The organism is Ruegeria sp. SATB027, assembly GCF_059613825.1.
This window is the reverse complement of the sequence record NZ_JBXWTH010000027.1, coordinates 57,312-113,933: the sequence shown is the minus strand read 5'-3', so window position 1 is coordinate 113,933 and position 56,622 is coordinate 57,312. Positions and strand designations below refer to the sequence as shown.

The following is a 56,622-nucleotide window of genomic DNA, read 5'->3' as shown; positions in this document are numbered from 1 at the left end:
CCGCAACGAACGGATTGAATGCCACGCGCAACGGATATTTCGTCAGCATCCGCGATGGGGCCATACCCTTGGCAATGGCCGTTTCCACATAAGGCTTACCCAGTTCATCGAGCATATTTGCCCGCAGGCGCTGCATCATCGCCGATGCGCCCGAGGTTCCGATGACAAAAGTCGGAACGATCAGGTGGATGAGAATGGATTTCATCTTGTCCCAACTCAGCGGCTGACCTTCGAATTGCGGATCCATCAGGCCGCCGATAGGCAGGTTGAAATACCGATGCCCGTAGTAGAACAGGATCAGGGCCAACAAAAAGTTGGGTGTCGCTAGCCCCAGATAACCCACAAAAGCCGAGGTATAATCAATCCATGTCCGTGATCGCGCCGCTGCAATAACACCTAAGGGAAGAGCAACGGCATAAACAAACAGGATCGCGGCCAGGTTGACGACGACCGTCAACCAAAGCGTGTCACCCACGATCTCCGATACAGGCCGGTCGAACTCAAAGGACCAACCGTAATTGCCTTGGATCAGACCGGAAAACCCGTGCGGTCCCGGCCAGAAGCCCACCCAGATCAGGTACTGTTCCCACATGGGGCGATCCAGAGCGTACTCGGCGCGCAGAAACTCGGCCTTGGCGACACCCGCTGACTGGCCCGAGGCCTGAAGCTCGGCAATCTGGTTGCTCAGGTAATCACCGGGCGGCAGGTTGATAATTATGAAGATCAGGACCGAGACCACCAACAATGTCAGCAGCATCGTGAAAAAGCGATACACCGCATAGCGCAGCATGACCATTTAGCTGCTCCTGCTTAGTCGGCGAAAAAGAACTCGTCCGGGCGGTGAACGCCGAAATGCGCACCGGGCTCCCATGCCCACATGGCCTGTTCCGGCACATTGCGCAGACGGTTCGACACGACAATGGGTTGGGGTGCTCCGTTCAGGATACCAATGGCATAAAGCTGATCGGCGTGGATTTTAAGCATTTCCGTCCAGATTTCCTTGCGTTCGTAGTCCGTTGTGGCGACCTCCCAGTTATGGGCCAGTTGCATCAGACGTTCTGCCTCGGGCATGTCGGGGGCTTCCCCGGCTTCACCACCTGTCTGGTAGAACTGGCCCCATTTTGGCCAGGCTAGGAATACCTGATCGGTGGGCGCCAGATAGGTTGGAGACGTGTGTGCCTGCGGGATGCCGTCATCCCATCCATACCAGACCGATGCCATCGAGTTGCCGGCAAACACCCGGTTGCGCAGGATATCGCGATCCAATGGGCGCATGACCAGCTTGACCCCGATCTCGCGCCAGGTGTCGGTGACGATTTGCAAGGCGTTTTCAACCTCTTGCCGCTCACCAGCAGTTTCGATCACCAGTTCCATAGGACGGCCATCCGGTAACAGACGGACACCGTTCTTGTCGCGCTCGGTCAGGCCGACCTCATCCAGCAACGCATTGGCCTGGCCGACATCGTAACTGGCCCAGGCGGTGGCATTCCTTTCATCGTAAAAGGGCGAGGCAGGCAGAACCGACATTGCACCGGGGTGCGCAAGCTTGAAATACAAAGCCTGGTTGATTGTCTCGCGGTCGATGGCAAGGGAAAGGGCGCGCCGCACACGGACGTCACGCAACACTTCGCGCCAGGCGTCATCCTCGAAATTGAGGTTCGGATAGATCGCGATTTGCGATGCAACGCCGGTTTTCCACAGTAGTGTCTTGTAGCCGCCTTGCGCCTCGCCTTTTTTCAGGATGGAAGCGTCGCGGAAATCCAGGCCCCGACCTTGCAGGTCGCTTTCCCCTGCATTGGTTTTGGCGGCAACCAGACCGGGGGCAACGATCTCCATCTCGACCACATCGATATAGGGCAGCTGAACCCCTTTGCTGTCGATACGGTGGTAATAGGGGTTACGTACGAAATTGTGGCGGATTTTCTTGCCGGAACTTGCGTTCAGCCACGGTTGCAACGTGGGCAATTCGTGATTGTCGAACTTGTACAGGTTGTCGAGCTTGTTGTGCAGCGCGGCCCAGCTTTTGACGCGGGCATCGTCGACCAGAAAGGCAAGTTCCTCGGGGTCGGCATATTTCTCGTGATATCGTTTCAGGAACGCTGCGGGACGATAGATAAAGGGCGGTCTTGCCTGAGCCAGCGATTGTAGAAAACCCGGGTTAGGGTTCTCCCATTCGAAAATCACAGTGGTTTCATCCGGGAAGGTAACGGTGGGTGATTTGCCTTCGACAATCAGAAAATCCGGCGGGCCTGACGGGCTGAGCAATTTGTTGTTGGCAACGTCTTCCCACCAATAGCGGAAATCTTCCGACGTAAACGGAGAGCCGTCGGACCATTTGTGCCCTTCGCGCAGTTTCAGGGTGAACTTGCGGCCGTCTTCGTTTTCAAACGACGCCAGCAAATCGGGGATAATCTCGTAGTTCTGGTCGAAACCGACCAGCCGGGCATAGCCATAGACAACCATCTGGCGAATATCTTTGGAGCGCGTGATCATGGTGCGCAGGGTGCCGCCCTGTTTGCCGAATTCGCGACCCTTTGCTGCCAGATCGACAATCAGTGGGTCCGCTGGCAGGCGCTCCTGAACGGGAGGCAGATTGCCCGCTTCTACTTCCGCGTTCCAGAACGCGCTTTCCTGCGGCGTCGGGATCGTCTCGGCCGTGGCGGGCAGCATCCCGATGAACGCCAGCGAAGCGGCCAGGATCAGGGGGCGAGTGGTCTTAAACATGGCAACGTACCTTATGGCCCGGTTCCAATTCCACCAATGAGGGTATCACGGTGTCCGAGAAACGAAAGGCTTCATCCCAACTGTCCGGCGCGCCGGCGCCCAAGGAAACCACTTGCAGGTCGATCGGGCGATTGATGTCGGGTTCGGGTTGAGCGGCAATCAGCGCTTTGGTGTAGGGGTGGCGCGGATTGTAGAAAAGAGTTTCGGGTGGTGCTTGCTCGACGATCAGGCCTCGACGCATCACGGCAACTTCGTCGGCGATCCGTGCGACCACAGCCAGATCGTGCGAGATGAACAGATAGGACAGATTCAGGCTATCCTGCAGATTTTCCAACAGGGTCAGAATCTGCCCCTGTACCGATACATCCAGCGCCGAGGTGGGTTCGTCACACACGATGAGCTGCGGGTCGAGCATCATGGCGCGGGCTATCGACAGACGTTGCCGCTGGCCCCCCGAAAAGGCGTGTGGATAGCGTTTCAGCATGTCGGCTGTCAGGCCGACGCGCTGCAACATCTCGGCGGCCTTGTCGCGCTGCTCGGCGGTTGTTCCGATGCGGTGAATTTCCAGCGGCTCAGTCATCGCGTCCTGAATGCGCATCCGCGGGCTGAGCGAGCTGTAGGGATCCTGAAACACCATCTGCGCATTGCGCTGAAACGCCGTGCGCTGGGCGCGGGTCATGTTGTGCACCGTGACGGGATCGGCATTCGGCGCGGTGCGAAACAGGACTTCTCCGCCGGGATCGGGCAGTTCCGCACCCAACGCGATCCGCGCGGCTGTCGTTTTACCTGATCCGCTTTCACCGACAATGGCCAGCGTCTTGCCACGTGCAAGATTCAGATCGACCCCTTTGCACGCATAGATTTCCTTGTCGGCCTGCCACCCTTTGCTGGACCGCATCGTGTAGGTCTTTGAGACGCCCTTCATCTGAAGGATCAGATCGTCGTCCGGCATCGGTATGCCCACAGCAGCCTGATCAGGAATTTCCGGCGCAGCATCAAACAGTTGTTTGGTATATGGATGCGCCGGGGAGGTCAGGATTGGTGCGGCCGGGCCAGCCTCCATGATGCGGCCCTTGTGCATGACCACAACCTGTTCGGCCATGTTGGCAACCACGCCCAGATCATGGGTCACCAGAATAAGCGCCATGCCAGTCTCGCGCTGCAATTCCTTGATCAGCCCCAGAACCTGAGCCTGAGTGGTCACATCCAGCGCGGTGGTTGGCTCGTCCGCGATCAGCAACTCGGGTTTGGATACCATGGCCATCGCAATCATGGCGCGTTGGCGCATTCCGCCCGACAGCTCGAACGGGTAGGAGTCATAGGCGCGCTGCGGATCTGGAAAACCCACGCGCTCGAACTGCGTCAGGACCTTTTTTCGCGCTTCAGACTCGGAAAGCCCACGATGCAGCCACAGGACTTCACTGACCTGATTCCCAATCTTGTGCAGAGGTGACAGTGATCGCATTGGTTCCTGAAAGATCATCGAAACGCGATTGCCACGAATGCCGCGCATTTCCCGTTCGGTGACCGCTGTCAGGTTACATGTGCCCTTGGAATCATTCAAAGTTATCGTGCCGCTGCGTATCTGGGCCGTTCGCGGCAGAATCCGCAAGACGGCCCGGCACGTGATGGTTTTACCCGATCCCGATTCACCGACCAGCGCCAAGGTTTCCCCTGGTTTGACATCAAAGTTCACATCCGCGACCACGGAACTTCCCGCACCAAAGCCGATGCTGAGGTCTCTGACGCACAACAACGCGCTCATGCAGGCTTTCCAACCGTTTGGCCGCTTGGTGACATCGGTCGTTTCAACTCCCCGTGATTTTTTCGCCAGTGTCGCGCGGTTCCGCCTGTCTAGTCAAACCCGTTCTTGGGCTGAAATGTCGCGAAAATGTGAAACTTTGGGCTTCGTCGCTACACAAAGTCTTGAGAATTTGTCATCTAAGGCGGCGTCGGGGGCACCTATGCTTTCGATTGGTATCAAGGAGATATTTGCCAGTGTCCGAGAATCAAAGCCGTCTGGACTTGTTTATCGATCGTATGGTGTCGCAGCGCGCCTGCCTGGATCACGCGATTGCGCAAACGGCAGGCATGGCTGGCCCGGTGTTTGAACTGGGTCTGGGCAATGGGCGCACCTATCATCATCTTGTGCAGCATATCGATGGACGCCCTGTCTTTGTGTTCGAACGCGCGGTGGCTTCGCACCCTGATTCAACCCCGCCCGAGGATCGGGTGATCTTGGGGGATGTGCGCGAGACGCTGCCAGCGGCGGTCGACAGGTTTGGACCGACAGCAAGCCTGATTCATGCAGACCTTGGGGGGCATAATCGCGAAAAGAACGACATCTTTGCGCGGCTTGTTTCCCCGTTTATCGAGCCCTTGCTGGCGCGGGGTGGATTAATGGTATCAAGCGACCGGATGTATTTCGAGGCGCTGGAGGAAATGCCGTTGCCCGAGGGTGCCGTCGAAGGGCGCTGTTTCATCTATCGGCGCTGACCAGAGAGAAGGGGCCTGCATGATATTCTACGATTGCTCTACGGCCCCAAACCCGCGCCGTGCCCGCATGTTTATCGCGGAAAAAGGGTTGGACATCGAAACGCACGAAATCTCGATTGCTGAGGGCGCGCAGTTGAGCACTGAGTTTCGTGCAGTGAACCCCCGGGCCACAATCCCGGTTCTGGTAACGGATGAAGGCGCAGTCCTGACCGAAAATCTTGGCATCGCCGCGTATCTTGAAGCGCGTTTCCCCGAGCCGTCCTTAATGGGCCGTACCGCTGATGAAAAAGGGTTGGTCTTGATGTGGAACGCAATTGCCGAGCAGCAGGGTGGTGCGCCCATCGCTGAGGCTTTGCGCAACAGCCATCCGGCGTTCAAAGACCGTGCCATTCCCGGCCCTGTTAACCATGCGCAGATCCCTGAGCTGGCGCAGCGTGGGCGCGAGCGGGTTGCGTCGTTTTTTGAACTGCTGGAGGCGCGGCTGAAGCAAAGCGCGTATGTCGCGGGCGATGTATTCACTCTGGCGGATATATCCACTTTTGTTTTTGTCGATTTCGCGCGCGTCATTAAGATGCGGATACCGGACGGCAATACGAACACGCAGGTTTGGTTTGAAAGCGTGAAAGCCCGCCCAAGCGCCCAGCTTTAGGTTTGCAAAGCATTCGGCAGAGTTCTCGCATTCCGTACTGTACATAAATGTCTAGACAGAACTGAACAGTGCCACTAGCGTCTTCCCAGATTCTGTTCAGGGAGGTCGGGATGAAATCCCAATATCGCGTAGTGGTCATTGGTGGGGGCGTCGTTGGTGCTTCGGTTCTGTATCATCTGGCCAAATTCGGCTGGTCGGATGTGGTCATGCTGGAGAGGCGGCGGCTGGCATCGGGATCGTCCTGGCATGCAGCGGGCGGCATCCATGCCCTGAACGCCGATCCAAACATGGCCTCATTGCAGGCCTACACAATTGACCTGCTGAGTGAGATCGAAAAAGAATCGGGCCAGAATATCGGTTTGCACATGACCGGTGGTCTGACGCTGGCCGGTACGCCTGAACGCTGGGAGTGGTTGCAGGCCAATTACCGCATCTTCCAGTCAATCGGCATTGATGATTGCGAGCTGCTGACCCCGCAAGAGGCACAGAGACGCTGCCCGATCATGTCAACCGACGGTGTTTTGGGCGCGATGTGGGCGGATCGCGAAGGGTATATCGATACGACAGGCACTGTTCAGGCTTATGCGACTGCGGCCAGAAAACGTGGTGCCGAATATTACGAGGAAACCAAGGTCAAAGAGCTGATCCAGACAGATGATGGTTGGCAGGTTGTGACCGATAAGGGCACGATCACCTGTGAACATGTGGTCAACGCGGCCGGGCTCTGGGCCAAGCAGGTTGGGCGTATGGCCGGGGTAGAGTTGCCAGTCTCACCGTTGAAGCACCACTATCTGATCACAGACACTGTGCCCGAAGTGGCGCAGGCGGATTTCGAGATGCCGATGACTGTGGACCTCGAAGGATTCACTTATATGCGGCAGGACCAGAAGGGTGTTCTGGTGGGGATCTACGAGGTCGATCACGAACACTGGGCGATGGATGGCGCGCCGTGGAACTATGGCGAGGAACTGTTTCAGGAACAGCTTGACCGGATCGAGAACGAACTGACATTGGGCTTTGAGCGGTATCCGTCAATCCAGAACGTGGGCATCAAGACATGGGTCAATGGTGCGTTCACGTTCTCGCCGGATGGTAACCCGCTGGTTGGTCCGGTTCCGGGCAAGCGCGGCTATTGGACCGCCTGCGCGGTGATGGCCGGATTCCTGCAAGGTGGTGGCGTTGGCAAAACGCTGGCCGAATGGATGATCCATGGTGAGCCCGAAGCGGATGCATGGCCGATGGATGTGGCGCGCTATGGTGATTTCGCACAGAACAAGCGGTATATTCGTGAAACCACTGGCCAGTTCTATTCGCGCCGCTTCGTGATGACCTACCCGAACGAGCAATTGCCTGCGGGTCGCCCGTTGAAGATGGCCCCGGCGCATGACGCGATGACCGAGGCCGGATGCAAATGGGGTGTCAGCTGGGATCTGGAGGTGCCGTTGTATTTCGCACCCAAAGGGTTCGAGGAAACGCCAACGCTCAAACGTTCGAACGCGCACGACATCGTGGCCGCTGAATGCAGGACCATCCGTGAGGGCGTGGGCCTGATGGATATCACGGGTTTTTCCCGCTTTGAGGTTTCGGGCCCAAATGCCGAGGCTTGGCTGGATAACGTTATGGCATCGAAACTGCCCGCCCCGGGTCGTGCCAAACTGGCGCCGATGCTGGGTGAGGATGGGCGGCTCAAAGGCGATCTGACCGTGTTGAACTGGGGCGATGGCACCTGGTGGATCATGGGCAGCTATTACCTGCGCGCCTGGCATATGCGATGGTTCAACGATCATATGATGGATGGGGTCACCGTCCGCGACCTGGGAGAGGAGTATTGCGGGTTCGCCGTGGTCGGACCAAAATCGCAGGCGGTGGTCGAAAAATTGGCCGAACAGGATATCTCGGGTCTGAAATTCATGGGCTGCGGTGATTTCGACATCGGTCTCGTCCGTGCCCGCGTGGCTCGTATGTCGGTGACCGGCGAAAAAGGGTATGAAATCAACTGCCGCTATGGCGATCATATCAAGCTGCGCCGCATTTTGCTGGAAGCCGGTGCAGAAGAGGGTATCCGCGAGTGCGGTTTCAATGCGATGCTGTCAACCCGGCTTGAGAAAAGCTTTGGCATCTGGTCGGCAGAGTTCACGCAGGCTTACACACCCGGCATGACCGGCATGGATCGCTGGATCGACTGGGACAAGGGTTTCATCGGCAAGAAGGCCGCTCTGGCCGAACGGGATGGCAATGGCCCGGCGCAGGTGCAAGCGACACTGGAAATCGATGCGTTGGACGCCGATGCCAGCGGGTATGAGCCGGTCTGGGCCAATGGCGAACGCGTAGGTTTTGTGACCTCAGGCGGTTATGGGCACCACATCGGCAAGTCGTTGGCAATGGCCTTGATTGACCGTGACAAGGTGGACCCGGGTACGGAACTGTCTGTCCATGTCGTAGGGGTGGAATGTCCGGCGCGGGTAATTGCACCGTCGCCCTACGACCCTCAGGGCAAAGCGATGCGGGGCTGATCATGGCCGCTCCGGACCGACGACGCCGAAGGCGAGGGGGCGAGGCTGCCCCGCAGCCCAGCCGCGATGTGAACTATCGCCAGCTCAGGAACCCTTTCCCCTTGATGGAGGTGTTCCCGGCTGACCGGATCGCGGACATGCACGAGACAGCGTTGCGTACGCTCGAGGAGTTGGGTGTAAAGACCCTGCTTCCCGAAGCGCGCAAGCTGTTCAAGCAGGGTGGCGCGCGTGTGGATGAAGGCAGTGAAATGGTCTTTATCGGGCGCGAGATGGTTGAGGCTGCCGTTGCCTCGGCCCTCAAATCTATCGCTTGTCGCGCCGGTTCGCGGCATCGGGATTTCACTCTGGCACTGGGTTCGCTGGTTTTTCAACCGGGGGCAGGCGCGCCGAACGCAACCGATCTTGAGCGTGGCCGTCGCCCGGCGACAGGTCAGGATTATCTGGAGTTTCTAAAGCTCACCCATCATTTCGATGTGTTCCAGATGATCTCGCCTCAGGTTGAACCTCAGGATATACCGACGCATTTGCGCCACTACTTCACGACACAAGCGCAGATGGAACTGACCGACAAGTTCCCGTTCCTCTTCTCGCGCGGCACGCCGCAGGTCATGGATTGCTTTGAGATGCTGTCCACGGCGCGCGGTCTGTCGGATGATGAGTTCCGGGGCAATGCGCATTGTTACACGATCATCAACACAAACAGCCCGCGCACGTTGGATATTCCCATGGCGCAAGGGCTGATCGACTTTGCGCGCCACGGTCAGATGTCGATCATCACACCGTTCACTCTGATGGGGGCGATGGCGCCGATCACCGTGGCCGGGGCAATCACCCTGTCCCATGCCGAGGCGCTTGCCGCGCTGACCTTGACGCAGCTGACCAGACCGGGCGCTCCGGTCTGTTATGGCACGTTCACCAGCAACGTGGACATGAAATCCGGCGCGCCTGCATTCGGGACGCCCTCGCATTTTCAGGCGTCACTTGCCGCAGGCCAACTGGCGCGTCACCTGGGCTTGCCCTGGCGGTCAGCGGCAGGGTCGGCGTCAAACAGCAACGACGTACAGGCGGCGAATGAAAACCAGTTTGGCCTCTGGGGTTGCCTGATGGCCGGCGCGACTGTGATCATTCATTCAGCGGGCTGGCTGGAAGGGGGATTGACCGTATCCTTCGAAAAGCTGGTCTGTGATGCCGAGGTGCTGAACATGGTGGCCGAGCTTTGCGCAGGCGCGCAGGCGGGGTCCGCTGAGATCGGCTTTGACACCGCTTTAAGTGAGGTCGCGCCCGGCGGTCATTTCTTTGCCTGCCCGCAGACGATGGAGCGCTACACCACCGAGTTCTATCAACCGCATGTCCATGACTACGCCAATTTCGGCACATGGACCGAGCGAGGATCGACGGATGCCAACCAACGTGCAACGGGGGTTTGGCAGGGTATCCTGAACGATTTCAAGGCCCCCGCCATAGACAATGATCGTTTTGGTGCCTTGCAGGACTTTATCGCACGCCGCACCGCAGAGGGCGGGGCGCCACCGGAGAGTTGAATGAACAACAAACCTATCCTTCACCGCGACGATCCCGAAGCCGAGCCCCTGATCGGCAATATCAAGGTGACCCGCGACGACTGGCTGAACGTGGCGATGGACGTGCTGATTTCGGACGGGGTGGACCAGATCAAGGTTCTTAACCTGGCCGAGCGGATGGCCGTGTCACGCTCATCCTTCTACTGGTACTTCAAGTCCAGACAGGAACTTTTGGATGCACTGCTGGCGCGGTGGCAGGCGACCAATACGGTTGCGCTTGTAAAACAGGCCGAAGCACCAGCCGACACGATAACGGGCGCGGTCTGCAACGTGCATCGTTGTGTGGTCAACACGGATTTGTTTGACACCGCATTGGATTTTGCCGTGCGCGACTGGGCGCGCAAATCGGGCAAAGTACGCCGTGCGCTGGACCAATCAGACACACGGCGGCTTGAGGCTTTGCACGCGATGTTCGCCAGATACGGCTATTCCGAGATTGAGTCCGAAACACGTGCGCGCGTGCTGTATTACATGCAGATCGGATATGATCTGGCACAATTGAACGAACCCTTCGAGACGCGGATCTCGATGGTGCCGCATTACCTATACGCCTTCACGGGCGTCGAACCGAAACCCGAAGAAGTTGAAGAATTCAGCGCATATTCCCGGCGCTACTGGAAAGGAGACCCGACATGAGTCAACCAGACGCAATCATCATCGGTACCGGCGTGATCGGCGCGGCCATCGCGTTCGAAATGTCCAAGGCGGGTTGGAAAACCCTGTCTCTGGATCGCAACGCACAGGTTGGACACGGTTCAACCGCCGGGTCCTGCGCGATCATTCGGATGCATTATTCCACCTTCGATGGAACGGCGTTTGCCTGGGAAGGCTATCATTACTGGCGCGACTGGGCTGACTATCTTGGCCTGCCGGAGGGGGCCAATCTGGCTCAGTTCAGGGAAACCGGCTGCCTGGTTATGAAGACCGAGGCGAACGGGATGCTGGAAAAGCACATGCGCAATTCATCAGAACTGGATTGCCCGTTCGAAGAATGGTCGGGGGACAAAGTGGTTGAACGCCTGCCGGTTTATTCGCTGGACAGCTTTGCCCCGGCGCGCCGAATGGATGACCCGGAATTCGGCCAGCCTAACGGGCGAAAGATGTCGGGTGGAGTGTACTGGCCTCAGGCAGGATATGTCACCGACCCGGCCTTGTCGGCGCAAAACCTGATGGACGCTGCCAAACAGCACGGAGCCGAGGTTCGCACCAGTGCCGAAGTAACCGAGATCCTGACCGAGGATGGACGTGTTTCCGCTGTAAAACTTGCCTCAGGCGAAGAAATCCGCGCAAGGGTTGTCGTGAACGTGGCCGGGCCGGGCTCGGCTATCATCAACAAGATGGCCGGAGTTCTGGATGACATGACCATCAAAACCCGCCCCCTGCGGCAAGAGGTCGTGCATGTCCCTGCCCCGGAAGGGTTCGACTTTGAAAACGACGGAACCATCGTCTCGGACAGCGACATTGCCTGCTACTGCCGCCCGGAACACGGCAACCACATCCTTGTGGGATCAGAGGATCCGGAGTGTGATCCGCATCAATGGTGCGAGGATGACGTCAACTACAACCGCGAGTTCACGGATCAATGGACCACACAGGCCATGCGATATGCGCAGCGCGTGCCTTCCCTTGGCATCCCATCGAAAACGCGTGGTGTGGTTGACCTTTACGATGCCTCAACCGACTGGATTCCGATCTATGACAAATCCAGCCTGCCGGGGTTTTACATGGCCTGCGGATCCAGCGGGAACCAGTATAAGAATGCACCGATTGCGGGTAAGATGATGGCAGCCCTGATCGCATATTGCGAAGGCGGAGCGGATCACGACGCGGAACCGCTGCAATTCGAACTGCCTTATATTAAACGGACCATCGACGTGGGCTTTTACTCACGCAAGCGCCCGATCAATGAGGAAAGCAGTTTTTCGGTTCTGGGCTAGTCGGGTTTTGGCATCGATCAAAGTCGAGCGGGGCAGGTTAACAGCTTGCCTCGCTATGACCGGCCGAAGGATAGGCGCATAGCTTCCGGGCTGCGCATCGGACGGCATATCCTGATACGAGCTACGTTGCCGTGAAAGTCACCCAGGCCCAGACCATCGCCACATAGGTCAGGTTGTGCAGGCACTGGTCTAACCCAGCCGCACGCCAGAACGCGGCTTGCGTCGGCTCAAGCTGTTTCTTGTCTGAATAGCTAGCTTTCAAGAAATCGATATTGAAATGAATGACCCATTCAAGCAGTCCGACAATCAGGATGAACAATACCGGAGCGCCAAACGCGGCAAACACGATGACAGAGCCCGCAACATGTACTGCTGCGTGCTGCGCGCGTCCCAAGTGAAAATACTCGCCTCGGCCAGAGAGCATTTTCGGTGTCTGGAGGTAGTAGTCAGCGAACATATGCTTGACCTGAAAAAGGCAAAGCATAAGTAACACCGCGCCAATACTGGCAGTCAAAAGAACCCTCCCGATATCGTTCTAAACTGACTTTAGGCAATAACACGGCCATGCGTAAATGAACTAGTTCACATAAGATAAAGAAAATTCTCAGGTGGGAAAAAATTTGCATAACGTGTCAGTATGGCAGTAAATTCAAACCGTTGAATCTGGGTGCGTGGCATCCGGGCCGCGTTATTAGCCAGCAGTAGGGGCAGGTTCCATAGAACGCACGATTTTCCGCTTTATCTGGAAATACTCCAAACGCGATCAGCTGATCCTGCTGGCTGTGACGGCGACGTTGTTTCCGCTGCTCTATCTTACGCTGGAGTTGCCCAAGCGTATCATCAACGACGCAATCGGTTCGACAACGGCCGAAGTGGATGTCTGGGGCTATACGCTTTCACAGACGAATTTCCTGATCATCTTGTGCTTTGCTTTCCTTGCTGCCGTGTTGGCGCACGGGCTGATGAAAATGCGCATCAACACCATGAAGGGTGTGCTGAGCGAACGCATGCTGCGACGGTTTCGGTATCAGCTGGTCAGCCGCGCGCTTCTTTTTCCGCAACCCTATTTCGAACGGGTCAGCCAGGGCGAAATGGTCTCGATGATCACAGCTGAGAGCGAACCGATGGGTGGTCTGATGGGCGATGCGATCAGCCAGCCGGTTCTGCAAGCCGGTCAGATGATCACCATCCTTTCTTTCCTGTTCTTGCAAAGCTTTTGGTTCGGGCTGGCCGCTGTCGCCCTGATCCCGGTGCAGGCCTGGTTAATCCCTAAATTGCAGCGTCAGATCAACCTGTTGAACAAGAAACGCATTCAGGAAGTTCGGGCGTTGGCTGCCCAGATCGGCGAAAACGCGGCAGGTGCGTCAACCCTCCGCAGCAATGGCGGCTGGCGCTATCGCCGGGCTATGGTTTCCGATCAATTGGGGCGGCTTTTCGCGATCCGCTTTGAGATTTACCAGAAGAAGTTCTTTATGAAGTTCATAAACAACTTCATCTCGCAGCTGACACCATTCATGTTCTACCTGATTGGTGGCCTTCTGGTGTTGCAGGGTTCGGTTTCGCTGGGGGCATTGGTTGCGGCGCTGGCGGCGTATAAGGACCTGAGCTCACCCTGGAAAGAGCTGCTGACCTATTACAACCAAACCCAGGACATGTCGTTGCGCTGGGATATCGTCGTTGACCGCTTCGATCCAGCCGGATTGAAGGACGAAGCGCTGTTCGAGGGCGAACCAGCAGAGCGCCCCCACCTGAGCGGTGATATAGCGCTAAAGCACGTCTCGGTTCGTGACATGGACGGCAATCAGGTGCTGGATGATCTGAATCTTACTTTTCCCGCTGGCAAGACGATTGGCATTGCCGCACCCAGCGAAGAGGACCGGCGCGCCATGGGTGAGCTGCTGACCCGCGAGATTTTGCCCGCTGCCGGCACGGTTCAGGTTGGGGATCTGAACCTGGCAGACCTGCATCAGGGCGTAGTGGCCGCACGTATCGGGTATGCAACGTCCCGCCCGGTCATGTTTCAGGGAACGTTGGGTGACAACGTGATGATGCCGATGCGGTTCAAACCCTTGGCTGAATCCACAGATGACCCAGATTTTGCCGAGACCTTGCGGGCTGGAAACAGCATGGATCCGTTCAGGGTGGAATGGCTTGACCCGGCGCTGGCCGGGTTTGAAGACGCGACGGCGTTGCGCGATTGGTGGTTGCAACTGATTGATGGAATGGGGTCCGGGGCTGCCCTGTTCCGGCGTGGCGCTGAACAGAGCTTTGTTGCGACCGAACACTGCGAACTGGCAAAGAAACTGGTCGAGCTGCGCCCGCTTGTGCGGCAGGCGGTCCATGACGCGGGTCTTGAGCAGCAGGCGCTGATTTTCGACCGGAATGCTTACAACCCGGCGCTGCCTGTTGCAGAAAACCTACTTTTTGCGACACCTCGCGTGCCGGTGACGCAGGCTTTGCTTGCCCGGCAGAAGGTTTTCCTCATGCAGTTGCGAGAGCTGGGGCTGGATGAGACGTTGATCGCCCTGACGCGTGACGTGATCGAGATGCTGCGCCAGATCTTCGGGTTCGACGGAACCGACCATCCGTTGTTCCGCAAGCTGGGTCTTGATGCAAAGACCTATGAGGCAGCCGTGGAGCTGGTTGAACAGACCCGCAGAGAGGGAACGTCAGGGCTGGATGACGAACAGCTGGCCAGTATGTTGGCCGTGCCTTTCGTCGTCTCGGCTGAACAGATTGGCCCGGCGTTCACGGATGAGCTGAAGGACCGCATTCTGGAACTGAGGCAGAGTCATTCGGACAAGCTGTTGGAAAGTCTCAAGGACGCTTTTGTTCCGCTAGACCCGGAAGATTTCGCGCCTGGATTGACGGTCATGGAAAACGCGCTGTTCGGCAAGGTCAGCCAGATAGGTGGCGCGCGATCGGATGAGGCCCGCAAGGTCATTGTGGACGTGTTGGAGGAGAACGGCGCGCGTCCTTTGGTGGTCGAGCTGATTTATGACATTCCGGTTGCTTTGGGTGGGCAGAGCCTTCCGGCGGTTTTTGCCGAACCGCTGGCGTTTACCCGCGCGACAATCAAGAAGCCGGATATCCTGATCCTGGAGCAGGCATTGGCCAGTTACGACATGAAAACGCAGGTGTCGGTCTACAAGAAGCTGCGCGAGTTGTTGCCGGATGCCACGGTGTTCTACCTCAATGACCAGTTCGAAAACCCGGACGTATTCGACATGTTCGTGGAAATCCGGCAAGGTCGTGTCGTCTCGGACGGAGGACCGGTGGACGTGGGAAAAGACAGCGCATCTTCAGCAGATCTGGCGCGGAAACTGCGCGCGCTGGAGCAGACCCCCTTGTTTTCGGGGCTGGACCGGAGGCAATTGCGCCTTCTGGCTTTTGGCGCGCAGTGGTTTGATGCCAAGCCCGGGCAGGTGGTGTTCCTGAAAGATGATCAGCCGACCGACGGCGCGTATGTGGTGCTGGAGGGTGAAGCCGGCTTGTACCTGCCGCAGGAAGATGGCCCCGACCAGTTGATCACCACCGTGGGGCCGGGCGCATTGGTGGGTGAGCTTGGTCTGATCCGCAAAGAACCACGCGCGCTGAGCATGGTGGCCGAAACAAACCTATCCTGTCTTCGGATCGGTGAGGAAGAGTTCCTGGCCGTTGTGGAAAACGATGCGGCAACCGCGTTCAAGCTTATGCAGGTGATCGCCGGTTACGTGTCCAATTAGGAGTGATCAGTTGGCAGGTTCGCAAAACAGATCGTACAGCAGACCGATCATCTGCGCAGCATTCCCATCGCGCAGCGAATAATAGATCGTCTTGCCATCTCTTCGGGTGGTGACAAATCCTTCCTCCCGCAGACGTGCCAGCATTTGGCTGACGGCGGCTTGCCGCAATTGCAGCAAATCCTCAAGTTGGCCTACCGATTTCTCACCGTTTCCGAGGTGGCACAGGATCATCAGGCGCCCTTCATGCGCCAGTGTCTTGAGAAATGCAGCCGCGCGGGCTGCATTTTCTTTCATTTCAGATGGTGTGTCCGAGGTGTGTGCCTGAGGTTCGGTTTCTAGGAGTGTCACGTTTTGACCGTTGTTCCGTTAATCTTGGGTTAATATGCCTCAAACACGTCTGTGTTGTCACCCCTCGGTTGCAGGGGCACCGCCCTGAAAAGCATTGCCGTTAACGTAATCGCAGGGCTCCTCCTGCATTTGCAGATGCAAGCCACGACCTTCATACGGGTGCGCGCGGGCCAGGTCTTCGTCGACATCGATCCCAAGTCCTGGACCGGTCGGAGCGATCACAAAGCCGTCCTCGACCTGAATTGATCCTTTGATAAGCTGATCGTGGAACGGTGTTTCAATGGTTTCCAGCAGCAGCAGGTTCGGGATCGACGCGGCCAGGTGGATATTGGCGGCCCATTCCACCGGACCCGCATAAAGATGCGGCGCCATCTGAGCGTTGAATATCTCTGCTATGGCGGCGACTTTCTTCATCTCCCAGATTCCGCCGGCACGCCCCAGCGCCGGTTGCAGGATTTCCGCAGCCCCGGCGCGCAGAACGGCTCCGAACTCGGCCTTGGTTGTCATGCGCTCTCCGGTGGCGATGGGGATACGGACGTTGCGGGCGACACGGGCCATGTCTTCGATCATATCGGGTGGCGTGGGTTCTTCGAACCATAGGGGCTGGTACGGTTCCAGCGCCTGCCCCAGCCGGATGGCCCCGGCCGTGTTGAACTGCCCGTGTGTGCCAAACAGCAGGTCAGCCTTGTCCCCTACCGCTTCGCGAATTGCCTTGCAAAAGGCGACGGACATGGAAATGTCACTCATCGCGGGCATGTGGCCGCCACGGATTGTATAAGGGCCCGCCGGGTCGAATTTCACGGCGGTATAGCCGCGCCGCACCATTTCGGCAGCTGTTTCACCCGCTTGTTCGGGAGAGGTCCAGAAGTCGGTCAGATTGTGATGCGGCAAAGGGTAGAGGTAAGTGTAGGAGCGAATTCGTTCGTTCACCTTGCCGCCCAACAGCGCATAAACCGGGCGGTCGCGATCCTTGCCCAGAATATCCCAGCAGGCGATCTCTAACCCCGAGAATGCGCCCATCACCGTCAGGTCGGGGCGCTGCGTGAAACCGCTGGAATAGGCGCGACGGAACATAAGTTCGATGTTTTCGGGGTTCTCGCCCAGCATGTGCCGTTCGAACACATCCCGGATGACGTGGCGCATCGCCTCGGGTCCGACGGACGAGGCATAGCATTCGCCCCAACCGGTGATGCCGGTGTCAGTCGTCAGTTTAACCAATATCCAGTATCGCCCCCCCCAACCCGGAGCGGGTGGGGCGGTGACGATGATGTCGAGATCCTGCAGTTTCATCTCAGTTTCTCCGGGCCGGGGGATCAGGTTCTGTCGAACAGGATCACGTTGCGCTTGGCAGATCCGGTTTTGGTATCGGCAATGGCCTCGTTGATCTGATCCAGCGACCAGCGGCCCGAGATCAACTCGTCCAGTTTCAGCCGACCTTGCTCGTAGAGGTCGATCATCCAGGGGATGTCCCGCTGAATAACCACATCACCCATTTTCGAGCCGACAACACCCTGACCCAGGGCTGCCAGAACAACCGGTTCATAGCTGGCCATGCCGCCCGAATGCGGCATTCCGATCATGATGGCCTTGCCGCCGCGGCCAAGATAGCGCGGGGCCTGATCATAGGCGGCGATTGCGCCGACCGTAATCAGAACCGCATCGGCCCCGCGCCCGCCAAGGGCTTTGAACGCTGCTTTCCAGGGCTCTTTCAGGCTGGCCAATACGCCATGGGTCGCGCCGAATTCCTTTGCGATTTCCAGTTTTTCTTCTGTCATGTCGACGGCCACGATCCGTCGTGCACCGGCGATCCGTGCGCCCTGAATGGCGTTCAGGCCAACACCACCCGCGCCGATGACCACGACATCCTGACCCGGACGCAAATTGGCCGCGTTTACCGCAGCACCAACCCCGGTGATTACCCCGCAAGACAGAAGGCTAGCCAGGTCTTTGGGCAGGTTTTCGGGGATCCTGACGATTTGCCGATGGCTCACCACGACCTTTTCGGCAAAAGCGCCGCAGGCCATGGCCTGTTCCAGAGGACTACCGTCAGCCGTTTTTAGCGGGCCTTTGACGGTGTCGTACGGTGTTTCGCAATTTGTCGGGTGCCCTCCGGCACAGGTGGGGCAGGACCCGCACGCGCGGATCAGCGTTACAACCACAGGCTCGCCAATCCTGAAGTCACCGGCGGCCTCTCCAACTGCGGAGATCACGCCTGCGGCTTCGTGGCCGTAAACGGCGGGCAGAAAGCCGCCCCAGGCACCTTCGGCATAGGATATGTCCGAATGGCAGATGGCTACTGCATCCAGCGTCACTTCGACCTCGCCCGTGCCGGGGGGTGCCAGCTGAACCTCTTCGATAACCAAGGGTTCGCCGAATGCCCGGCAGACTGCGGCTTTGATTGTTTGCATGTTTTCCCTCACTTCCGTTGGGCCCACGGTGGCGTGGGAAAGGATTGATCGCAAGGCAGAAACCGTCATGTGTGTGTCGTTGTTAAGCCACGACAGGCGGGGACCGGCGAAACAACACAAACCCGGCCAGCATCAGCGCCAGCGCCAGCAGGAACGGAGCACCCGGCAAGTACAGCGGTGTGTCAGGGCGAATGAATTGCGCAAATACGCTGGTCATGACCAAGGGCGAAATGACCATCGAAAGCGCGTGGAGCGCGGACAATACACCCTGCAACTCTCCTTGCTGCGAATCCGGTGTCGCTTTGGACATCATTGCCTGAAGTGCTGGTGTGGTGATTGCCCCGATTGCAGTGATTGGGATGAACAAAAGTGCAATGAACCCGTTGGTCAGAAAGGCCAGAATTGCGAAACTGAGGATTTCAAAACCCATCCCGTAGATAATGGCACCCCGCTCGCCGCACAATCGGATTGCGGGGCGGATCAGACCGCCTTGCACAACGGCCATGCCGATCCCATAGACGCCCAGTGACAGGCCGATCATCTGAGGGGGCCAGCCGAACCGCTCGGTGGTGAAAAAGGACCAGATAGCGGGGTAGACGTAGATTGAGACCGAATACAGAAAGTAGACCCACAGCATAGGTCGGATACCGGGCAGTGCAGCAATGGCGCGCAGCGAATTCACCGGGTTGGCGCGGCGCAAGTTGAAGGCGCGCCGGGTCTTGTCGGTTACGGTTTCAGGCATCACGAAACAGCCTACGGCAAAGATCAGTGCCACCAGTCCTGCCGCAGCCCAGAACGGGGCACGGGTTCCATATTCGCTGAGCAATCCGCCGATCACCGGGCCGAGGACAAAACCCACGCCAAAGGCCGCGCCCAACAGGCCAAAGTTCGCGGCCTTGTCCTTGGGATCGGAGATATCCGCCATGAACGCGGCAGCGGTGGAATGTGTGGCTGCGGTTATACCGCCGACAATACGACCGGCCAGCAACAGCCAGATACTGCCGGCCACGGCCATAACCATATAATCAAGCGCCATGACGAACAGCGACACCAGTAGCACGGTTCTGCGACCATAGGCGTCGGACAGGTTTCCAAGGATTGGACCAAAGACGAACTGCATCGCCGCGAAAGCGGTACTCAGCACTCCGCCCCAGATCGCCGCATTGGCAAGTGAGCTGCCCTGCACGTCTACAATCAGTTGCGGCATGATTGGCATCACCAGACCAATGCCCATTGCGTCGATCATGACGATGCTGAGGATGAAGAGTGATGGCAGGCGCATGGGACTCGGGCAGGTGATCTGTTCGTGGCACCCTAGGCACAGTCACCGAATGAGGGAAGACAGAGTTTTACGTACAATCTGCGGTATCACCCGAATTTGCTTGCCAATTCGCTTAGCAATCCGGCCAGTTCCTGTGGATGCGAGAAAAACGGAGAATGCGAACTGTCGATGGTTCGTCGCAGTTCCTTCGGGATGAACGCGCACATGTCCGCCTGATACTCCGTGGGGATTGTTTGGTCATCCGTGGTGCGGATATAGGCCTTGGGTACTTCGTTGAAATTCGTGCCGACCGGCAGTGGTGTTTCCTGGGGGAGAATGGCCTGTGGGCACAGGCGCGCATAGGCGTAAGGCAGAATATCGTCCGGACAATCGTGATAGAACAGCCTGGGGATGGCGTCTACCGACACGGTGTAAGACAGACCGTCTGCAGATTTTTCCACTGCGTGAGCAATGGTTTGCCATGGCCCGCGCCTGCGCATATCTGCCAGCGAAAGCCCATCGTGAGGCACGTAGGCGCACAGAAAGATCAGGGCGCGCATGGCGTCCGGCCGAGCCTCGGCTGCGGCGCTGATCGGATAGCCGCCCCACGAGTGACCCACGACAATCGTATCGGGCGTGCAAGCGTTCAGAACGGCATCGCGGCAACTGTCCAGTGTAACCTCGGACACCGGCGTTGGATCCGCACCATGGCTGGGCATGTCTATGGCCCGGGCAGAGTGTCCCAAAGCCTCAAGCGCAGGGATCAGATCGCGCCAGCACCAGGCTCCGTGGCAAGAGCCGTGGACCAACAGGAAAGACGCCATTGCTGTTCTCCTTCAGATATGCCCGATATCGGTCAGAAACCGGGTTAGGATTGCTGCGTATTCTGCGGGTTTCTCGACACAGGGCAAATGACCAGCTCTGCGGATCAGTTCGAACCGCGATCCGGGGATCAGGTCAACAGTTTCGCGCACCAGATCGGGCGGGGTCGAGTCGTCCGCGCTTCCGGCGATGCCAAGTGTAGGCAGGCGCAGGCCGCTTGTGGGTGTATAGAAGTCGGTCCCGGCGATGGCAGCGCAACAGCCCAGATACCCGTCAAGCGGTTGGCTGATCATCATGTCGCGCCATGACAGGTGGTCTTGCGCCGCGCGGAAATCACGAGAAAACCAGCGTTCCATCGTGGCGTCTGCCAGCGCTTCGATCCCACCGCGACGCACTGCGTCGATCCGATCCTGCCAGACTGCGGGTGTGGCGATTTTGGCAGCGGTGTTCGACAGAATCAGCGCACGTATCTGATCCATTCGTTTGACGGCCAGCCCCTGTGCGATCATGCCGCCAATGGACAGGCCGACAAAAACGCAGTCGCGAACCTTCAGGTGATCCAGCAGCGCCTCGGCATCGCGGATCAGGGCGCCCATAGAATAAGGCGCCGGTGGAACCGAGGATTGCCCATGCCCGCGTTTGTCATACCGGATGATGCGCAACCCCTTGGGCAAGTGCGGTAACACGGCGTCCCACAGGTGCAGGTTTGTTCCTAATGAGTTGGCAAAAACCAGTGGCGCGCCATCCGCCGCACCATCAACACGGTAATTCAGTTTCACGTCGCCCAGATCAGCGATCATCATGACTCAGGTCCTTGCAGCCCCGGCGTTCCAGGTGCAATTTGCACAGGTTTGGGGTGCCTGTCAGGTCAGGAATTCCAACGCCCTGGCAAAAACATCCGGATCGACGTTACCACCCGAAGTGACCACGATCACGTCGTCGCCCTCAATCTCGTCGCCCCGGAACAGGGCCGAGGCCAATGCAACTGCGCCGCCGGGCTCCAGCACGATCTTGAGGCGCAGGAAAGCAAGTGCCATGGCCCGCAGCGCCTCGTCTTCGGTGACCGAAATACCGGGCCCGCAAAGACGGTTGAGGATGGGAAAGGTGATGTCGCCGGGTTGCGGTGTCAGGATGGCATCGCAAATATTGCCTGATGCCGCGTTGTTGTTCTGAATCCGTCCCGTTGCCAGTGATCGTTTTACGTCATCGAACCCTTCTGGTTCGCACGGGCGTACCCTTAGGTCGGGGGCGTGTTTTTCAAGTGCCAGCGCAATGCCAGAGGTGAGGCCGCCACCACCACAACAGACCAGAACATCCGCCTGAGAAACCCCAAGTTCCGCTGCCTGTCTGGCGATTTCCAAGCCGGTGGCACCTTGTCCCGCAATCACCTGAGGCTCGTCATATGGCCGGATCAGGGTTAGCCCGCGTTCGGCGGCGATGGTTTCCCCGATCTCTTCGCGGCTTTCGTTTGCGCGGTCGTAAAGAACAACTTCACCCCCAAGCGCGCGGGTGTTTTCGATTTTCAGGTGCGGCGCGTCCGACGGCATGACAATGACCGAAGCAATTCCATGTTTCGACGCCGCCATCGCAACGCCCTGCGCGTGGTTGCCCGAGGAATAGGCAATCACGCCGCGCTGGCGTATGTCTTCGTCCAGCGCGGATATGGCAGACCAAGCCCCCCGAAACTTGAAACTGCCCGTATGTTGCAGGCATTCCGGCTTGACCCAAATTCGGCGCCCGGCGATCGCGTCAAGAAATGGCGACGACAGAATTGGTGTCTCGCGGACATGTCCCTTAAGCCGTTTGGCCGCGGCTTCGATCATTTCAATTGTGCTCATGCAGCGTTCTTCAATACCTTTTTGATGACATCCAGAGATTGAGGCTCATTCAAGAACGGAACATGCCCGCGATCCGGCACATCGGTCGAGATCAGACCGGGATGCCGCCGGTGCATCTCAGCCAGTGTTTCTGCGCTCAGAACGTCCGAGTTCGCGCCCCTGATCGCGCCGCAGGGAATGTTGCGCAGCGCTTCAAAAAACAACCAGTAATCGGGTATGGCACCACTCGCGGCCTGTTCCAGAAGCGCTTTGCGCAGGGCCGGGTCATAGCGCAGCGCCAGCCTGTCCCCTTGTTGTTTGTATTGAATTTCGGCCTGTTTGCGCCAGATCTCCAGGGGAACTCCTGGGAATTGCGGCTCCATCACATGTTTCAGGGCAGCAGCAGCTTCGTCATAGGTTTTCGCGGTGGGTTGTGCGCCCACGTAGGCCATGATCTTGGCGATGCCTGACGTCTCGATGACCGGCCCCACATCGTTCAGAATCACACCGGCCAAACGTTCGGGGTGGCTTGCCGCCAACGCCATGGCAATCAGCCCGCCCCGCGAGGTGCCCAGAATGACCGCTTTTTCGATGCCCAGAATATCCAGCAGTTCAATCGCGTCATGGGATTCACGAAAGACGTTGTAATTCATGAAATCGGGGTCGTAGTCCGAGCGACCGCGCCCCCTGTAATCCATAGCAATCATGCGCAGCTCAGTGGCATGTGGTGCGAAATACGAGAAATCCCGGCTGTTTCTGGTCAATCCGGCCAGACACAAAAGCGGCGTGCCCGATCCATGGTCTTCGAAATAGATGCGCTTGCCGTCCGAAGTCGTGAAGTCCGGCATCAAAGACCAGCCAGTTTGGGAATGGTGGTCAAGTCAGACAGTACATGCGCTGGCGTCCACGGCAGCCGGTCCATTGGTTCCCCGATCCGATTGACCCAGGCGGTGACAAAACCATAACCGCTGGCCCCTGCGGCATCCCAGCCGTTTGAACTGACGAACAAGACCTCGTTGCGGGCGCAGTCAAACCTGTTCTGAACCAGATCATAGACACGGGAATGGGGCTTGAAGACCCCAACGCTTTCGACCGACAGCACGTCATCCAGCACATCGCCGATCCCGGCGGACTGAACAGCGCCGTCCAGCATGGGCGGTGATCCGTTGGACAGGATGGCAGTCTGCATCCCGCCATCCTTGAGGGCTTTCAGCATGACAGGAACTTCGGGATAGGCCTGTAACTCCCAATAAAGATCCAGCAGGCGTTGGCGCAATTCTGGATTGCCCTGAAGGCCGGCAGCGTCCAGCGCCCAGTCCAGCCCGTCCTGTGTGACATCCCAAAAATCCGCATGGGCATCCGCCACAGCACGCAGCCATGTGTATTGCAATTGCTTCAGGCGCCAATGCCCTGCGACCTCGGGCCATTTGTCTTTCAGGGCTTCGAACTCCGGCTCGCCTGCTGCCTGCCGGGCGGCGGCCGCAACATCAAACAGCGTTCCGTAGGCGTCGAACACGCAGGTCGTGATTGCCATATGACCCTCCTTTGATTGCGCGCAGGTTGGCACAACGCGAAAGGGGGGGAAAGGGCCAAGGGTTTACAACTTTGTGTCAATCTCTAGGGTTGGCCGCTTAACCCCTAAAAACGGCCGGAGGCCACTATGACAGAAATCAAGCAAGGTGACACGGTTCGCATCCATTACACAGGGACATTGTTGGATGGCAAAGTCTTTGACAGTTCGGATGGGCGCGATCCGTTGGAGTTCGTGGTAGGATCGGGCCAGATCATTCCCGGTCTGGACAGTGCCATGCCCGGTTTGTCCGCAGGTGACAAGAAACGGGTCGAGATTGCCTGTACCGACGCCTACGGCCCGATCAACCCTGCGATGCGTCAGGAAATCCCCCGCGAAGGTATTCCCGAGGATATTCCGCTGGATCCGGGCACTCAACTGCAGATGCAGACACCGGACGGTCAGGCCGTACCTGTGACAGTTGTGGACGCCAACGAAGCGACTGTGACCCTTGACGGAAACCATCCGTTGGCCGGTCAGGATCTGGTGTTTGAGATTGAAGTAGTCTCGATCAATTGAGACATAGTTCGGGTTGGAACGACCGCCCGGACTTCAGCCGATCAAAGCTTCAACAGCTGCGCGCACCTGTGGCTGGGTGAAAAAGACGAACACCAGCAGCAATGATGTCAGCGCGAGCAGCAGCACTCTGGCCCGCTGGCTGAGGAAACCGGACTTTTTCCGGCTTTGCACTGATCGTGCGTTGTTTGCAATGATTTGATCTAGCTTGCTCATATCGAAGTCCTGCCGCCCAAAGATGGTGAAATCTTGGCGGCGGCAGGGAAAGATATGGTCACATGAAATCGGGTTGCGGCATGCCCAGAACGTGGAAACCACCGTCAACGCGGATGATTTCTCCGGACGTGCAGGCTCCCGCATCAGATGTCAGGTAAACTGCGGTCCCGCCAACAGCTTCCAGAGTGGCATTCGAACGCATCGGCGCATTCTGATCGCAGAACTTATATGTCCTGCGCGCCCCGCCAATGGCGGCACCGGCAAGGGTTTTCATCGGTCCCGGTGAGATTGCGTTCACGCGGATACCATCCGGGCCAAGGTCATTGGCCAGATAACGGGTCGCCGATTCCAGCGCCGCCTTGGCAACACCCATGACGTTGTAGTTCGGTACCACCCGGTTTGATCCCTGATAAGTCAGCGTCAGCAGCGAGCCCCCATTGTCCTTCATCATCGGATAGGCGCGGCGTGCCACCTCGATGAAAGAATAGGCCGACACGTCCATCGAGTGTTTGAAGTTCGCCCGCGTGGTATTCAGAAACCGGCCTGTCAGCTCGGATTTATCCGAATACGCAATGGCATGAACAACAAAGTCGATGGTGGGCCAACGCTGAGCCAGCTCACCAAAGGCGCGGTCCAGTGACTCATCGTCGGTCACATCGGCATCCACCATGAAATCGCTGCCAAGGCTTTGAGCGAGAGGTTCCAGCCGTTTGCCGAAAGCCTCGCCCTGATAGGTGAAGGCCAGTTCTGCGCCTGCCTCGTGCATAGCCTTGGCAATACCCCACGCGATTGAGCGGTCATTGGCCACGCCCATGATCAGGCCGCGCTTACCTTTGAGAAGATCCGACATCACTTTCACCCGTTATACTTAGACAGAATCATGGACCCGTTGGTGCCGCCAAAGCCGAAGCTGTTGGTCATGACACTGTCCAGTCCTGCGTTTTCAACCACTTCAGTTGCAATTTCACCGGGCAAGATGCCTTGGGCGAGTGTGTCGACATTGATCGACGGCGTGATGAAATCATTGTCCAGCATGAGCAGGCAGAAGATCGCCTCAAGCGCTCCTGCCGCGCCTTGCGCGTGGCCAGTCATCGATTTGGTCGAAGAAATCGGTGGCACATTGCCTTCACCGAAGATGCGGCGCACAGCCTCTACTTCACCTACGTCACCGACAGGGGTCGAGGTCCCATGTGCATTGATATAACCGACCTTGCGACCTTCGGGCAATGTGGCCAGCGCCAGCCGCATCGCGCGCTCACCGCCTTCACCCGAAGGGGCCACCATGTCGTGGCCATCCGAGGTAGCAGCATAGCCGGTGACTTCGGCATAAATCTTTGCGCCGCGGGCCAGCGCGTGCTCCAGCTCTTCCAGAACGAGGATGCCGCCGCCACCGGAAATCACAAACCCGTCACGGTTTTCGTCAAACGCGCGCGAGGCTTTGTCGGGCATGTCATTGTATTTCGACGACATCGCGCCCATCGCATCGAACAGGCACGAAAGCGTCCAGTCCAGTTCTTCGCCGCCGCCAGCAAACATGACGTCCTGTTTACCCAGCATGATCTGTTCGGCCGCGTTGCCGATGCAATGCAGCGAGGTCGAGCAGGCCGAGGTGATCGAATAGTTGATACCCTTGATCTTGAATGCGGTCGCCAGGTTTGCCGAGATTGTCGAACACATGCATTTCGGCACTGCGAACGGCCCGATCCGCTTGGTCGTACCTGTCTTCAGAACGGTCTGATGCGCCGTCAGCATCGCGCTTGTCGACGGGCCGCCGGATCCGGCCACCAGACCTGTGCGCGGGTTGACTACCTGGTCCTCGGTCAGACCGGAATCGGCAATCGCCTGGCTCATGGCGATATGTGCATAGGCGGCCCCGGGACCCATGAAGCGCAGGGTGCGTTTGTCCACGTGTTCAGCCACGTCAATCTTGAGCGTACCCGCGATCTGACTGCGAAATCCGTGTTCCGCCATCTGTTCGCTGGCTTCGATCCCGGACTTGCCTGCTTTGAGCGAGGCCAGAACCTCTTGGGCATTATTCCCGATCGAAGATACTACCCCCAGACCGGTGACGACTACTCGACGCATGTGCGCACTCCTTATTTCGGGTCGGTCAGGCTCAGGCCTCGGACAAAACGACCTTCATATCTTTGACATCATAGATCATCTCGCCATCGGCTTCGACGATTCCATCTGCCACACCCATGGTCAGACGACGTGTCTGAATCGCTTTTTTGAAATCGATTTTATACGTTAGCATCTTGCGGTCTGGACGAACCATACCGGTCAGTTTCACTTCGCCCACGCCGACGGCCATGCCGCGCCCTTGCCATCCGCGCCAACCAAGGTTGAAACCGGTCAGCTGCCATAGACCGTCAAGGCCCAGGCAGCCCGGCATAATTGGGTTGCCGGGAAAATGGCAGTCAAAGAACCAAAGTTCAGGGGTGATATCGAACTCGGCCAGCACATGGCCCTTGCCGTGCAGGCCACCGTCTTCCGAGATGTCGGTAATCCGGTCCATCATCAGCATTGGCGGGGCGGGCAATTGTGCATTGCCGGGGCCAAATAATTCGCCGCGGGCGCATTTCAGCAGATCGTCTTTGTCAAAACTGCTTGGGAACTGGGCCATTCTTGCCGCCTCTCCTGCCGTGGGTCCGTTCGTTATATCTGGCCTCGTCTAGCACCCGTTTGCAAGGTCCTGCAAGAGCAGCGGCCACATCATGTTGTGTATGCCGCGTTCTTTGCGAATGAATTTCATTTGAAATTGCCAACCATGCGCTCCTATATATAATGGAAGTAACTATGGGTATCGGATCAATGACACCGCAGAGCGGCGATATAGCAACGGGTTGGCTGGTGAACGCCGGCCTGCGTCCGACGCGTCAGCGTGTGGCGTTGGCCGAGCTTCTGGTGGGCGATGGCCGGCATCGTCACGTCACCGCCGAGAGCCTGTTTGAATCGGCCAAGGCGAATGGCGACGCTGTTTCACTGGCGACGGTTTACAATACCCTGCGCGCGTTTTGCGACGCTGGCGTTCTGCAGGAAATCACCGTGGACGGGTCAAAAAGCTATTTCGACACGAATACGCATGATCACCCTCATTTTTATTGGGAGGATGAGGCGCGCCTGAGTGACGCGCCGTCGGACCAATTGGTGATTCAACGCCTGCCCGAAGCACCCGAAGGGGTCGAGATTGCCTCGGTCGACGTTGTCATTCGCCTGCGCAAAAAGTAGCGCCAATACCGCCTTTCAAACTCGCCAACAACAAACGTTCAACCTGATCAATCGTTGCGTCAGCGGGCCCTGTTCCGTGGCGCGCAAGTACAACCGATTCAGTTGCGTCCTGATTGCTGATCGGAACACTGACAAGACGTTTATTGTCATAACTGACCGGGTTGAGCGGGCTGGTATAGCTGATCCCGATCCCTTCGCCATGGGCGGCAAGACTGCGCTGGATCTCAATCGATGCCGCCCTATGCGCGACAGTCGGGTGCAGACCGTTGCGCCGAAAGAGACTGAGGATGTGTTGGGCCGACCAGCCTTCTGTTGACAAGATCAACGGGTGAGCAGCCAAGTCAGCCAGTGAGACCATGCCCGCTGTCGCCAACAGATGATCCGGTGGCATTAGGGCCTTTGGTCGACTGTCGAACAGTTTTGTTCGTGTGAACCCGGCATCCATTGTCAGCTCATAGGTGATGGCAATATCGATCTGGCCATCAATCAATCTGTTCAACAGCCCTTCGAAGGAGGCGGCAAAATAAGTGATAGCGATGTTTGGAAAAGCATCGCGCAGATGGTGCAGGGCGGGTGCCAGCAGGAAGGGCGCGAGGTCCGTAAAACACCCCAGTCTTAGACGTGTCGTGCCCGGCGACGGAGTTTCTGATGCCTCGATTTGGGCTGCGTCTTTCAGAAGGGTCTCGGCCTGATCGATGAATTTTCGCCCCTGAGGCGTCAGCGCCATGGCCGAACCTCGGCGGCGGATGAACAGAGGGTGACCCAAATATGCTTCGACACGCGTCAGGGCTGTGGACAGGGCTGGTTGCGAAACATTCAGGTATTGTGCGGCTGCGGACAGGCTGCCGTGGCGCCCGACCGCGCAAACATATTCGTACTGACGCAGTGAAATATATAACATGAAGTTAATTATAACTTCGAAAGATATGATTTGAATAGAACACATCTTCAACGCAAAAGATTGGAAAACGAATGGAGACCCGGATGCCTCACCCGCTTGTTACTCAAGAAATGATCACAACTTATCAGGATGATGGCGTCGTTCTGATCAAAGGGCTGTTTGCAGACTATGTGGATCAACTGCGGAAGGGTGTGGCCGCGAATATGGCAGAGCCTGGTCCGTATGCATCAGAAAACAAGAAAGAGGGTCAAACGGGTCTGTTCTTTGACGATTACTGCAACTGGACCCGCATCCCGCAGTTCCGTGAGGTGATCGAAAACTCGCCTGCGGCCGAGGTCGCAGCGGACCTGATGCAGTCGAAAAACGTGCAGGTGTTTCACGACCACGTATTGGTAAAAGAGCCCGGGACATCCATGGCCACGCCCTGGCATCAGGATGGCCCATATTACTTCGTTGAAGGTCAACAAACCATCAGCTTCTGGTCTCCGCTGGATCCGGTCAGGCAGGCGACGTTGCGCTGTGTCGCAGGTTCTCACCGGTGGGAGAAAGAGGTGCTGCCAACCCGCTGGGTTTCCGAGGAAGGTTTTTTCCCGGATGAAGGGCAGTACATCCCCGTGCCGGACCCAGATGCCGAGGGCATGAAAGTCGTTGAATTCGAAATGGACCCCGGTGACGCCGTTGCCTTCAATTATCGCACCCTTCACGGTGCGCGGGGTAACCACTCGGATAGCCGTCGCCGCGCCTTTTCTCTGCGGTTGGTCGGCGATGACGCACGGTATGTAGAGCGTCCAGGCAGAACCTCTCCACCTTTTCCCGGCCATGGCATGACGCCGGGGCAGCGTCTTCGCGAAGACTGGTTTCCGGTCCTGTTTCAGCGCTGAGACGATTCAGAACCACTGGCCTGATTCGATCAGGCCCAGATCCAGCAGCTGCCGCGAGTGCCATTCAAAAGGCACAGAGTTGCGCCAGCTAAAATTCGGAATGTCAAAAGTCGACCCGGCATTTGTTTTGAGCGCCTTCGCGGCGCGGAAGGAACAAATAGCCGCGGTCATGTTGTGGTGCCATGGGCAGGAATAGGTATTGAATTCCGGCTCATTGAACGTGTGGTCCGATTTCAGGATCAGGCCCTTTTGCGCCTTAAACAGAGCGATGCGGTCGATGCGACGGCGTTCATAGGGAATGTGATCCTCGAACCGCCAGCGTAAGCCACCCGACAGGTCCACCTGGCGGTCCAGCGGTTGGCCGTCAGGGTCGCGGCGTGATTGGGCATAATAACCCGTTTTGTCGAACAAAGCCTGTTCGGGGGCGACACCGTTGGGAAAAGCGGTCAGGTCCTCGGCATAAAGGTCGATGACGTAGCTCAGCATAGCGTTGCGGCGTTCTTCGCTGTGAAAGGCCAGCATCTCAGCAATGCTGCGCGTTTCGCAAAACGGAAAGAACAGGTACTCGGCGTTATAGCAGTAATACATCCAAATGCCGGGTGCGGCCTGAATTATTCTGTTCAGGGTATCGAAAACCACCGTTCGGGGAACGCACTTCAAGGTGACCCGATGCACCCGGTCGGTCAACGCGGGCTCCAGTCGGAACTCCTGAGGCATGAAGGCGATAACGGATTTGAACCCAAGCTTCAGATGGTGATGCAGAGTACTTTCCAACTCGACCTCGTCCTCGGCAAAGACCATCGCAACGGGGCCTTGCGCCATTGCGGGCTGCCCGGCTTTCAGGAAATGGTCGAGGGAATCGTATTGCATCGGCTGTTTTCAGTTTTGTCTTGCTGGAAAGTTCCGCCAAATTCGGGTAATTGCGCCCGCATTGCAAGCGGCGTTCGAAGCATATAGACGACGCCGGTCCAGCGAATGCAAAGGCCCGTCTCATGTCCGAACCGAAGAAGCTGTTTATCAAGACCTATGGCTGTCAGATGAATGTCTATGACAGTGAACGCATGTCCGAGGTGCTGGGCGGGCAGGGCTACGTTGAAACCCAGACACCTGATGATGCGGATATGATTCTGCTAAACACCTGCCACATCCGTGAGAAAGCGGCAGAGAAAGTGTATTCCGAACTGGGGCGCTTCAAGGGTCTGAAGGCCGAGAAGCCTGATCTGAAAATCGGCGTGGCGGGCTGTGTCGCTCAGGCGGAAGGCGAAGAGATCATGCGCCGCCAGCCGCTGGTTGATCTGGTGGTCGGCCCGCAAAGCTATCACCGCCTGCCCGAGATGGAGGCAAAGACCCGAGCGGGCGAAAAGGCGTTGGACACGGATTTCCCCGAAGAAGACAAGTTCGAAAAATTGAAAAACCGCCCCAAGGCCAAGCGCGGACCGACGGCGTTTTTGACTGTTCAGGAGGGCTGCGATAAATTCTGCGCCTTCTGCGTGGTTCCTTATACACGCGGTGCTGAAGTCAGCCGCCCAGCCGATCGCATCATTCGCGAAGCCCATGATCTGGTCGAACGCGGGGTACGCGAGATCACGTTGCTGGGCCAAAACGTCAACGCCTATCACGGTGCCGGGGCGAATGGCGACATGACGCTTGCCGGCTTGATCTGGGAACTGAACAAGGTCGACGGGCTGGAACGCATCCGCTTTACCACCTCGCACCCAAACGACATGGCCGACGATCTGATCGAGGCGCATGGCACCTGTGACAAGCTGATGCCTTATCTGCACCTGCCGGTTCAGTCGGGTTCGGACCGTATCCTCAAGCGGATGAACCGTAGCCATACGGCAGAAAGCTATCTGCGGCTGGTCGAACGCATTCGTGCGGCGCGTCCTGATATCGTGATGTCGGGGGACTTCATTGTTGGTTTCCCAGAAGAGACCGAAGATGATTTTCAGGCCACGATGGATTTGGTGGAAGAGGTCAAATACGGCTATGCCTATTCCTTCAAATACTCCACACGTCCGGGAACCCCGGCAGCTGAACGGTTGCAGGTTGATCCGGCCGCGGCAGATGAACGGTTGCAGCGGCTTCAGGCCTTGATCACGCGCCATCAGCGAGAGATTCAGGACGGTATGGTCGGACGCACTGTCCGCGTTCTTTTCGAAAAACCGGGTCGCTTGTCCGGGCAGATGGTTGGAAAGTCCGAATATTTGCATTCGGTGCACGTAAAAGGACCAGAGATCGCCACGGGTGACTTGAGAGAAGTCCGGATCACCGAGTCGGGGGCGAATTCTCTGGCCGGTGAGTTGTTGTACGTCGGTGTAAACACCTCCCGGACACCATAGTTGGTGTTTGTTTCCAAAATTTACCCTTGATTTATTGCTTGGAACTATGCTCCGAGAGGAGCCATGGTTTTTTGGGCGCAAGGTTCTGCGTCTGCAAATCGGCTGTATGCCGGTCCCGGAAAACGGGATGAGGGAGGTACGAGTGACGACTATCAAGAGCTTTAGGAGCCTGAGCAGGTTGAAAACGCTGACGCTAACTGCCGCTGTTACACTGATTGCCGGCGCATCCATGGCCGGTGATTTGAAAGGTGAGGTAACCGATCCGGAAGTGGTAGGCCCGGAAAGATTCAGCACTGATGTCAGCGCTTTTTACCTGGGACTTACCGGCGGTTATGGGTCTGGTGGGGACGATCGGTTTGGCCTGACAACGCCCAGCAGGCAGTTTGATATCGGTGATCAGGACTTGTCGGGGACATACGGGGGGCTCCGGGGGGGGTGGCGTGGTATTTTACCTGCTACCGGTGGGCGCGACTATGTCTATGGCTTTGAAGTCGGGTATGAATTCGGTTCCCTGGACGACACTGTCAGCAGGCGGATCGGCGGCGTCAATGTGCAAGGCGGAACAGAGATTTCGGATGTTCTGGCAGTCCGATTTCGTAATGGTCTGACAAACCGCAGCGGACGAATTCTGTATTTCTTCAGTGTCGGATATCTGTGGGGCGATGTGGAAACAACCAACAGCTTGGCATTGGGCCCGACGGTTCAGAATTTCTCGGCGTCAGATCGGCGGAACGGTTATTCGGCAAGCATAGGGGCCGAGCATAAGTTGTCCGACAATTGGTCGATTACGGGCGAATATGAATATGTCCAATTCCAATCAAAAAACGTCCAGTTCAGTTCTGGCTTTTCCACAAAGTCCACACCAAAATACAGCGGTTTGAGATTCGGGCTGAACTATACCTTCTGATGTTCGCCCAATCGGCAACCGATCACCGTTAAATCGGCTGTTATGACATCTCAGCGTTTATTTTTGAAACTGTGGCTTGCGCCTACCAAGATTTGTTGTCTACGCTCGGAGTGAACAGCCAAGACAGGAGAGCGGATTGGCCATCGGTGCCCTGACCCCACCGCAAGATGAAATGCCCCAACACGAGGCGTTCGTAGAATTTCCAGACAACCGATTGCTGATTGACCTGTGCGGTGAATATGACCGCAATCTGGCCGAGATCGAAACCAAGCTTTCGGTCCAGATTGTACGTCGCGGCAATCAGTTGGTTGTTATGGGCGATGATGATGCTCAGAAACAGGCGGTTGAAGTGCTTCAATCGCTGTATACAAGGCTTGAAGGTGGGCGCGAGGTTGAGGCCGCAGACGTCGATCGCGAGTTGCGGATGGGTGTTTCGGAGCAGGGAACCGGAAGCCGCGATGGCGATCAGCTTGAGATGTTCAAGGGCGGTTCTGTCGAGATCAAGACCCGCAAGAAGCTGGTTGAGCCGCGCACCGACGCCCAGAAAGCCTATGTCCAGTCACTGTTCAAGAATGAGCTGGCCTTTGGAATTGGCCCGGCGGGGACGGGTAAGACCTATCTGGCGGTGGCGGTCGGTGTTTCGATGTTCATCGGCGGACATGTGGATCGAATCATCCTGAGCCGTCCGGCGGTCGAGGCGGGCGAGAAACTGGGCTATCTGCCAGGCGACATGAAGGACAAGGTCGACCCTTACATGCAGCCGCTTTATGACGCGCTGAACGATTTTCTGCCCGGAAAACAGTTGGCCAAGCTGATCGAAGAGAAACGAATCGAAATCGCTCCGCTGGCCTTTATGCGCGGTCGTACGCTGGCCAACGCATTTGTGGTTCTGGACGAAGCGCAAAACGCCACCACGATGCAGATGAAGATGTTCCTGACCCGTCTGGGCGAAGGAAGCCGCATGGTCATAACGGGCGACCGGTCACAGGTCGATTTGCCGCGTGGTGTTCAATCGGGTCTGGCGGACGCTGAGAGGTTGTTGAAAACGATCCCGAATATCAGTTTTAACTACTTCACCTCGAAAGACGTGGTGCGCCACCCGCTTGTCGCTGCAATCATCGAGGCGTATGAGGCCGATGCGGGCCGTGAAACCACGTGAGCACATAGCCCGTTAACGAGGCTGTTGTGCGGTAAGATGACCCTGGATCTCATTTTCGAAGACGAAAGGTGGCAAGATCTTGAGGTCTTGTCACAAAAGGCGATTAACGCCGTTCTGACCCATTGCGGTTTGGCCCCGGAGCTGTGCGAAGTCAGTATTCTGGGGTGCAACGATGCGCGGATTTCAGAACTGAACGCAGAATTTCGGGGCAAACCGACGCCCACCAATGTGCTGAGCTGGCCTGCGGAAGACCTGGCTCCGGACGAGCCAGGGCAGTCACCACGCCTGCCAGAGCCGGACTTTACCGGCGAGATTGTTCTGGGCGATGTTGCGATTTCCTATGACACCTGCGCCCGAGAGGCGGCCGAAGCCAACAAGGCAATGAGTGATCACGTGACCCATTTGCTTGTTCACGGAACGTTGCATTTGCTGGGTTATGATCACATTCGTGACCCCGATGCCACCTTGATGGAAGGGATTGAGGTCAAGATACTTGGCAAATTGGGCATTGATGACCCATATAAGGTATAATGTGGGTTCAAGACCCGATCAGTTGGAACAAGGTAATGGGCGAAATAGAAGGCAGTTCTAGGGCGGCGCAAAGCGCGCAACCTCAGGACAGCAGTACTGAAACGGAAGAGAAAACCGGTCTGTTTTCTCGTATCCTCGAAGTGTTTTCGAGCGATGATACTCAACCGGACCAGACGGTGAACGGACAAAACGCGGCTGTGGCGCAGCCACGTGGGATGATTAACCTGCGCCGGATGCGCGTTGAGGATGTTGCCATCCCTACCGCTGAAATCGTCTCGGTACCTTCGACGATCACAAAAGATGAACTGGCGGACGTTTTCCGAAGCAGTGGTATGTCGAGGATTCCAGTCTATGAGGGAACTTTGGATACACCGCTTGGTTTTGTTCACCTCAAGGATTTTGCTCTGACCCACGGTTTCAACGGTGGGGGTAAAAAGTTTGATCTGACCTCTATGCTGCGGACGCTATTGTTCGTGCCGCCATCCATGCCAATCGGCGTCTTGTTGACCAAGATGCAAACCGAGCGGCGTCACATGGCATTGGTGATTGATGAATATGGCGGCGTTGATGGTCTGCTGACGATCGAAGACCTGATCGAGCAGGTCGTGGGTGAAATCGCTGACGAGCACGATGCGGATGAAGACCAGCTTTGGGTGCAGGAAAAGCCCGGATGCTATGTGGTACAGGCGCGTGTGCCGCTCGAAGATTTCGAGGCCGAGATTGGCCGGTCTCTGACCAGTCATGAAGACGTCGACGAAGAGGAAATCGATACTCTGGGCGGGCTTGTCTTTATGCTCTCCGGCCGCGTTCCGGCGCGGGGTGAGGTTGTCATTCACCCAGAGGGCCCGGAATTCGAAGTGATCGAAGCCGATCCACGCCGAATCAAACGGCTGCGCGTCATGCTGCCGGACGTTGCTGCATGACCCCAGTAAGGGGCTGGCCATTATCGTTGAGATTGTTGGTCGCTGCCACCCTTGGCGGGGCAGGCGCGTTTGGTCAGGCGCCGCATCTGTATTGGGGCGCAACCGTTTTGGCTCTGGTTCTGATTGTGCCGATTTTCCTTGCCAGCGAAACCCGAGGCCGGGCGGCATGGGTCGGCTGGGCCTTCGCGACCGGCTATTTTGCCCATGCCCTTGGCTGGATCATTGAGCCGTTTCAGGTAGATGCTGAACGCCATGCCTGGATGGCCCCGTTTGCGTTGGTGTTCTTGGCGGGCGGACTGGCCTTGTTCTGGGCTGCCGCCTTTGGCCTGTCGCGCAATAATGGTGCCACGCCCATTCGTCAGGGCATATTACTGGTTGCAGTCTTGTCCCTGGCCGAGGTGGCGCGTGGATATGTGCTGACCGGCTTTCCATGGGCTGGAGTCGCGCAGATCTGGGTGGATACACCGGTGGCTCAGGTGCTGTCTCTGGTTGGGCCATATGGGTTGAACGCGCTGACCTTTGCGGCAACGCTCCCAATTGGCGCGGCATTGGTGCAGGATAAACCCTTGAACGGTTTGGCGCGGACCCTGGGTTTTACAGTCGCGATGGCCGCGCTGGCGATTACTTATGGGTCGACGCGACCCGTCGTTCAGGACGGTTCGCATCTGGTTCGCGTGGTTCAGCCGAATGCCCCCCAGCACCAAAAATGGGATCCGGCATATGCGCCTTTGTTTTTTGCGCGTCAGGTTGAATATACCGCAGCCTTTCCCAGACCCGACCTGATTGTCTGGCCCGAGACCGCAGTTCCAGCTTGGTTAGGTGGCGCACAACCGTTTCTGTCAACTGTTGCGGATGCCGCGCAGGGTGTGCCGGTGATATTGGGGATTCAGCGCGCAGAAGGCCCGAGAATCTTCAACTCGCTGGTCTATCTGGATGAAACCAGGCGTCAGGCAGGGTTGTATGACAAACACCACTTGGCGCCTTTCGGTGAATACGTCCCCTTGGGTGACCTGATGGGGCGTTTCGGGGTCAGTGGTCTGGCTGCTACAACCGGGCACGGGTTCAGCGCGGGGCCGGGCCCCGCCCTGCTGGACCTCGGCAAGCTTGGAAGCGCATTGCCCCTGATTTGCTACGAAGCCATTTTCCCGCAAGATGTGAATGGTGCGCCGGGTCGGGCTGACTTCTTATTGCAGATCACAAATGACGCGTGGTTTGGTACGCGGTCGGGACCGTTTCAACACCTGGTGCAAGCCCGGATGAGGGCAATTGAGCAGGGCTTGCCGATGATACGTTCGGCCAATACCGGTGTATCGGCCATGATTGACCCATTGGGTCGGGTGACTGCGTCGTTGGCTCTGGGTGAGGCAGGATATGTGGACGCCGTGCTGCCGCAACCACACCGTCGCACGACTTATGCACGTATCGGGGACAGTCCTATCGTTGTTGTCTTACTGTTTATTCTGGCGATGGCGCTGTTTGGTACCCGCGGCAACCGGGCAATTAGAGATTGACCCCAACTTTGGGCAAGCGTATGCGTCTGTGGTCTGCCACAACGGCTTCCTGGCGTGGCGGAGAAACCTTAATGGAGCACATTTATGTCCCGACAGAACTATACTTTTACTTCGGAATCCGTTTCTGAAGGGCACCCGGATAAGGTCTGTGACCGTATCTCGGATGCTGTCCTTGATGCATTTCTAAACGAAGAGCCTGAGGCGCGCGTGGCCTGCGAAACCTTTGCCACGACCAACCGCATCGTTATCGGTGGCGAAGTTGGTCTGTCGGACAAGGACAAACTGCATGACTACATGAACCGCATCGACGAAATCGCGCGCGAGTGCGTGAAAGACATCGGATACGAGCAGGACAAGTTCCACCACGAAACAGTCGAGGTGACGAACTTTCTGCACGAACAATCCGCCCATATCGCGCAGGGCGTGGATGCCGCGGACAACAAGGACGAAGGCGCTGGCGACCAGGGCATCATGTTTGGCTTTGCCACAACAGAAACGCCTGCGCTTATGCCTGCGCCGATCCAGTATTCGCACGCAATCCTGCGGCGTCTGGCCGAAGTGCGCAAGAACGGCACCGAACCTGCACTGGGGCCGGATGCGAAATCTCAGTTGTCTGTCGTTTATCAAAACGGCAAACCAGTCGGCGTCAGCTCGATCGTTCTGTCGACGCAGCATCTGGACGAGGCGCTGACGTCGGATGACATCCGCGCCATCGTTGAACCCTATATCCGTGAAACTCTGCCCGAAGGCTGGCTGTCGGCCGAAACCGAATGGCACGTCAACCCGACCGGCAAATTCGTTATTGGCGGGCCGGATGGCGACGCGGGTCTGACCGGTCGTAAGATCATCGTGGATACCTATGGTGGCGCAGCCCCGCATGGTGGCGGTGCTTTCTCGGGCAAAGACCCGACCAAGGTTGACCGTTCGGCGGCCTATGCCGCGCGCTACCTGGCGAAAAACGTCGTAGCCGCCGGTATGGCCGAGCGCTGCACCATTCAGTTGAGCTATGCCATTGGCGTATCGAAGCCGCTTTCGATTTACGCAGACACGCATGGCACGGGTCAGGTTGCAGATGCGGCGATCGAAAAAGCAGTTGGTCAGATCATGGATCTGACACCCCGCGGCATTCGTCAGCACCTTCAGCTGAACAAGCCGATCTACCAGCGTACAGCGGCTTACGGTCACTTTGGCCGCGAACCGGATGCGGATGGCGGTTTTAGCTGGGAACGAACTGATCTGGTCGACGCGCTGAAATCCGCAGTTTGATCTGAAAATCCCAAAGCGCGCCTTCAGGGGCGCGCTTTTTCTTTGGGGCGGTGCACGCTCTTGCAACGTGCTCCGCTGCGCAGTATGGCCACCGCCATGAGCACCGAGACCCCACAACGCCCGCGCAGAAACTTTTATGGCCGCTTCAAGGGCAAGACCCTGAAGCCCAGTCAAAAGACCTATCTGAACGAAGATCTGGCCGCCTTGTCACCCGGCGCTGTGGACTGGGACACCAACCCTGAACGCAAGCCGCTGGACCTGGATGGCCTGTACGGCGGTAAACCGGTCTGGTTGGAAGTCGGCTTTGGCGGTGGTGAGCATCTGGTGCACCAGGCGCAAAACAATCCTGACATTGGCATCATCGGGGCCGAGCCATACATCAACGGTGTTGCCATGCTGCTGGGCAAAATCCGTCAGGCAGGTGTTGAAAACCTTGCCGTGCACCCTGGCGATGCGCGCGATCTGTTCGACGTGCTGCCAGAGGCCAGCATTTCGCGCGCGTTCCTTCTCTATCCCGATCCATGGCCCAAAACGCGGCATCATCGCCGTCGATTTGTAACCCAGGAACATCTTGAGCCACTGGCAAAGGTGCTGAAACCCGGGGCGATCTTCCGGGTTGCAACTGACATTCCCGATTACGTGCGTCAGACATTGGAAGAAGTTCCGCGCGCCGGGTTTGAATGGCTGGCGGAACGTCCTTCGGATTGGCGCGAACCGTGGGACGACTGGATTTCTACGCGATACGAGCAGAAGGCGCTGCGCGAGGGTCGGACACCTCATTACCTGACCTTCCGACGCAAAGGCTGATTGCCGCTGGACCAACGGGCGTCAATTCGCTAATCGGCTTGAGCACTGATAGCGCAAAAGGAGCCCTCATGTCCGGACACGGCACGCCCATCCCGATGACCTCGCATCCCTGCGGCCCGCTGACCGGCATGGCAGAGGTGCCCGGCGACAAGTCGATTTCGCACCGGTCGCTGATCCTTGGCGCAATGGCCGTGGGTGAAACCCGGATTTCGGGCTTGCTGGAGGGCGAAGACGTTCTGGATACGGCCAAGGCGATGCGTGCCTTCGGTGCCGAGGTCACAGATCACGGAAACGGGGAATGGACAGTGCACGGCGTGGGTGTCGGTGGCTTCGCCGAACCGGGTCAGGTGATCGACTGTGGCAACTCGGGAACCGGTGTGCGGCTGATCATGGGGGCGATGGCGACCTCTCCGATCACTGCGACATTTACTGGTGATGCCAGCCTGAACAAACGCCCCATGGCGCGGGTAACTGATCCTCTGGCCCTGTTTGGGGCAGAGTCGGTTGGGCGATCCGGCGGGCGCTTGCCGATGACCATCGTTGGCGCGGCGGACCCGACCCCTGTGCGATACGAAGTTCCTGTGCCGTCGGCGCAGGTGAAATCTGCCGTTCTGCTGGCGGGTCTGAATGCTCCCGGAAAGACCGTTGTGATCGAGAAAGAGGCCACGCGTGACCATTCCGAACGGATGCTGGCTGGATTTGGTGCCGAGATCACCGTCGAGGATACCGACGAGGGCCGAGTTATCACTTTGACCGGTCGCCCGGAACTGAAGCCGCAGGTCATCGCTGTACCGCGCGATCCGTCCAGTGCGGCTTTTCCGGTTTGCGCGGCGTTGATCACACCTGGATCCGATGTTTTGGTGCCTGGGATCGGTTTGAACCCCACACGCGCGGGCCTCTTTACGACCTTGCGCGAGATGGGCGCTGATCTGACCTATGAAAACGAACGCGAAGAGGGGGGCGAGCCAGTCGCCGATTTGCGCGCCAAATACTCGCCCAACATGAAAGGCATCGACGTTCCTTCCGAGCGTGCCGCCTCAATGATCGATGAATACCCGGTTCTGTCGGTAGTGGCTGCAAATGCCACAGGCACAACGATGATGGGCGGCGTGAAAGAGCTGCGCGTGAAGGAAAGCGACCGGATTGACGCCATGGCCCGTGGCCTGCGCGCCAACGGGGTGACTGTTGCTGAAGGTGACGATTGGTGGTCGGTTGAAGGGCTGGGCATCGGCAACGTTCCGGGTGGAGGCACCTGCGAAAGCTTTCTGGATCACCGCATCGCCATGTCGTTCATGGTGATGGGTATGGGGGCACAGAGCCCCGTGAGTGTGGATGACGGCGGCCCGATCGCGACGTCGTTCCCGATCTTTGAACCACTGATGGAGTCGCTGGGTGCAAAGGTAGAGCGCACTTGAGTTTCACTGTTGCCATTGACGGACCAGCGGCTGCGGGCAAGGGCACGATATCAAAGGCCGTGGCGGCGCATTTCGGCTTTGCTCATCTGGACACGGGTTTGCTGTATCGCGCTGTCGGAAGGCGTACGCTTGAGGGGGAAAGCGCGATTGAAGCCGCGCAGTCTCTGACCGCAGAGGAGCTTGAGAAGGGCGACCTGCGCACCGCCGACGTTGCGCAGGCAGCTTCCAAAGTGGCGGTTCTTCCAGAGGTTCGCGCTGCCTTGGTCGATTTTCAGCGCGCCTTTTCCCGCAGGGCAGGTGGGGCCGTTCTGGACGGTCGTGATATTGGCACGGTGATTTGTCCAGATGCCGAAGTGAAGCTGTTTGTTACAGCCAGTGCAGAAGTGCGCGCCGAGCGTCGTTTTCTGGAGCTTAGTGCAAAAGGCGCTGACGTAACCCGTGAACAGGTTCTGGCGGACGTCAGAGAACGCGACGCGCGGGATGCTGAGCGCAGCGCCGCGCCGATGAAACCCGCTGAAGATGCCGTGCAGTTGGACACCACCGATCTGAGTATCGAGGCGGCGTTGGCCAAAGCCCTTGAGGTGATCAACGCAAAACTGCCCGCGACGCGTTAACGCCGCGGGCAAATGGGTCAGGTCTTACAGCTCGCCCACGGCGACGCTTTTGATATTCACCCATTGGTCATCCGCGGTTTTTGCGGTGGTGTCAACGTCCTTCAAAAAGGCTGCCCGGGTTTCCGCGTTCAGGAACAGAAACAATTTTCCGTCTGCGACAAGGTACTGATCCGGGTCACCGTCAAATTTCTTGCCGACCGATACGCCGAATGAGCAGAAGCCACCGTGCTGCGGCAGGTACGCTTCAGGGTTTGCCTCGAACGCTTCACGGTTCGCGGCGGACGTGAAATAATAGGAGGCTCCGTCATAAGTTGACGAATGAGTGGCGAAGCCTTCGACCGGGTTGCCATCATTGACCAATGCAACCAGATCAACCCCATGCGCGGCCAGCGGCGCACCGGCGGCTGAAAGGCCGTTGGACACGTTGATTTCGTCAGCGGCAAAGGCTGGGGTGGAAAGGGCAATTGCAGTCGCCATGGCGGCAAAGATGAGAGATTTCATAATATTTTCCCTTTGGTTCTGGTTTCGGGTCGACCGCTTTGTCGACCGATAAGGCAAAGCTAGGGAAAGGATGCGGAACGTTTAATCTCAGATACGCCACCAGTTCTTGCAGATCGTACAAAAAGGCGAATGGCTGGCGTTCAATCTGCAAATCCCCACCATCCATCCCGAGACGTAGGAAGCCGGGCGCTGGGTGACGCGCGGAACGTTGAGACATGTCACCTTTGCGTTGCAAGCTGAGGCTCAGCCGCGTGGTTCGGTTCCCGGTACCAGGATTCCTTCTGACAAGAACCTGCCGCAGACCATGCAGACTTGTTCAGTCAGAACCCGCTATCGTTCAGATTGCCAAATCGCATTGGGGATCAGCGTTAGGCAGGAGTTCCTGCGCGCGCTGCCGCGCACCACAGGCTTTGCACTTGCACCGGTTCAAGATTCAGCCTATACGCGCGCTGTCGATACAAGGGCGGTCAACGTCCGGATGACGTTTCTGAGCAGGGCCGGGTTACCTCGGCCCTTTGTGTTTGTTTGCTCGGGGCGCACCGGATTACGCCTGAAGACGTCATGAAACAAGACCGGCGGAGACAACCGCTCGGCCAGCAAAAACGTACTGTAAAGGAAATGAACGCCACATGGCTAACGCATCCATGGAGGAATTCGAAGCCCTCCTGAATGAAAGCTTCGAAATGGACACGCCCGAAGAGGGTTCTGTTGTCAAAGGCAAGATTCTGGCGATTGAAGCCGGTCAAGCCATCATCGACGTAGGCTATAAAATGGAAGGCCGCGTTGATCTGAAAGAATTCGCAAATCCCGGCGAAGCCCCTGAAATCGCTGTCGGCGACGAGGTCGAAGTTTACTTGCGCGCCGCAGAAAACGCCCGTGGCGAAGCCGTCATCTCGCGCGAGATGGCCCGCCGCGAAGAGGCATGGGACCGTCTGGAAAAAGCATATGCCGACGACCAGCGTGTCGATGGTGCAATCTTTGGCCGCGTCAAAGGTGGCTTCACCGTCGATCTGGGTGGCGCGGTTGCGTTCCTGCCCGGTTCGCAGGTTGACGTACGCCCCGTACGCGACGCAGGCCCGCTGATGGGTCTGAAGCAGCCGTTCCAGATCCTGAAAATGGACCGCCGCCGTGGCAACATCGTTGTGTCGCGCCGCGCAATCCTGGAAGAATCGCGTGCCGAACAGCGCGCCGAAGTCATCGGCAACCTGACCGAAGGTCAGAACGTCGAGGGCGTGGTCAAGAACATCACCGAATACGGTGCATTCGTTGACCTGGGCGGCGTTGATGGTCTGCTGCACGTCACTGACATGGCATGGCGTCGTGTGAACCACCCGTCCGAGATCCTGACGATCGGTGAAACCATCAAGGTTCAGGTCATCAAGATCAACAAAGACACCCACCGCATCAGCCTGGGCATGAAGCAGCTTCAGGAAGATCCGTGGGATCTGGTTGCTGCCAAGTACCCGCTGGGCTCGGTTCATCAGGGTCGCGTCACCAATATCACCGACTACGGCGCATTCGTCGAACTGGAAGCCGGTGTCGAAGGTCTGGTGCACGTGTCCGAGATGTCCTGGACCAAGAAAAACGTCCACCCCGGCAAGATCGTCTCGACCAGCCAGGAAGTCGACGTCATGGTTCTGGAAATCGACGGTGCCAAGCGCCGCGTGTCTCTGGGCCTGAAGCAGACTCAGCGCAACCCATGGGAAGTGTTTGCAGAAACCCACCCCGAGGGCACCGAAGTCGAAGGCGAAGTCAAGAACATCACCGAATTCGGTCTGTTCATCGGCCTCGAAGGCGACATCGACGGCATGGTTCACCTGTCGGACCTGTCCTGGGACGAGCGTGGCGAGGATGCGATCCAGAACTACCGCAAGGGCGACATGGTTTCGGCCGTTGTCTCGGAAGTGGATGTCGAGAAAGAGCGTATCTCGCTGTCGATCAAAGCTCTGGGCGGTGACAAGTTCGCAGAAGCCGTTGGCGGCGTGAAGCGTGGCTCGGTCATCACTGTCGAAGTGACTGCAATCGAAGATGGCGGCATCGAGGTCGAGTACGAAGGCATGAAGTCGTTCATCCGTCGTTCCGACCTGTCGCGTGACCGTTCCGAACAGCGCCCCGAGCGTTTCTCGGTCGGTGACAAGGTTGATGTCCGCGTAACCAACGTCGACAGCAAGACCCGTCGTCTGGGTCTGTCGATCAAGGCACGCGAGATCGCAGAAGAGAAAGAAGCCGTGGAACAGTACGGTTCTTCCGACTCGGGCGCGTCGCTGGGCGACATTCTGGGTGCAGCGCTGAAGTCTGGCGACTAAGCCCGGGGCGCATCCCAAGCATGATTTACGGCCTCGCATGGAAGTGCGGGGCCGTTTTTGTTGCGAATCAACATGTTCCAAACACGCTGTTTAAACTCGATAATGTTCGCGCTTGAAGTGTGTAAATCGCCCTGTCGGGCAAAATTTCGCGTGAGAATATGGCAAAATAAAGCCTCAACACGCAGAGTATCCGTTCCCCCGTTCTGGGTTTTTTCCTATACTGTCAAAACAGTAGACCTGTCACACCGGCTGCCTGGGAGGGTATCACGAATGATCCGTTCAGAACTGATTCAGAAAATCGCTGACGAAAACCCGCATCTCTATCAGCGTGATGTCGAGCGGATTGTGAACACCGTGTTCGAAGAAGTCACCGATGCCATGGCGCGCGGCGACCGGGTCGAACTGCGTGGCTTTGGCGCGTTTTCGGTGAAAAAGCGGGATGCCCGCGTTGGGCGCAACCCCCGTACCGGTGAAACCGTTCAGGTCGAGGAAAAATGTGTGCCATTTTTCAAAACTGGTAAGTTGCTCAGGGATCGTTTGAACGGTAAAGCCTGACCTCATGATGCGTTACCTTCGATATGCTTTTCTTGGGACTCTCGGGATCGTTCTGATTTCCGTTTCCCTGGCGAATGTTCAGTCTGTTGAACTGAAACTGATGCCCGATGCTCTGGCCGAGCTTTTGGGCTTTAACGTCAGTACCTCTTTACCACTTTTTCTGGTCGTTCTGGGTGGTGTTGTCGCCGGTTTGATCATCGGTTTCATGTGGGAATGGCTGCGGGAACACAAACACCGCCGCGATGCGACCGTGAAAAAGGGCGAGGTCCGCAAGCTTGAACGCGAGGTCAAGAAGCTCAAGAAGAAGCAGAACGAGGGTAAGGATGATGTTCTGGCCCTGCTTGATGAGGCCAGCTGAGGCTTATGTCTTCCGATGTGTCCGTTAAAATCTGCGGTTTGACCGCCCCAGAACATGTGCGCGCAGCCGTTGCAGCCGGTGCGCGCTATGTCGGGTTCAACTTTTTTCCCAAATCGCCCCGTTACGCACCGATACCGCAAGCCGCGGCGTTGGCTGCCGAAGTACCAGTCGGTGTCGCCAAGGTCGCTTTGGCCGTGAATTTCTCGGACGCGCAGCTTGATGAGATTGTCGCGGGGGTTCCGCTGGATATGTTGCAGCTTCACGGCGGAGAGAGCCCCGAGCGTGTGGCAGAGATCAAGCAGCGCTATGGCCTGCCCGTCATCAAGGCGATCGGTGTGGCCGAGGCCGAGGATTTGGCTGCGATTGATCTGTATTCCGAAGTTGCAGACCAGCTTCTGATCGATGCAAAGCCGCCGAAGAATTCGGAACTTCCCGGCGGCAACGGTCTTCCTTTTGACTGGCGGCTGCTGGCAGGTCGAAAATATTGGCGCAGGCCGTGGATGTTGTCCGGTGGTCTGAACCCAGACAATGTCGCTGAGGCGATCCGCATGACGGGTGCGCGGCAAGTCGATGTGGCGTCGGGTGTTGAAAGCGCGCCGGGCGTAAAGGACGCTGGACTGATACAGGCATTTATCGACGCGACACGCTGATTTTGTTTGCCGCTGCCAGGGGGCGACATGGTGCGTTTTGCCATGGCAAATCCCGCGACGACCACCTATGACAGTCAGGTACGACGAGGGAGACACCCATGGCCAACGATCTTTTCAATTCCTTCATGTCCGGCCCTGACGAGCAAGGGCGCTTTGGCATCTTCGGCGGGCGTTTTGTCAGCGAAACGCTGATGCCGCTGATCCTGTCACTGGAAGAGGAATACAACAAAGCCAAGGATGATCCGACCTTCTGGGCCGAGATGGATGATCTGTGGGCCAACTATGTGGGCCGCCCCTCACCTCTGTATTTCGCGGAACGCCTGACCGAGCATCTGGGCGGGGCGAAGATCTATCTGAAACGTGATGAGCTGAACCACACCGGCGCACACAAGATCAACAACGTGCTGGGCCAGATCATTCTGGCGCGACGCATGGGCAAGACCCGGATCATTGCCGAGACCGGGGCAGGGCAGCACGGTGTGGCCACAGCCACGGTCTGCGCGAAATTTGGTTTGAAATGCATCGTCTATATGGGTGCCCATGACGTGCAACGTCAGGCCCCGAACGTGTTTCGTATGCGCCTGCTGGGGGCCGAGGTGATCCCTGTGACCTCGGGTCGCGGTACGCTGAAGGACGCGATGAATGACGCGCTGCGTGACTGGGTGACCAATGTGCGCGATACGTTCTACTGCATCGGCACAGTGGCCGGTCCGCACCCATACCCGGCGATGGTGCGTGATTTCCAGTCGATCATAGGCAAGGAAGCGAAAGAGCAGATGATGAAGGCCGAAGGCCGTCTGCCCGACACGATCATTGCGGCAATCGGCGGCGGCTCGAACGCGATGGGCTTGTTCTACCCATTCCTTGATGACAAGGACGTCAATATCATCGGCGTTGAAGCCGGCGGTAAAGGTGTAAACGAAAAGATGGAGCATTGCGCCTCGCTGACAGGCGGTCGTCCGGGCGTTCTGCATGGCAACCGCACCTATCTGCTGCAGGATGATGACGGGCAGATTCTGGAAGGCTATTCGATCTCGGCCGGTCTGGACTATCCGGGTATCGGGCCCGAACATTCCTGGTTGCATGAGGTTGGTCGCGCGACTTACGTCTCGATTACCGACAAGGAAGCGCTTGAGGCATTCCAGCTGTGCTGCGCCACTGAGGGTATCATTCCGGCGCTGGAACCCAGCCACGCTCTGGCGCATGTCATGAAGATCGCGCCCGAGTTGCCCAAGGACCACCTGATCTGCATGAACATGTGTGGACGCGGTGACAAGGATGTTCAGACCGTCGCAAAATACCTGAACTTTGACATGTCTGACACCGAAGGCCGCACGGCCGGTTGATTTCACACCGGGGCCACATGCCCCGGTTTACAATCTCGACCAATCAAGCTGCCGGAACACCCTTCGGTACATCCTTGATTGTAATGCTGCTCCGAAATGGCCTTCGGGTCTAATTGGTGTTTTAACGGGCGCAGACGGATTGTTGTTCCTGCCCTGGTGTGGCATCCGGTTTTGTCACCGTATGTTGGCCCTCGCAGGCGATCTTTTTGGACCCGACGGAGCCCGGTTAAAGAATCGTCCACAAGCGATATTACCCCGTTCAACCTGCGCCCGAAGGTTTCCAATTGGAGATCAGTGTAGCAAGCGGTGCCGTACTGTTGCAAAATTGCTGGACTGTCAGTGACTATGTCCTTTCTGTCTTTGCAGGTGATTTTCCAGCGCAGCCTGTCTCACGTTTCTATCTCCACTCGACAACACAGCGAAAATTGGGTGTTTCAAGCCGTTTGAGATTGGGTCCAGGTCAAAACCCGGTTGTTCCAACAACACGACGTGTCCCGCACGCCCCAGTTGATTCCTGCCGCGTTCTATACAGCGTCTTCCAATTGAATTAACTTCTCATTAACCGGCGATTTGCGGTCGGTTCTGGGGATGTCTCTGCGAAGATGGGGCAAGGATGACGCTGCTTGGGATGCGATTTTAACCCCAGGCACTCTGGTGTTTGGCACCCACGCGGTGCTGTAGGAGGTAATATGGTTTGGTCCGCAATTACGAGGCTGTCGTGCCTGGGTCTTTTGGTTTCCGCGCTTTTGATGGGAAGCGTCAAAGAGGGTCTGGCGTTTGGCAACCCTTCGTTTCCGTCCCAGACAGTCGCAACACCCAACGGCGGGCAGATTTTCTTTTCTAATCTACAAGGCACTGCGACAGCGTTCATGTCGTTGGGCGGCTCGGGAGAAGGCCCGGGAGGATCGTTCTATTTCAACAATGGTGTTTTGACTCAACCTGCTATTACGCCAGCAGGATTGGCCAATCTTGGATATATTGGCGCGACGATACTCAGCCAGAACGGAGCGGACTCAACTTACGCCGCTGATGGCTATCTTGGGGTCATGTTCACCGCGCGCGAAACCGTGGGAGGGCCGCTTTACCTTTATGAGATCGCGCTGTCGGGTGTCACGAATACCCAGATTATCAACACGCGGACGCTGGCCGACACGACGCAGCCGACGGCCTCAATCGGTGCACTGACAACAATCGGCAACGGAACGTTCCAAGCGGTGATCACACTTAGTGAACCCAGCACAGATTTCACGGTGGGCGACTTGTCGGTCACCAATGCGTCCGCCAGCCTGACTGGGTCCGGAACCAATTATGTCGCAACGCTGACTGCACAAAGTAACGGTACAGTTGAGCTGTTTATTCCCGCAGGCGTTTTTTCTGATGCCGCCGGGAACATGAACCTTGCGTCCAACAGGGTCAGCACACAACAGGGGGTGACGGACACACAACGACTGGTGCAGGCCTTTCAAAATGCCCGGGCCAACAGCCTTGTGACCAATCAGCCAGAGCTGACGCAGTTTCTTCAGCAATCGGGATCAGGTGCGCTGGACTCGTCGGTGACGCAGGGATCGGGGTATCTGAAATTTGCAAGTGACCCAACCCACCCGGTCTGGTTCAATCTATCCGGGAACTGGAGCTCGCAAAACGATTACGACAGTTCTTATGCCTTGGCCGTGGTGGGGGCGCATGGCTGGGTGAACTCGAACCTTCTGATCGGCGCCATGCTGCAGATCGATTATGCCGAAACCGAAAACGGCCCGGCCAGTGTGGATGGCACAGGGTGGCTGGTCGGACCTTATGTCGTCGCCAAACTGCCCAGCCAGCCGGTGTTTTTCGAAGGGCGCGTTCTGTACGGTCAGGCTGATAACGACATTTCTCCACTGGGCACCTATACCGACAGTTTCGATAGTGAACGCTGGCTGATCCAGTCGCGCGTAACCGGAGAGTTCAAGCGCGGTGACCTGACGCTTATGCCGCTGCTGGATGTTAGCTATGCCAGCGACGATCAGGAGGCTTATACCGATAGTCTGGGCAACCTGATCCCACAGCAGGATTTCAGCCTGACCACTGCACGGCTGGGTATGGATTTCAGTCACCCAATCCAGGTGTCGCGTGGTCAGATGATGCTGACCGGTGGTTTGTCTGGTATCTGGAGCACAACATCCGGCTCAGGCACTGTTCCTGGCGTGACACCGATAGGGGATACCGCCCGCGCCCGCGCTGATCTGGGTTTTGACTATCGGCTGGAAAACGACAGCCTTCTGGCTGCAAACCTGTTCTATGACGGTATCGGCGAAAGCGGTTTTGAAAACTACAGTGTCAGCCTGATCTGGCAAATGGCATTCTGAATCAGCCATGCGCCCCTTAGGGGGTCCTTTAGGTCTTTGCCTTATTTTGAAGCAAAATGTCGAGCGGTACGATCTCAAGCGCGCGTTGATGTGTCGCCTCCAGATGAACCTGCGGCGCACATCCTTCGTCATGAGCTTGCAAAAACCGGCTGGCGCATAAACACCAGCTGTCGCCGGGGCGAAGGCTTGGAAAGTCGAATTCGGGCCGTGCCGTGCTCAGATCATTGCCGACATATTTTGAAAATGCCAGAAACTCGGCCGTCATCACGGCGCAGACGGTATGACTGCCCTGATCCTCGGGGCAGGTATTGCACGCGCCATCCCGGAAGAACCCCGTCAAAGGGTCGCGAGAGCACGGGGCCAGAACGCCACCCAGTACATTGATACTTTCTTGTTTCTGCATAATGGCATCTTACAGACTTTCCGCAATCTTGCGGAACATTTCGATGTTAAGATCATTCACGCCGGGTTCACGGAATAGCCTGTCTGCACCAGTGGACACAATCAGAACGCCCCTGGGCTGGTTGAAATAGATGTATTGCCCATAGACGCCACGGGCCAGAAACTCTCCTTCATGCGCGCCGCGGGGAATCCACCATTGATACCCGTACCCGATCTCTCCTTGCGCGGTCGGTGCGCTGGGTTGGGTGGCTTCGAAAATCCATTCGGCAGGAACCAGTTGTTTTCCATTCGCGATGCCGTCCTGCAGGATCATTTGTCCGAACCGGGCGAAATCACGTGTAGTAAAGTTGAGGCCCCCCAAAACAAAAGCGACCCCTGCACCATCAGTGATGTAGTATCCGTCCCGCTCCAGCCCCAACGGTTGAAGGATCTTTTCCGTCAGAAGGTCTGCCACATTCCGCCCGGTCGCACCGCGTATCACCATGCCCAGAACATGGGTGTCGATCGACACGTATTGCCAGGTTTCACCCGGCGTCGCAAAGCTGTCTTGCAGCGAGGCTGCAAAATCGTCCAGCTCACCACCCAGGGCAACCACACGCCCCATCCTATTGATGTCGGAATTTGGGTCGAGATAATCTTCATCAAACGTCACGCCGCTTGCCATGTTCAGCACGTTGCGGATCGACGCGGTTTCATACGCGCTGCCTTTCAGTTTGGGCGCATATTTGACGACCGGGTCATCCAACGATCCGATTGCGCCCTCTTGCAGCAGGATACCGAAAAGCGCCGAAAGATAGCTTTTGGCGACCGACCAAGAAATCCTCCGGTCATCCGGCCCGGTGCCAAGATAGTATTCCTCGAATCTGATCTTGCCGTTCTGCATGACCAGCAACGACGTGACGGATCGTTCATCGATCCAGCTGTCGGTTCCTTCCGGCAAGTCGAATCCTTCGCCATAAGGCAGGTTCCAGGTTGGCGCGTCTCCGCGCGGCAGGTTCACGGTCAGAAAGGCCTCGTCCATATGCGAGAAATTGTGAACGATCTTCTCTTCCGAAAATAACGAGTTTACGGCCAATAGGCGCTGCAACTCTTCGCGCTTCCACAGCCCGACGGCAGTGGCGGCTAGAACCAGCGCCAGTACGATGCGCAGCACCCACTTCAAGATGGATTTCATCGCATTGCCTCCCTAGTTGGCCGGTATTGGAACGCGGGAGGTTGCATTCCGCAACCTCTACGTAACGGAAAGCACTCGCGCTGTTACCTGAATTTGTCCAAAAGCTTCTGCATGGCAGACCGGTCGTCATCCTCGGTGTCGGGTGCGGGCGTTGAAGGTGTGTCGGCTTTAGGTGCAGCGGTTTTTGATGATCGCGGCGGGGCAGTGCGCAATGCAACTGCATTCATGAACTTGCCGCCCTCGTCCTGAGCCAGGTAGGGTGCCCCGTCCGAAACACCCCGAAGAACGTCGTCCAGCCAACTGGTTTCGGATTTCGCGAAATCACTGAGCACGTACCCCGAAACCATTTCCTTGCGGCCCGGATGCCCGATCCCAAGGCGTACACGGTCATATGCCGCCCCGATATGCTCATGGATCGAGCGCAGTCCGTTATGCCCGGCGTGCCCGCCCCCTGCCTTGACGCGCAATTTGCCCGGGGCAAGGTCCAATTCGTCATGAAATACAACAACGTCGGTGGACTCCAGCTTGTAAAACCGCATCGCCTCACCCACGGATTGACCCGATCGGTTCATGTAGGTCTGCGGCTTCAACAAAAGGACTTTCTCAGTGCCAAGCCGACCTTCCGATATCTCGGCCTGAAACTTCGACTTCCAGGGGCCAAACCCGTGATCTGCAGCGATCCGGTCCAGGGCCATGAACCCGATATTGTGCCGGTTCCGGGCATATTTCTGACCCGGGTTTCCCAATCCAACAAACAGCTTCATGTTTCTGTTCTGCCTTTGTCACTTCAAAGACATTTCATGCCCGGAAAACGTCAGGAAATCCAGTCAGGCCTGATTATTGGACCCGCAAAAAAAACGGGGCTCACCCGAGCCCCGCTTCAAAGTCGGAAACATTGTTCCAGACTTATTCTTCTTCTTTTCCGACAACTTCGACTTCATCGGCTGCAACTTCACCATCTTCATCGTCGTCGCTGGTGGACAGACCAGTCGGCGCCGAGATGTTGGCAATCACAAAGTCACGGTCGATGGTTGGTTTGGTGCCCTCAGGCAGTTCAACCGACGAAATGGTCACAACGTCATTGATGTTCAGACCGGTCAGATCAACGGTGATCTTTTCAGGAATGTCACCGGCGGTGCACATCAGTTCGATTTCCGGGCGGACAACGGTCAGAACGCCACCCTTTTTGATGCCAGGGGCCGCACCTTCATTGATGAACTCAACGGGGATGAACAACGCGATCTTGGTGGTCCGGCGCAGGCGCATCAGGTCCAGATGGGTCGGCAGGTCTTTGACGACATCACGCTGAACGTCGCGGCAGATGACGCGGACGTCATCGTGGCCTTCAACTTTCAGGTTCCACAAGGTCGACTTGAACCGGCCCGCTTTCAGGCGCTTGAACAAGACGTTGAACGGGATCTGGATTGGCAACGGTTCTTTGTCGCCACCAAATACGATGCCCGGAACCATGCCGTCGCGGCGTGCTTGACGAGCGGCGCCCTTGCCTGTCCCCGTCCGTTCCAGAGCTACGAGATCAGGAATCTCACCAGCCATGATATATTCTCCAATGTTAGGGCGGGCATCCTCCAAGGCTGTATACCCGCGTGAAGCCGCGTCCTTAGCTTGATTCACCCGATTTGGAAAGAGGTATTTCTTGCCGTGCCGTTCGGCTGGGTTCTATCGCCTGTCCTGGAGTATTATCGGGTGGACGATTGAAGGATCCCCAGCTTCATCTGGCCAAAAATATCCCGGGGGAGGCGCCCGGAACGGGCGTCGGGGGCAGAGCCCCCTGATTGACCGGTTACGCTTGCCAGCGGCCCCCGAAGTTTTCAGGTATCAGCAGATTGTGACGCCCCAACGCAGCCACATTTTTCTCACCACAAAGCGCCATTGTCGTATCAAGCTCCCTCTGGATCAGCTCAAGCGCCGTGGTGACACCTTTCTGACCCATGGCACCCAGACCATACACAAACGCGCGGCCAACATAGGTCCCTTTGGCCCCAAGCGCTAAGGCTTTGAGCACGTCTTGTCCGGATCGGATACCGCTGTCCAAATGCACCTCGATATCGCCCCCAACCGCATCCATGATCTCGGGCAGGACACGAATCGAGCTTAGCGCGCCGTCAAGCTGACGCCCACCATGGTTTGACACGACAATGGCATCGGCACCCAGCTTGGCGGCCATCCTTGCGTCATCCGCATCAAGGATGCCCTTAAGGATCACTTTCCCGCCCCATTGCTCCATCAGTTTTTCAACCTTCGACCAGTCGAGGCTGGGGTCAAACTGTTCTGCGGTCCAGGCCCCCAATGAAGACGCGTCCGAAATACCATGCACATGCCCCACGATATTGCCGAACTCGCGCCGCTGGGCCCGCAGCATTTCAATGCCCCAGGCCCATTTGGTCATCAGGTTGGCGATGGTTTTTGCGGTCAGTTTGGGCGGGGCCGACAGACCGTTTTTCAGGTCCTTGTGCCGTTGGCCCAGAATTTGCAGGTCGAGCGTGATTACCAGTGCGGAACATTTGGCGTCTTTTGCTCGCTGGATCAGGCGGTTGATGTAGTCCGTGTCCTTCATCGTATAAAGCTGGAACCAGAATGGTTTGTTGGTATATCCGGCCACATCTTCGATAGAGTTGATGGACATGGTGGACAGCGTAAAGGGCACACCAAATTCCTCGGCGGCTTTGGCGGCCTTCATCTCTCCGTCTGCATGTTGCATCCCCGTCAACCCGACCGGGGCAAGCGCAACAGGCACTGAAACGTCTTCGCCAATCATTTGCGAAGATGTCGACCGACCGGACATATCGACCGCAACCCTTTGGCGAAGGCGTATTTTTTCAAAATCGGTCGTGTTTTCGCGAAAAGTCTGTTCTGTCCAGCTGCCGCTTTCGGCGTAGTCATAGAACATACGGGGCACGCGGCGTTCATATATGCGTTTGAGGTCTTCGATATTGGTGATCACAGGCATGAAAACAGGGCTCCGCGTACATTGGTTAGTTTTCTTTACCAATTCATTCCCAAGGCTGCAATGTCTTGGCGTCACAGTGAAGGGTCACAAAAAACCCGCCGCGGTATCCGCGACGGGTCATAACTCTCGTATGTTGGCTGCGAGATCAGGCGCTGTGCGCGCCATCCGAAAGAGATTTCACAAAGGTCAGCACGTCGGCCACAGGTTTACCAGCGCCGATCTGGCTGACGATCGCTGACCCGACCACCGCGCCATCCGACACCGAGGCAATATTGCGCGATTTCTCAGGCGTGTTGATCCCGAACCCCACGATTACCGGCAGATCGGTCGCGGCCTTGATGCGGGTAACCTCGGGGCCAACATCTGTTGCTTCTGCCTCGGCTGCGCCAGTGATCCCGGTGATCGAGACATAATAAACAAAGCCCGAAGTGTTTTGCAGAACACGTGGCAGGCGTTTGTCATCCGTGGTTGGGGTTGCCAGGCGAATAAAATTCAGACTCGCCGCTTGCGCGGGCAGGCAGAGTTCTGCGTCCTCCTCGGGGGGAAGGTCCACCACGATCAACCCGTCAATACCAGCTGCTTTTGCATCGGCCAGAAACGCATCGACACCCCGGCTGTAGATCGGGTTGTAATACCCCATCAGGACAATGGGGGTTGTATCGTCCGTTTCCCGAAAGGTTCGTGCCAGATCCAATGTGCGTTGCAAGGTCATGCCCTGCTCAAGCGCACGTTGGCCCGCGGCCTGAATTGTCGGGCCGTCGGCCATCGGGTCAGTAAAGGGCAAGCCCAGCTCGATAACATCCACGCCAGCACCAGGCAGGCCTTTGACCACTTCAAGCGAAGTGTCATAGTCGGGATCTCCGGCCATGACATAGGCGACAAAGGCTTTTTTTCCTTCGGCTTTCAGGGCGGCGAACTTGGCGTCGATACGGGTCATCGGATGTCCTTGCACTCGGGTTTCGACCTGATGTGCAGAAACTTTGACCGAAAATCAATCCCGCCCAGACAGGAATGGATCAGAAGCCCAGATGATAGCGTACCAGCAGGGCATTCACGCCCGGGTTCTCGTCATTGGTACTGGCGTTGGATTTATGGGTTAGCGCGACAGACACGCTGTTGCCATTGTTCAGGTTATAGCCAAGTCCCAAAAGGCTGCGAATCTGGAAATCGCCCCCAAGATCATTCAGGTCGTTGCTGGCATTATAGTAGCCGGGCATAACACTGCCTTCCAAAAACCAGCGATCACTCAGCGCATACTGCCCGATCAAACCCGCGCCGATATGCGTGTCACCATCTTCATCTACAGTTAGGGCCGCACCCCAACCGGCGCGAAACCGCGTCGCCTGATGAAATGGCGTGTGGTGGTATTCGATCGAGATCAGACCCTGATCTTCGGATGTGTCTTCAGAATAGTCCGCGTATCCGGCACCAAAAACAACGGTTTGGGCCTGGGCTGACGCGAAGGCCGTTGCCGCCAGAACGGTTGCAAGAAAAAGGTGTTTCATCAGTGTCCGCCAACAAAAAGTGATCGTGTGCTATTAACTGGTAATCGTAGGAGTTGTTTTTCAATTTCGGCAAGAACACAATTTTCAAACGATTTTGTGATGTGGCGAAATGGACTCGGCCAAAGTGCCGCCAGCAATCCCTTGCGCATTCAGGCGGACCTGCATAGAAGCTGCGATCGTATTCTATGCAGGAGGCCGTGATGGGCTTTAAAATGGGAATCGTGGGTCTGCCGAATGTCGGCAAGTCGACCCTGTTCAATGCGCTGACCAAAACCGCTGCTGCGCAGGCCGCGAACTTCCCATTCTGCACCATTGAGCCCAATGTCGGGGATGTTGCGGTTCCCGACGCCCGCCTCGACAGGCTGGCAGCGATTGCGTCCTCAAAACAGATTATCCCGACGCGGATGACTTTTGTGGATATCGCGGGTCTGGTGAAAGGCGCGTCAAAGGGCGAAGGGCTGGGCAACCAGTTTCTGGCGAATATTCGCGAAACGGATGCGATTGCCCATGTGCTGCGCTGTTTCGAAGACGGCGACGTGACACATGTCGACGGGCGTGTTGATCCGGTTGCGGACGCTGAAACGATTGAAACCGAACTGATGCTGGCCGATTTGGAAAGCATCGAAAAGCGCCGGGCCAATCTGGTGCGCAAGCTGAAGGGCAACGACAAAGAAGCGCAACAGCAAGATCGCCTGTTGGCCGAGGCGCAGGCCATGCTGGAAAGCGGCAAGCCCGCACGTCTGGTCGAAGTCAGCGACGAGGACGCCAAGGCGTGGAAGATGTTGCAACTGCTGACAACCAAACCGGTTCTCTACGTCTGCAACGTGTCCGAGGAAGATGCCGCACAAGGCAACGAATACTCTGCCCGCGTGGCCGAAATGGCCGCCGCGCAGGGCAATGCCCATGTCATCATCAGTGCCAAGATCGAAGAAGAGATAAGCCTGCTGGATGAGGACGAAGCCCAGATGTTCCTTGAGGAGATGGGACTGGAAGAGCCCGGCCTCGACCGTCTGATCCGCGCAGGTTACGATCTGCTGAAGCTGGAAACCTATTTCACCGTCGGCCCGAAAGAGGCCCGCGCCTGGACCATCCGCACCGGCACCGCTGCACCGCAAGCAGCAGGTGTGATCCATGGCGATTTCGAAAAGGGTTTTATCCGCGCCGAGACCATCGCCTTTGACGACTATGTCGCTGCCAATGGTGAGCAGGGCGCGAAAGAAGCAGGCAAGATGCGGGCCGAGGGTAAGGGTTACATCGTCAAGGACGGCGATGTGATGCACTTTTTGTTTAATACCTGATCAATTGGGCTGTTCCTGTCGGGTGAGCGGGGTATCCTGCCTTATCCGCAGCATTGGAGCTTTCCTTGATCGAAATCCGCGACCTCCAGCTCCTCAGCGCTTTGGCGCGGCATCGGCATTTTGCCAAAGCAGCCGAGGAATGCG

General features: G+C 57.3%; 55 protein-coding genes and 1 riboswitch (2 of these 56 running past the window's edge). Of the genes, 28 read left to right on the top strand and 27 right to left on the bottom strand.

Annotated features, from left to right (window positions below):
* The 3 genes in view from AC2FPW_RS05070 to AC2FPW_RS05060 are tightly spaced (at most 14 nt apart) and all read right to left on the bottom strand, a layout consistent with a single transcriptional unit that may run on beyond the window.
* Positions 1-796: the 5' portion of an ABC transporter permease gene (locus AC2FPW_RS05070; protein ID WP_267363792.1), read on the bottom strand. The gene continues 233 nt to the left of window position 1, outside the view; 796 of the gene's 1,029 nt are visible here — the first part of the coding sequence; the start codon lies at positions 794-796; the stop codon falls past the left edge of the window.
* A 14-nt stretch (positions 797-810) separates the two neighbouring features.
* A complete protein-coding gene (locus AC2FPW_RS05065) occupies positions 811-2,724 on the bottom strand; it encodes an ABC transporter substrate-binding protein (protein ID WP_496812753.1) in 1,914 nt (637 codons plus the stop codon).
* A complete protein-coding gene (locus AC2FPW_RS05060) occupies positions 2,717-4,489 on the bottom strand; it encodes an ABC transporter ATP-binding protein (protein WP_496715040.1) in 1,773 nt (590 codons plus the stop codon). Before AC2FPW_RS05060 ends, AC2FPW_RS05065 begins: the two co-directional genes overlap by 8 nt.
* 233 nt (positions 4,490-4,722) lie before the next feature.
* Between AC2FPW_RS05060 and AC2FPW_RS05055 the strand changes: the two genes are divergently transcribed.
* The 6 genes from AC2FPW_RS05055 (at position 4,723) to AC2FPW_RS05030 (ending at position 11,899) form a co-directional block, all read left to right on the top strand.
* Positions 4,723-5,220, top strand: a complete 498-nt coding sequence (locus AC2FPW_RS05055) for a class I SAM-dependent methyltransferase (RefSeq protein ID WP_480538644.1) — start codon at positions 4,723-4,725, stop codon at positions 5,218-5,220.
* A 19-nt stretch (positions 5,221-5,239) separates the two neighbouring features.
* Positions 5,240-5,869 (top strand): glutathione S-transferase family protein, encoded by a 630-nt coding sequence (locus tag AC2FPW_RS05050; RefSeq protein WP_496812752.1) that lies wholly within the window; start codon positions 5,240-5,242, stop codon positions 5,867-5,869.
* A 110-nt stretch (positions 5,870-5,979) separates the two neighbouring features.
* Positions 5,980-8,382 (top strand): GcvT family protein, encoded by a 2,403-nt coding sequence (locus AC2FPW_RS05045; RefSeq protein WP_496812751.1) that lies wholly within the window; start codon positions 5,980-5,982, stop codon positions 8,380-8,382.
* Positions 8,383-8,384: 2 nt separating this feature from the next.
* Positions 8,385-9,923 carry a trimethylamine methyltransferase family protein gene (locus AC2FPW_RS05040; RefSeq protein WP_496812750.1) on the top strand — a complete coding sequence of 513 codons (1,539 nt, stop codon included), beginning with the start codon at positions 8,385-8,387 and terminating at the stop codon, positions 9,921-9,923.
* A complete protein-coding gene (locus tag AC2FPW_RS05035) occupies positions 9,924-10,598 on the top strand; it encodes a TetR/AcrR family transcriptional regulator (protein WP_480484041.1) in 675 nt (224 codons plus the stop codon). It begins immediately after the preceding gene.
* Complete coding sequence (locus AC2FPW_RS05030) at positions 10,595-11,899, top strand: NAD(P)/FAD-dependent oxidoreductase (protein ID WP_496812749.1); 1,305 nt, start codon at positions 10,595-10,597, stop codon at positions 11,897-11,899. The genes AC2FPW_RS05035 and AC2FPW_RS05030 overlap by 4 nt, the downstream gene beginning before the upstream one ends.
* 121 nt (positions 11,900-12,020) lie before the next feature.
* Here AC2FPW_RS05030 and AC2FPW_RS05025 read toward each other — a convergent pair whose 3' ends face one another.
* The gene (locus AC2FPW_RS05025; RefSeq protein ID WP_480484076.1) at positions 12,021-12,383 is read right to left on the bottom strand and encodes a DUF3307 domain-containing protein; all 363 of its coding nucleotides are present in this window, start codon (positions 12,381-12,383) and stop codon (positions 12,021-12,023) included.
* A 244-nt stretch (positions 12,384-12,627) separates the two neighbouring features.
* Here AC2FPW_RS05025 and AC2FPW_RS05020 point away from each other — a divergent pair, with 244 nt between their 5' ends.
* Positions 12,628-15,624 (top strand): cyclic nucleotide-binding domain-containing protein, encoded by a 2,997-nt coding sequence (locus tag AC2FPW_RS05020; protein ID WP_496812778.1) that lies wholly within the window; start codon positions 12,628-12,630, stop codon positions 15,622-15,624.
* Positions 15,625-15,630: 6 nt separating this feature from the next.
* Here AC2FPW_RS05020 and AC2FPW_RS05015 read toward each other — a convergent pair whose 3' ends face one another.
* From AC2FPW_RS05015 to AC2FPW_RS04975, 9 genes are all read right to left on the bottom strand, one after another.
* The gene (locus AC2FPW_RS05015) at positions 15,631-15,918 is read right to left on the bottom strand and encodes an ArsR/SmtB family transcription factor (protein WP_480484075.1); all 288 of its coding nucleotides are present in this window, start codon (positions 15,916-15,918) and stop codon (positions 15,631-15,633) included.
* A 111-nt stretch (positions 15,919-16,029) separates the two neighbouring features.
* Positions 16,030-17,262, bottom strand: a complete 1,233-nt coding sequence (locus tag AC2FPW_RS05010) for a mandelate racemase/muconate lactonizing enzyme family protein (protein WP_496812748.1) — start codon at positions 17,260-17,262, stop codon at positions 16,030-16,032.
* Between the two features lie 23 nt (positions 17,263-17,285).
* Positions 17,286-18,380 carry a Zn-dependent alcohol dehydrogenase gene (locus tag AC2FPW_RS05005; protein ID WP_480546287.1) on the bottom strand — a complete coding sequence of 365 codons (1,095 nt, stop codon included), beginning with the start codon at positions 18,378-18,380 and terminating at the stop codon, positions 17,286-17,288.
* 82 nt (positions 18,381-18,462) lie between these two features.
* Positions 18,463-19,662: a TCR/Tet family MFS transporter gene (locus AC2FPW_RS05000; RefSeq protein ID WP_496812747.1), complete on the bottom strand. Its 1,200-nt coding sequence runs from the start codon at positions 19,660-19,662 to the stop codon at positions 18,463-18,465.
* Positions 19,663-19,748: 86 nt separating this feature from the next.
* Positions 19,749-20,465 carry an alpha/beta fold hydrolase gene (locus tag AC2FPW_RS04995; protein WP_496812746.1) on the bottom strand — a complete coding sequence of 239 codons (717 nt, stop codon included), beginning with the start codon at positions 20,463-20,465 and terminating at the stop codon, positions 19,749-19,751.
* A gap of 12 nt (positions 20,466-20,477) precedes the next feature.
* Positions 20,478-21,266 (bottom strand): 3-oxoadipate enol-lactonase, encoded by a 789-nt coding sequence (pcaD, locus tag AC2FPW_RS04990; RefSeq protein ID WP_496812745.1) that lies wholly within the window; start codon positions 21,264-21,266, stop codon positions 20,478-20,480.
* Between the two features lie 60 nt (positions 21,267-21,326).
* On the bottom strand, positions 21,327-22,301 hold the full coding sequence (locus AC2FPW_RS04985; RefSeq protein WP_496753103.1) for a threonine ammonia-lyase: 975 nt from the start codon (positions 22,299-22,301) through the stop codon (positions 21,327-21,329).
* Positions 22,298-23,128: an alpha/beta fold hydrolase gene (locus tag AC2FPW_RS04980; protein ID WP_496812744.1), complete on the bottom strand. Its 831-nt coding sequence runs from the start codon at positions 23,126-23,128 to the stop codon at positions 22,298-22,300. Before AC2FPW_RS04980 ends, AC2FPW_RS04985 begins: the two co-directional genes overlap by 4 nt.
* Positions 23,128-23,814 (bottom strand): haloacid dehalogenase type II, encoded by a 687-nt coding sequence (locus AC2FPW_RS04975; protein ID WP_496812743.1) that lies wholly within the window; start codon positions 23,812-23,814, stop codon positions 23,128-23,130. The genes AC2FPW_RS04980 and AC2FPW_RS04975 overlap by 1 nt, the downstream gene beginning before the upstream one ends.
* Positions 23,815-23,940: 126 nt before the next feature.
* Between AC2FPW_RS04975 and AC2FPW_RS04970 the strand changes: the two genes are divergently transcribed.
* Entirely contained in the window at positions 23,941-24,369 is a 429-nt protein-coding gene (locus AC2FPW_RS04970; protein ID WP_209505363.1) for an FKBP-type peptidyl-prolyl cis-trans isomerase, read from the top strand.
* A 33-nt stretch (positions 24,370-24,402) separates the two neighbouring features.
* Here the strand turns inward: AC2FPW_RS04970 and AC2FPW_RS04965 are convergent, their stop codons facing one another.
* Genes AC2FPW_RS04965 through fabA form a run of 4 tightly spaced genes read right to left on the bottom strand, consistent with a single transcriptional unit; the run spans position 24,403 to position 27,208 of the window.
* Entirely contained in the window at positions 24,403-24,582 is a 180-nt protein-coding gene (locus AC2FPW_RS04965) for a hypothetical protein (RefSeq protein WP_267366102.1), read from the bottom strand.
* A 58-nt stretch (positions 24,583-24,640) separates the two neighbouring features.
* Entirely contained in the window at positions 24,641-25,432 is a 792-nt protein-coding gene (locus tag AC2FPW_RS04960) for an enoyl-ACP reductase FabI (protein WP_267366101.1), read from the bottom strand.
* Between the two features lie 5 nt (positions 25,433-25,437).
* Positions 25,438-26,667, bottom strand: a complete 1,230-nt coding sequence (gene fabB, locus AC2FPW_RS04955) for a beta-ketoacyl-ACP synthase I (RefSeq protein WP_496812742.1) — start codon at positions 26,665-26,667, stop codon at positions 25,438-25,440.
* A 31-nt stretch (positions 26,668-26,698) separates the two neighbouring features.
* On the bottom strand, positions 26,699-27,208 hold the full coding sequence (fabA, locus tag AC2FPW_RS04950; RefSeq protein ID WP_267366099.1) for a bifunctional 3-hydroxydecanoyl-ACP dehydratase/trans-2-decenoyl-ACP isomerase: 510 nt from the start codon (positions 27,206-27,208) through the stop codon (positions 26,699-26,701).
* 188 nt (positions 27,209-27,396) lie between these two features.
* On the opposite strand from fabA, the gene irrA reads away from it, so the two are divergent.
* Complete coding sequence (gene irrA / locus AC2FPW_RS04945) at positions 27,397-27,813, top strand: iron response transcriptional regulator IrrA (RefSeq protein ID WP_267366106.1); 417 nt, start codon at positions 27,397-27,399, stop codon at positions 27,811-27,813.
* Here the strand turns inward: irrA and AC2FPW_RS04940 are convergent.
* Positions 27,791-28,714 (bottom strand): LysR family transcriptional regulator, encoded by a 924-nt coding sequence (locus tag AC2FPW_RS04940; RefSeq protein ID WP_496812741.1) that lies wholly within the window; start codon positions 28,712-28,714, stop codon positions 27,791-27,793. The genes irrA and AC2FPW_RS04940 overlap by 23 nt on opposite strands.
* An 83-nt stretch (positions 28,715-28,797) precedes the next feature.
* On the opposite strand from AC2FPW_RS04940, the gene AC2FPW_RS04935 reads away from it, so the two are divergent.
* Entirely contained in the window at positions 28,798-29,595 is a 798-nt protein-coding gene (locus AC2FPW_RS04935) for a phytanoyl-CoA dioxygenase family protein (protein ID WP_480507092.1), read from the top strand.
* 6 nt (positions 29,596-29,601) lie between these two features.
* Here AC2FPW_RS04935 and AC2FPW_RS04930 read toward each other — a convergent pair whose 3' ends face one another.
* On the bottom strand, positions 29,602-30,465 hold the full coding sequence (locus AC2FPW_RS04930; RefSeq protein ID WP_480832697.1) for a hypothetical protein: 864 nt from the start codon (positions 30,463-30,465) through the stop codon (positions 29,602-29,604).
* A gap of 122 nt (positions 30,466-30,587) precedes the next feature.
* Here AC2FPW_RS04930 and miaB point away from each other — a divergent pair, with 122 nt between their 5' ends.
* The 10 genes from miaB (at position 30,588) to AC2FPW_RS04880 (ending at position 41,070) form a co-directional block, all read left to right on the top strand.
* Positions 30,588-31,937 carry a tRNA (N6-isopentenyl adenosine(37)-C2)-methylthiotransferase MiaB gene (gene miaB, locus AC2FPW_RS04925; protein WP_496812740.1) on the top strand — a complete coding sequence of 450 codons (1,350 nt, stop codon included), beginning with the start codon at positions 30,588-30,590 and terminating at the stop codon, positions 31,935-31,937.
* Between the two features lie 142 nt (positions 31,938-32,079).
* Complete coding sequence (locus AC2FPW_RS04920; RefSeq protein ID WP_480900154.1) at positions 32,080-32,844, top strand: outer membrane protein; 765 nt, start codon at positions 32,080-32,082, stop codon at positions 32,842-32,844.
* 136 nt (positions 32,845-32,980) lie between these two features.
* Entirely contained in the window at positions 32,981-34,003 is a 1,023-nt protein-coding gene (locus tag AC2FPW_RS04915) for a PhoH family protein (protein WP_480507088.1), read from the top strand.
* A 36-nt stretch (positions 34,004-34,039) separates the two neighbouring features.
* Complete coding sequence (gene ybeY, locus AC2FPW_RS04910) at positions 34,040-34,534, top strand: rRNA maturation RNase YbeY (protein WP_480832701.1); 495 nt, start codon at positions 34,040-34,042, stop codon at positions 34,532-34,534.
* A gap of 35 nt (positions 34,535-34,569) precedes the next feature.
* Positions 34,570-35,457: a hemolysin family protein gene (locus AC2FPW_RS04905; protein WP_267366995.1), complete on the top strand. Its 888-nt coding sequence runs from the start codon at positions 34,570-34,572 to the stop codon at positions 35,455-35,457.
* A complete protein-coding gene (lnt, locus tag AC2FPW_RS04900; RefSeq protein WP_480900150.1) occupies positions 35,454-36,968 on the top strand; it encodes an apolipoprotein N-acyltransferase in 1,515 nt (504 codons plus the stop codon). Before AC2FPW_RS04905 ends, lnt begins: the two co-directional genes overlap by 4 nt.
* Positions 36,969-36,998: 30 nt before the next feature.
* Positions 36,999-37,047: riboswitch (SAM-SAH riboswitch) on the top strand.
* Between the two features lie 5 nt (positions 37,048-37,052).
* On the top strand, positions 37,053-38,234 hold the full coding sequence (gene metK / locus AC2FPW_RS04895; RefSeq protein WP_496812739.1) for a methionine adenosyltransferase: 1,182 nt from the start codon (positions 37,053-37,055) through the stop codon (positions 38,232-38,234).
* A gap of 96 nt (positions 38,235-38,330) precedes the next feature.
* Positions 38,331-39,041: a tRNA (guanosine(46)-N7)-methyltransferase TrmB gene (trmB, locus tag AC2FPW_RS04890; protein ID WP_496812738.1), complete on the top strand. Its 711-nt coding sequence runs from the start codon at positions 38,331-38,333 to the stop codon at positions 39,039-39,041.
* 68 nt (positions 39,042-39,109) lie between these two features.
* Positions 39,110-40,456, top strand: coding sequence for a 3-phosphoshikimate 1-carboxyvinyltransferase (gene aroA / locus AC2FPW_RS04885; RefSeq protein ID WP_267365452.1), 1,347 nt, complete (start codon positions 39,110-39,112; stop codon positions 40,454-40,456).
* Complete coding sequence (locus AC2FPW_RS04880; RefSeq protein WP_267365451.1) at positions 40,453-41,070, top strand: (d)CMP kinase; 618 nt, start codon at positions 40,453-40,455, stop codon at positions 41,068-41,070. Before aroA ends, AC2FPW_RS04880 begins: the two co-directional genes overlap by 4 nt.
* Before the next feature lie 24 nt (positions 41,071-41,094).
* Here AC2FPW_RS04880 and AC2FPW_RS04875 read toward each other — a convergent pair whose 3' ends face one another.
* Positions 41,095-41,571, bottom strand: coding sequence for a YHS domain-containing (seleno)protein (locus AC2FPW_RS04875; RefSeq protein WP_496812737.1), 477 nt, complete (start codon positions 41,569-41,571; stop codon positions 41,095-41,097).
* A gap of 629 nt (positions 41,572-42,200) precedes the next feature.
* Here AC2FPW_RS04875 and rpsA point away from each other — a divergent pair.
* From rpsA to AC2FPW_RS04845, 6 genes are all read left to right on the top strand, one after another.
* Entirely contained in the window at positions 42,201-43,877 is a 1,677-nt protein-coding gene (gene rpsA / locus AC2FPW_RS04870; RefSeq protein WP_480484015.1) for a 30S ribosomal protein S1, read from the top strand.
* A 270-nt stretch (positions 43,878-44,147) separates the two neighbouring features.
* Positions 44,148-44,432 carry an integration host factor subunit beta gene (ihfB, locus tag AC2FPW_RS04865; RefSeq protein WP_050603110.1) on the top strand — a complete coding sequence of 95 codons (285 nt, stop codon included), beginning with the start codon at positions 44,148-44,150 and terminating at the stop codon, positions 44,430-44,432.
* A gap of 7 nt (positions 44,433-44,439) precedes the next feature.
* Complete coding sequence (locus AC2FPW_RS04860; RefSeq protein ID WP_267365457.1) at positions 44,440-44,790, top strand: lipopolysaccharide assembly protein LapA domain-containing protein; 351 nt, start codon at positions 44,440-44,442, stop codon at positions 44,788-44,790.
* 5 nt (positions 44,791-44,795) lie between these two features.
* Entirely contained in the window at positions 44,796-45,440 is a 645-nt protein-coding gene (locus AC2FPW_RS04855) for a phosphoribosylanthranilate isomerase (RefSeq protein ID WP_496812736.1), read from the top strand.
* Positions 45,441-45,538: 98 nt separating this feature from the next.
* A complete protein-coding gene (gene trpB, locus AC2FPW_RS04850; protein ID WP_267365446.1) occupies positions 45,539-46,786 on the top strand; it encodes a tryptophan synthase subunit beta in 1,248 nt (415 codons plus the stop codon).
* A 689-nt stretch (positions 46,787-47,475) separates the two neighbouring features.
* Positions 47,476-49,131, top strand: coding sequence for an Ig-like domain-containing protein (locus tag AC2FPW_RS04845; RefSeq protein WP_496812735.1), 1,656 nt, complete (start codon positions 47,476-47,478; stop codon positions 49,129-49,131).
* A 28-nt stretch (positions 49,132-49,159) separates the two neighbouring features.
* Here AC2FPW_RS04845 and AC2FPW_RS04840 read toward each other — a convergent pair whose 3' ends face one another.
* The 7 genes from AC2FPW_RS04840 to AC2FPW_RS04810 all read right to left on the bottom strand — a co-directional run bounded on the left by AC2FPW_RS04840 (position 49,160) and on the right by AC2FPW_RS04810 (position 55,180).
* Complete coding sequence (locus tag AC2FPW_RS04840) at positions 49,160-49,534, bottom strand: DUF2237 family protein (RefSeq protein ID WP_496812734.1); 375 nt, start codon at positions 49,532-49,534, stop codon at positions 49,160-49,162.
* A 9-nt stretch (positions 49,535-49,543) separates the two neighbouring features.
* Positions 49,544-50,707: a serine hydrolase domain-containing protein gene (locus AC2FPW_RS04835; RefSeq protein WP_496812733.1), complete on the bottom strand. Its 1,164-nt coding sequence runs from the start codon at positions 50,705-50,707 to the stop codon at positions 49,544-49,546.
* 83 nt (positions 50,708-50,790) lie between these two features.
* Positions 50,791-51,471 (bottom strand): aminoacyl-tRNA hydrolase, encoded by a 681-nt coding sequence (gene pth, locus AC2FPW_RS04830; protein ID WP_209505414.1) that lies wholly within the window; start codon positions 51,469-51,471, stop codon positions 50,791-50,793.
* Positions 51,472-51,613: 142 nt separating this feature from the next.
* Positions 51,614-52,261, bottom strand: a complete 648-nt coding sequence (locus AC2FPW_RS04825; RefSeq protein WP_480832721.1) for a 50S ribosomal protein L25/general stress protein Ctc — start codon at positions 52,259-52,261, stop codon at positions 51,614-51,616.
* Positions 52,262-52,508: 247 nt separating this feature from the next.
* Positions 52,509-53,675 (bottom strand): alpha-hydroxy acid oxidase, encoded by a 1,167-nt coding sequence (locus tag AC2FPW_RS04820; protein WP_496812732.1) that lies wholly within the window; start codon positions 53,673-53,675, stop codon positions 52,509-52,511.
* A gap of 145 nt (positions 53,676-53,820) precedes the next feature.
* Entirely contained in the window at positions 53,821-54,612 is a 792-nt protein-coding gene (trpA, locus tag AC2FPW_RS04815; protein ID WP_496812731.1) for a tryptophan synthase subunit alpha, read from the bottom strand.
* A gap of 79 nt (positions 54,613-54,691) precedes the next feature.
* The gene (locus tag AC2FPW_RS04810) at positions 54,692-55,180 is read right to left on the bottom strand and encodes an acyloxyacyl hydrolase (protein WP_496812730.1); all 489 of its coding nucleotides are present in this window, start codon (positions 55,178-55,180) and stop codon (positions 54,692-54,694) included.
* Between the two features lie 200 nt (positions 55,181-55,380).
* Between AC2FPW_RS04810 and ychF the strand changes: the two genes are divergently transcribed.
* Both ychF and AC2FPW_RS04800 read left to right on the top strand, forming a co-directional pair.
* Positions 55,381-56,478: a redox-regulated ATPase YchF gene (gene ychF, locus AC2FPW_RS04805; protein WP_496812729.1), complete on the top strand. Its 1,098-nt coding sequence runs from the start codon at positions 55,381-55,383 to the stop codon at positions 56,476-56,478.
* A gap of 65 nt (positions 56,479-56,543) precedes the next feature.
* Positions 56,544-56,622, top strand: partial view of a LysR family transcriptional regulator gene (locus tag AC2FPW_RS04800; protein WP_267365476.1) — the start only. It continues 803 nt past the right edge of the window; only the first 79 of its 882 coding nucleotides appear in the window; its start codon is at positions 56,544-56,546; its stop codon lies off the right edge, out of view.

Coding starts and splice junctions, on each gene's coding strand:
- AC2FPW_RS05065 (WP_496812753.1), bottom strand. CDS start 2,724: ATGTTTAAGACCACTCGCCCCCTGATCCTGGCCGCTTCGCTGGCGTTC.
- AC2FPW_RS05060 (WP_496715040.1), bottom strand. CDS start 4,489: ATGAGCGCGTTGTTGTGCGTCAGAGACCTCAGCATCGGCTTTGGTGCG.
- AC2FPW_RS05050 (WP_496812752.1), top strand. CDS start 5,240: ATGATATTCTACGATTGCTCTACGGCCCCAAACCCGCGCCGTGCCCGC.
- AC2FPW_RS05045 (WP_496812751.1), top strand. CDS start 5,980: ATGAAATCCCAATATCGCGTAGTGGTCATTGGTGGGGGCGTCGTTGGT.
- AC2FPW_RS05040 (WP_496812750.1), top strand. CDS start 8,385: ATGGCCGCTCCGGACCGACGACGCCGAAGGCGAGGGGGCGAGGCTGCC.
- AC2FPW_RS05035 (WP_480484041.1), top strand. CDS start 9,924: ATGAACAACAAACCTATCCTTCACCGCGACGATCCCGAAGCCGAGCCC.
- AC2FPW_RS05030 (WP_496812749.1), top strand. CDS start 10,595: ATGAGTCAACCAGACGCAATCATCATCGGTACCGGCGTGATCGGCGCG.
- AC2FPW_RS05025 (WP_480484076.1), bottom strand. CDS start 12,383: ATGCTTTGCCTTTTTCAGGTCAAGCATATGTTCGCTGACTACTACCTC.
- AC2FPW_RS05015 (WP_480484075.1), bottom strand. CDS start 15,918: ATGAAAGAAAATGCAGCCCGCGCGGCTGCATTTCTCAAGACACTGGCG.
- AC2FPW_RS05010 (WP_496812748.1), bottom strand. CDS start 17,262: ATGAAACTGCAGGATCTCGACATCATCGTCACCGCCCCACCCGCTCCG.
- AC2FPW_RS05005 (WP_480546287.1), bottom strand. CDS start 18,380: ATGCAAACAATCAAAGCCGCAGTCTGCCGGGCATTCGGCGAACCCTTG.
- AC2FPW_RS05000 (WP_496812747.1), bottom strand. CDS start 19,662: ATGCGCCTGCCATCACTCTTCATCCTCAGCATCGTCATGATCGACGCA.
- AC2FPW_RS04995 (WP_496812746.1), bottom strand. CDS start 20,465: ATGGCGTCTTTCCTGTTGGTCCACGGCTCTTGCCACGGAGCCTGGTGC.
- pcaD (WP_496812745.1), bottom strand. CDS start 21,266: ATGATGATCGCTGATCTGGGCGACGTGAAACTGAATTACCGTGTTGAT.
- AC2FPW_RS04985 (WP_496753103.1), bottom strand. CDS start 22,301: ATGAGCACAATTGAAATGATCGAAGCCGCGGCCAAACGGCTTAAGGGA.
- AC2FPW_RS04980 (WP_496812744.1), bottom strand. CDS start 23,128: ATGCCGGACTTCACGACTTCGGACGGCAAGCGCATCTATTTCGAAGAC.
- AC2FPW_RS04975 (WP_496812743.1), bottom strand. CDS start 23,814: ATGGCAATCACGACCTGCGTGTTCGACGCCTACGGAACGCTGTTTGAT.
- AC2FPW_RS04970 (WP_209505363.1), top strand. CDS start 23,941: ATGACAGAAATCAAGCAAGGTGACACGGTTCGCATCCATTACACAGGG.
- AC2FPW_RS04965 (WP_267366102.1), bottom strand. CDS start 24,582: ATGAGCAAGCTAGATCAAATCATTGCAAACAACGCACGATCAGTGCAA.
- AC2FPW_RS04960 (WP_267366101.1), bottom strand. CDS start 25,432: ATGTCGGATCTTCTCAAAGGTAAGCGCGGCCTGATCATGGGCGTGGCC.
- fabB (WP_496812742.1), bottom strand. CDS start 26,667: ATGCGTCGAGTAGTCGTCACCGGTCTGGGGGTAGTATCTTCGATCGGG.
- fabA (WP_267366099.1), bottom strand. CDS start 27,208: ATGGCCCAGTTCCCAAGCAGTTTTGACAAAGACGATCTGCTGAAATGC.
- irrA (WP_267366106.1), top strand. CDS start 27,397: ATGACACCGCAGAGCGGCGATATAGCAACGGGTTGGCTGGTGAACGCC.
- AC2FPW_RS04940 (WP_496812741.1), bottom strand. CDS start 28,714: ATGTTATATATTTCACTGCGTCAGTACGAATATGTTTGCGCGGTCGGG.
- AC2FPW_RS04935 (WP_480507092.1), top strand. CDS start 28,798: ATGCCTCACCCGCTTGTTACTCAAGAAATGATCACAACTTATCAGGAT.
- AC2FPW_RS04930 (WP_480832697.1), bottom strand. CDS start 30,465: ATGCAATACGATTCCCTCGACCATTTCCTGAAAGCCGGGCAGCCCGCA.
- miaB (WP_496812740.1), top strand. CDS start 30,588: ATGTCCGAACCGAAGAAGCTGTTTATCAAGACCTATGGCTGTCAGATG.
- ybeY (WP_480832701.1), top strand. CDS start 34,040: ATGACCCTGGATCTCATTTTCGAAGACGAAAGGTGGCAAGATCTTGAG.
- AC2FPW_RS04905 (WP_267366995.1), top strand. CDS start 34,570: ATGGGCGAAATAGAAGGCAGTTCTAGGGCGGCGCAAAGCGCGCAACCT.
- lnt (WP_480900150.1), top strand. CDS start 35,454: ATGACCCCAGTAAGGGGCTGGCCATTATCGTTGAGATTGTTGGTCGCT.
- metK (WP_496812739.1), top strand. CDS start 37,053: ATGTCCCGACAGAACTATACTTTTACTTCGGAATCCGTTTCTGAAGGG.
- trmB (WP_496812738.1), top strand. CDS start 38,331: ATGAGCACCGAGACCCCACAACGCCCGCGCAGAAACTTTTATGGCCGC.
- aroA (WP_267365452.1), top strand. CDS start 39,110: ATGTCCGGACACGGCACGCCCATCCCGATGACCTCGCATCCCTGCGGC.
- AC2FPW_RS04875 (WP_496812737.1), bottom strand. CDS start 41,571: ATGAAATCTCTCATCTTTGCCGCCATGGCGACTGCAATTGCCCTTTCC.
- rpsA (WP_480484015.1), top strand. CDS start 42,201: ATGGCTAACGCATCCATGGAGGAATTCGAAGCCCTCCTGAATGAAAGC.
- ihfB (WP_050603110.1), top strand. CDS start 44,148: ATGATCCGTTCAGAACTGATTCAGAAAATCGCTGACGAAAACCCGCAT.
- AC2FPW_RS04860 (WP_267365457.1), top strand. CDS start 44,440: ATGCGTTACCTTCGATATGCTTTTCTTGGGACTCTCGGGATCGTTCTG.
- AC2FPW_RS04855 (WP_496812736.1), top strand. CDS start 44,796: ATGTCTTCCGATGTGTCCGTTAAAATCTGCGGTTTGACCGCCCCAGAA.
- trpB (WP_267365446.1), top strand. CDS start 45,539: ATGGCCAACGATCTTTTCAATTCCTTCATGTCCGGCCCTGACGAGCAA.
- AC2FPW_RS04845 (WP_496812735.1), top strand. CDS start 47,476: ATGGTTTGGTCCGCAATTACGAGGCTGTCGTGCCTGGGTCTTTTGGTT.
- AC2FPW_RS04840 (WP_496812734.1), bottom strand. CDS start 49,534: ATGCAGAAACAAGAAAGTATCAATGTACTGGGTGGCGTTCTGGCCCCG.
- AC2FPW_RS04835 (WP_496812733.1), bottom strand. CDS start 50,707: ATGAAATCCATCTTGAAGTGGGTGCTGCGCATCGTACTGGCGCTGGTT.
- pth (WP_209505414.1), bottom strand. CDS start 51,471: ATGAAGCTGTTTGTTGGATTGGGAAACCCGGGTCAGAAATATGCCCGG.
- AC2FPW_RS04825 (WP_480832721.1), bottom strand. CDS start 52,261: ATGGCTGGTGAGATTCCTGATCTCGTAGCTCTGGAACGGACGGGGACA.
- AC2FPW_RS04820 (WP_496812732.1), bottom strand. CDS start 53,675: ATGCCTGTGATCACCAATATCGAAGACCTCAAACGCATATATGAACGC.
- trpA (WP_496812731.1), bottom strand. CDS start 54,612: ATGACCCGTATCGACGCCAAGTTCGCCGCCCTGAAAGCCGAAGGAAAA.
- AC2FPW_RS04810 (WP_496812730.1), bottom strand. CDS start 55,180: ATGAAACACCTTTTTCTTGCAACCGTTCTGGCGGCAACGGCCTTCGCG.
- ychF (WP_496812729.1), top strand. CDS start 55,381: ATGGGCTTTAAAATGGGAATCGTGGGTCTGCCGAATGTCGGCAAGTCG.